The sequence below is a fragment of the Polymorphobacter sp. PAMC 29334 genome (genome assembly GCF_019431245.1).
GTDB classification, from domain to species: domain Bacteria; phylum Pseudomonadota; class Alphaproteobacteria; order Sphingomonadales; family Sphingomonadaceae; genus Polymorphobacter_B; species Polymorphobacter_B megasporae.
Window position 1 is genome coordinate 57,048 of record NZ_CP080242.1, and the last position, 57,435, is coordinate 114,482.

Consider the following 57,435-nt stretch of genomic DNA (forward strand, 5'->3'; position numbering starts at 1 on the left):
TCAGCCGTGTGAATCCCATCAGCCGAGCCTTTGCAATGATCTTCAAGACGCGCCTAGGTCAAAGTAGGGCCTGACGTGACCCCCGTTTTTTCCTCCATCTGGAGCTAGAGTCCGACCCATTGGAGGGACGGACAGATGAAGCGGAAGCAGTTTTCGGAAGGAGCAGATCATCGGCATCCTGAAGGAGGCCGAGGCGGGCGCGGTGGTGACTGAGCTGTGCCGCAAGCACGCGATGTCGAGCGCGACCTACTACGCGTGGAAGGCCAAGTTCGGCGGTCTGGAGGTATCCGACGCGAAGCGTCTGCGGGCGCTCGAGGAGGAGAACGGTAAGTTGAAGCGGCTGCTGGCGGACACGATGCTCGACAACGCGGGGTTGAAGGATCTGCTGTCAAAAAAATGGTAGCGCCCGCCGCAAAGCGGGAGGCGGTCGCGCATCTCCAGACGACGTTGGGGATGAGCGAGCGGCGGGCGTGCATGGTCGTCGGGGCGGATCGGACGAGCATGCGATATCGCTCGTGCCGAGATGACGATGGCGACCTGCGGTCGCGGCTGTGCGAGCTGGCGCAGCAGCGCCGGCGGTTCGGCTACCGGCGGCTGCACATCCTGCTCCGCCGCGACGGCATCACGATCAACCGCAAGAAGACCCAGCGCCTGTACCGCGAGGAGGGGCTGACGGTGCGTCGTCGGAAGGGCCGACGGCGCGCCATCGGCGCGCGGGCACCGGCACCCGTGATCGCGCTGCCCAACCAGCGCTGGAGCCTCGACTTCGTTCACGACCAGCTCGCCACCGGGCGCCGGTTCCGGGTGCTGAACATCGTCGACGACGTGACGCGCGAGTGCCTGGCGGCGGTGGCCGATACGTCGATCTCTGGCAGGCGGGTGGTCCGCGAACTGACCGATCTGATCGCCAGGCGCGGCGCGCCCGGGATGATCGTCAGCGACAATGGCACTGAGCTGACGTCGAACGCGGTACTGGCCTGGTGTAGCGACGCCGGCATCGACTGGCATTACATCGCGCCGGGCAAGCCGACGCAGAACGGGTTCGTCGAAAGCTTCAACGGTCGCATGCGCGACGAGCTGCTCAACGAGACGCTTTTCTTCACGATCGGCCAAGCCCGAGCGATCCTCGCCCGCTGGGTCGACGACTACAATACCGAGCGGCCGCACTCATCGCTTGGCTACGCCACCCCGGCGGCATTCGCCGCCGGCCTCGAAAAGCAACGGGCGGGGTTAACCCCGCCCGTTGCTTCGCCCGCGCTCATGCGCGACAACACCAACCGGTCTCTGGTTGCCGCTGGATGAAAGCCGGGGGTCACGTCAGGCCGCCGAGCAAAACAGCTGCTCACAGGATGCATGTCGTCCGCAAATTTTATCGTAATTCGGTCCGCGGTCCGCGCGATGAGCCAACGACAGCTTTTCTGCATGTAAAACGCGCGAGCGGACAGGCGGGGACGGCCCCGGTGCCGTCCCGAAGCTGAGCCGCAGCCGCGGCGACTGCGGGGACTCCGATGAATTGAAAACACCATTGGGGAAACCTTTAGCACCCGTCGATAATTTTATTCATAGCTTGATGATTCCACGTCTAAGCGCCGTAGTGACGGCGTGAGTTCGATCATTAACATCAAGCTTGGCAAAGATGCTGCGCATGTGAGCCTTCACCGTTTCTTCCGAAATGGAGAGCTTCCAAGCTATTTGCTTGTTGGCGTTGCCACTCGCCGCAAGATTCAAAACACCGATCTCCCGCTCACTTAGCGGCTCGTCGCCAGCGTGAAGCGCAATCTCTTGGGCAATATCGGGCGGAAGGTGACGCCGGCCGGCGTGAACGGACCGGATAATATCGATCATCTCCGTTCGAATGGCCGTCTTAAGAAGGTAGGCAGAGGCCCCCGCCTTCAGCGCTCGCGCGGCTTGGGCGTCGCCGGCGTAGGTTGTCAGCACCACGATACGGGCGGTCCGCAACTCGGCGCGGATCGCGGAGATGGCATCTAGCCCGCTCATCACCGGCATTTGCAGGTCCATCAGCACAATGTCGGGACGAAGATTGCGAAAACCCTCGACAGCCTCGCGTCCGTTCGCGGCCTCGCCAACCAGCACCATATCCGGTTGCATCTCGATCATTGCGGCGATGCCGTAACGCAGAGCCGGATGATCGTCTGCGACCATGATCCGGATGCGGCCCTCGGCATCAGTCATGTTTCGGCCCTAGCGGTACGAGGCTGGGACAGTCCGTGCCAGCGAGGCCGCGACGCGTACGCCGCCTTCCCAGGAACGGTGAGGAGGATCTCTGTGCCGGCGCCACGCTGGCCCGCAATCGTCAAGGTTCCGCCGATCGTTTGAGCCCGCTCGCGCATGCCGGGGAGGCCAAAATGGCCTTGGCGAGTGCCCAGCGTGCTAACGTCTTCGGGGAGACCGGCGCCGTTGTCGCAAATCGCCAGCCTCAATTGTCGGCGCTGAAAGATTATGACGACGCTGACGAGCATTGCGCCCGAGTGACGGAATGCGTTTCTCATTGCTTCCTCGCCAACGCGTTGGACCTCTTGATGCACGATCGGGTGCAAGGTGCGCGGCTCCCCCTCGACAGTGAGGTCGAAACCCATCGGCGAGTCCGCCTTCAGTTCCAAAGCTGCAGCCATAAGCGACTGTGCCAAATCTCCAGCCGAAACGCTGGCTCGTACATCGCTCACCTGATCTCGCCCCGCGATGAGCACTGCGTCAGCGTGATCCAGCTCCTTGTAAAGGGTGTCGCGCCAGGGGGTGTTCGCCGGAAGGCGATCAGCCAGCACCTGAAACCGAAGGATCAGACCTTGAAATCCCTGGAGCAGCGTGTCGTGCAGTTCGCGCGCAATCCGCTCCCGCTCCGCAAGCTTCACCTCGAGTGTAGCACGGAGACGACCGGTGACCTGGCGCAGGCGGAGCGAGTAGGCGAGCCAGAGCAGCGCCGCACATGTGAGCGCGCAAAGCACCTTGAACCAGTTTGACTGAAGGAAAGTAGGAGGAATGGTGAACTCAAGCGTTGCGCCTCTGCGGTTCCATAAGCCGTTGTTGTTGGAGGCGACGACGCGGAAGCGATAAGTCCCGGGTCCGAGATTACTGAAGAACATCTGCCGACGCATTCCCGGATCGACCCAACCGGGGTCGGATCCCTCGAGCTGGTAACGGACCTGATTGCGCTGAGGGACTACAAAGCTAAGCGCCGCGAAATCGATCTCGCCCGACGAGGAGCCGGCTGGCAGCCTGACCTTTGTGGGATCGAGGTAGGTGACGCCACCCGCTATCAAGCTGCCGATCGTCACGTTCGGAGCGAGATCGTTCGTCGGTAGGCGGCGGGCGTCAACCCAAACCACTCCGGCCGACGTAGGAAACCAAATCCTCCCGTCTCCCCCACGCGCCGCGTCCCGAAAGCCGGCGCGGATCGCGACCCCGGGCAGACCGTCCCTAGAGCTCAAGACGAGCGAATCTAACTTCGCTTGCGGGTTGTCAAAAACTTGGTCCAGCGCCTTGACGGGCAGGCGGACGATACCTGCGTCAGCGATCAGCCAAATTTCGCCCTGGGGCGTCTCGACGAACGAAACGGTCCCCCGAAGAGTCGGTAACCGATCGAACGAAACGAACCCCACGGTGTCGTTCTTGAATCTGAAAAGCCCGGCGCTGCTGCTGGCAACCAAATAGCCATGAGCTTGATATATTGCCTTGATTATATCGTTCCCCAAGGCCTTCCCCAAATCATGGCGAAGGCAGCGGTGACTATCGGCACAAACTATCAGCTCTTGTTCAATCGAGAATACTATCCGGCCCCTGTCGTCCATTACTATAGAGCTGCTTTCACTGAATTTATCAATCGGAGCTATTAATTTCCACCGGTTTATGTCGTAGTTGAAAACCCCCTTGCCCTCGACATTGATCCAAACGGAATTGCGCTGATCCACCACGCAGCCGAGGACGATTTTGCCGCCCAAATCAGGGAGTGACAAGCTTGATCGCCGATTTCCCTCGATCCGCATCATGCGCTTTTCGAGAGCGATCCAGATGCTGTGATCCGGTCCCTCGCAGATCGCGCCCTTGGCCGGCACCTCGCGGAGTAAGAGTTCAGGCCGCCCGCTCGGTCGCACACGATAGACCGAACCGGCCTGCCCGACGTACACGGTCCCGTCTTGCGCGCCGAGAATGCTGTACCCATTCGGACCCAGCTTAGTCAGAACGGGCTCGGCGACCACGCTCGGCGCGCGAAACTGGTCGAGCCCCAGCAGCGAGCCGGCCCAGATGCTGCCTTCGTGATCTAACAGGACAGCCGTAACATTATCCGACGCCAATCCTTCGGCCCGTCCAAGCTGCTCGACGGCTTGCTCCGCTTCGGCGCGTGTCGCTGCGCCGGCGGGGTTCGGCAGACGTGTCATCCGCAGACCAGTTACACCGTCCGCGCTCCAATGGTTGCCAACTCGATCCGCGATCGCCTGCCGCGCTCGTTCGAAGCTCTGCGACGGATATGCGAAACGATGGGCGCCCAGATTGACCGCCACAGGATCGATGACCCTGCTCCCGCTAGAGTCCGATAGCCAGATCCGTCCTTCTCTATCTTCGGTAATCGCAGAGCGGCCTCGGACAGAAACCGGAACCTTTTCGAAGCGTAAAGCGCGCGGCCTGCGGACCATTACCGATAATTCGGTGGTAAGCCACAGCGTGCCGTTCCGCGCCGCCACAAGGCTCAACGGCGGATCAGCCGGTAAGCCTTGTTCGGCCCCAAACATCTCCCATTTGCCGTTATAATAGCGGGCCAGCGCTCGACTGTCCTGAAACGCAGCAATCCAGATCGATCCATCTTTCCCCTCCGCCATCGCAACTACGGATTGGGGCGAAGGCCAGCGTTTCAGTCCCATGTCGTGGAGGGCGCCGTTGCGATATACAGAAACGCCTCCTTCCCGGTAGGCGACCCAGATCGAACCGTCGTGGCTAGCGAGCAGCTTCTGCGCTGCGGTTCGAGACCCGGTTTGGGGGTCTGGCGGGATCTGTTCGAAGCGCACGCCGTCGAAGCGGAACACGCCTTCTCGCGTCCCCAGCCAGAGATAACCGTCCGCGCTCTGCACCATGCTGTAGATCGGATTCGGGACGCCATCCTCGACGGTCCAGCGCTTATGCGTGTATTGCTTGATCCCAAGTGCAGTGGCTGGCTGCTGAGCATCGACGGACCCCGCGGGCTGAGCGATCAGCCAAACCATAATCAACAACATGAGCGTTCTGAGGCCGCGCACCGTATCCCCTCGGCAACGCCGAACATGATGACGTCGATACGGATAGTCTAACATTAAGTAACGCTGCGCATCCCCCAAAACGGGGGTTCGCCAGACCCTACCGTCCCGGCGCGCGGCTGACTGCCTCTCCGTACGAAGGTGGATGACGCAGACAGACCGAATGTTCCACGTCTGACGGGCCTTTCGTCACAAAGGCGAGATATTCAAAAGCTGTCTTCAAAAACTCACGATAAGCGCGCTGCGCGGCGCTAAACGCTACTCTGCCGATCGCTCAAACCTCGCAGCGCGGCCGCGACCCGCGTGATGCGGCCGCCTTGGAAGTGCGCCACGGCAAGATCCGATGGCGATGGCGCTTTAGAAACGTTTTCAGATACCGATGACGCGCCATATGGCGTTCCTGCCTCGAACAGTATCGGATCCGCGTAACCCGTAGGCACGATAATCATGCCCAAGTGTGCCGCCGGCGGATAAAGTGCCAAGATCGTCGTCTCATTTCCACCGTGAATCGTTGAGGATGAGGCAAACGCGGAGGCTACCTTGCCGTTCAACCGCCCTTGAAACCAAAGCCCCCCGAGGCTGTCAATATATGCTTTTAGCTCGGCGGCCGGAGCGCCGAACCGGCTCGGCGACCCGAACACGATCGCATCCGCCCATTCCGCATCCTTTTCGGTGGGCGCCTCGTAGCGGCTGTTCATCCAGTGAGCTGACTCTCGCCAGCCCGGAGAGAGGTCCATTACATCTTCCGTGACTAACTCGCGGGTCCGGCAACACCTGACCTCGGCTCCCGCCTCACGCGCGCCGGCAGCGATGCTCGCGGCGAGCGCTTCGGTAACGCCAGTGCGGGAGTAAAAGACTATGAGTACCTTCGCAGGTTCCAGTTCATCGGTCATGGATAGCCTCAATTACAGCAGGTCGGAAAACGAAGGGCGAGATCAGCGTGCCTCTGCGGCCCGCTCGATCATCGCGGACACCTCGTGGGAATGTGAAATCATGACGACGTGCGACGCGCCGGCGATCTCAACGGATTCCCGAGCTTTTGCGCGCTTCGCCATATAGGCATGGAGAGCCGCAGGAATGTTGCGATCGAGCGCGCCCCAGACAAACCAAGACGGCACCTTTTGCCAAGACCGGGCGGCGACCGGTTCGGCGAGCGCTGCCTCCGTCACCGGCCGCTGGGTAACCGCCATCTCTACCGCTTCAGCCTGCGGAACGTCGGCAGCGAACTGCTTCCAGTAGCGAGGCTGCTCGATGTAAAGGTCTTTGCTACCATCGGCGAGTGGGACCGGCGGCGCGAGCGTCTCGGTCAGCGTCCCGGTGGGATACTTCGTGCTGAGCGAGGCGGCGCTTTCGCCAACCTCGGGCGCATACCCGGCGACGAACACTAGTGCCTTGACGTTGGATTGGCTAGCGGCCGCGACCGAGATTACTTCGCCACCGTACGAGTGGCCCACGAGCACCACGGGCCCCGAGATTTTTGCGAGAAGATGCGCGACGTAGGCCGCATCACCCTTGACGCTTCGGAGCGGATTAGCTGCCGCTACGACAGGGTAGCCGTCTCGTTGAAGATCGGAGACAACGCCGTTCCAGCTCGAAGAGCCCGCGAACGCACCGTGGACCAGTACGATCGTAGGCTTAGCGCCCGCGACCAGGTCCGCGGCCAATGCGACTGCAAACGGCGACAAAAGAGTAATTAGTGAAGCTGTGAAAAGCCAAGGGCGCATCGATCGATCCTCCGGTGTGGGCTGTTTTGATAGCCGATGCTGACACGCAGCAACCGCGGACATTGATATGACCGAAAGGCAGATGAATTTCGCGTTAGACGATGTGAGTTTGCAGTAACGCGGGCGCGGCTCAATTTATCTCATCAAGTCTAGTGAACTCTCACAAGATCAAACGGGGGAATCCGCTACACCGGCAGCCATAATCCGAAGAGAATCGATTGGCATGGTTCGCGCCACGGCACGCCATTGTTCAAAGGATTGTGGATGATCTCAAATCCCATCAAAGAGCGAGTTCTCTATCTGCCTGATAGTCCGAACATTTGAGACGTCCAGCCAAAACGACTCGTCACTGATCAGAAAGCGGCCGCCTAATATATGGTGCGGGCGGAAAAGCTCGCTGCGAAAGTATCGGTCGGTGATGAGCTGTCCGGATACGAGAAAGTTGCCGGCCGTGGTATTCCCTAGGCCTCGTGGACAAAGCTTGACCTGAGACTCGGAGGTTGATTCAAGGCTGTCTTTTGGAGGCAGCTTTGGGCGAGCGGATCGGGGTCTCGGATGAGGAATGGGCGCTGATCGGCTCTCTGCTGCCACCCGAACATGGCCGCGGCTGCCGGCCCGCTGGCGACAATCGGCGCTATTTTGAGGGTATGATGTGGATGGCGCGGTCGGGCGCGCAGTGGCGGCTGTTGCCGGATGAATATGGCAAATGGAACAGCGTGTTCCGGCGCTATCGGCGCTGGGTCGAGATGAGGTTTTCGACGCTCTGCTGGAGACGCTGACCGAGATGGTGGTGCGAGATACCAGCGCCGACATGATCGACAGCACAGTGGTCCGGGCACATCATTGTGCCGTCGGGCTAAAAAAGGGGATCAGGAGCACGAGGGGCTTGGCCGCTCGCGCGGCGGCTTCACCACCAAACTCCACGCCAGATGCGACGGACACGGTCGACCGCTCGGCTTCGTGCTGACCCCGGGACAAGCGCACGATGTCCAGGGCTTTGGCCCGCTGTTCCGGATGCTGGCCGACCGCATCGAAGCGCTGCTCGCCGACAAGGGCTATGACGCCGATGCCATCCGCGCGGAGATCGACGCCGCTGGCGTCGAGGCGGTGATCCCGGCCAAAAGTAACCGGCGCATCCCCATCCCGCACGATCGCGAGAAGTACCGCTGGCGCAATCACGTCGAGCGCATGTTCAGCAAGCTCAAGAACTGGCGTCGTATCGCCACCCGATACGACAAAACCCGGGAATCCTACCTTGGCTTCGTCGCGCTGGCATCAATTAAACTGTGGATACCCTTTGTCCACGAGGCCTAGCACTACTTTGGCAGAAGCATAATTTTTGGGATTCCCTTGGGTAGTTTTGCGTGATTCATAGGGAGCCAGCTATGGAGGCTGGCGATGGGTGGAGATTGGCGAAGCGACCTTGAAGTTTGGCTGGCGCCGTTTTTAGCGGCGCTCGGTCACAAGAAGCGGGAGCGGATGTGTCCCGCTTATGTTGCCGGCCTGATCGGCCCTGGAGACCGCAAGAGCGTCCAGCCGATGGCGGCTCGCGCCGATGCCATTGGGTATGACCAGCTTCATCACTTCGTGGCGGCAGGGGTCTGGGACAGTGCTCCGCTCGACGCGGCGCTGCTGACCGAAGCCGACCGGTTGGTCGGCGGCGGCGATGCCTTCCTTGTGATCGACGACACCGCGATGCCGAAGAAGGGGCGCCACTCGGTCGGTGTCGCGCCGCAATATGCGTCCTCGCTCGGCAAGAACGCGAACTGCCAGACGCTCGTGTCGGTGACGCTCGCATCGCGCGAGGTGCCAGTGATGGTGGGTCTGCGCCTGTTCCTGCCGGAAAGTTGGACCAGCGATCCCGAGCGCATGACGAAGGCGAAGGTGCCCGCCGACCGGCAGGTCGCCCTGACCAAGCCCGAGATCGCCATCGCCGAGATCGACCGGGTCACGGCTGCGGGCGTGCGCTTCGGCTGTGTGCTGGCGGATGCCGGATATGGTATGAGCGCGCCGTTCCGCCAGGCGCTGAGCGAGCGCGGCCTGTCCTGGGCGGTCGGCATACCCGGCCGGCAGAAGGTCTATCCGGCTGATGTCGCGATGATCTTCCCGGTCGCGGGACATGGCCGACCTCGTCAACACCATATCCCCGATGCAAAATCTGTTGCGTCCGAGACGTTGCTCGCCGGGCAGCCATGGAAACGGGTCAGTTGGCGACGGGGTACGAAAGGGCGACTGGCCGCGCGCTTCGCCGCACTGCGCGTGCGTGTCGCCGACGGCCCGACCCAGCGTATCCGCGACATGGGCGGCCAGCATCTGCCGGGGGAAGAAGTGTGGCTGGTTGGTGAGCATCGTTCGACCGGCGAGCGCAAATACTACCTCTCGAACCTGCCTGCCGACACCGCGATCAAAACGCTCGCCGGAGCAATCAAGGCGCGATGGATCTGCGAGCAGGCGCACCAGCAGCTCAAGGAGGAACTCGGCCTCGACCACTTTGAAGGTCGATCGTGGACAGGCCTGCATCGACACGCCTTGATGACAATGATCGCCTACGCCTTCCTGCAGTCTCGCCGCCTCACAGCAGCGGGACGGAAAAAAAAGAGTCTCAGGACCACCCCCTCAACCAAGCATGCCCGCCGTCAGGCAGGCGATCGTCGATCTGTTCGCGAGGGCGCCACCGATGCGATGCCCGCACTGCAATGAACACCTCACCCCACCTGCAAAATCTAATCTGCCAAAGTAGTGCTAGCCGTCCGATGACGTTGTTCTGATGCTCTTAAAGTACGGGAATTCGATGGCAGAGAAACCTGCCCAGTCTGTAGCGCCGGAACTGCGGCCCCGATACACGGTCGAGTATCGCGAGATCCAGCCATATGGTGAACTGCCTGACCTGCCGATCGTGCTCAAAAACAACGCGCGTAAGCAAAGCGTCGAGGCGCTGAACCAGTTACTCGCCGACACGATGACACTCAGCGATATGTATAAAAAGCATCAATGGCGGATGTCGGGGGCGACATTTTATCAACTGCACCTGTTGCTCGATAATCGTAATGAGGAGCAGGCCGCGCTCGTCGACTTGATCGCCGAGCGGATTATGGCGCTCGGCGGCATCAGTATCACGATGGTGCCCGACGGTGCCGAGATGACTCGTATCCCTCGTCCGCCAAAGGGTCGCGAGGATGTTCCTTCGCAGCTTTCGCGTCTGTTGGAAGCGCATGAGATTATTCTGCGCCAAGCGCACGAAGGCGCCGATGCGGCCGACGAGTCGAGCGATGACAGCTCCAATGATCTGCCCGTCAGCAACGTTATCCGGGGGGCGAGCCGCAAGTGTGGTTCATCGCCGAGCATCTCGCCTCCACCGAACTTGTTCGTCCGTCGGTTTGAATCGGTCGAAAGTAACGTTGCATCTGATCGCGGTCGGGCTCCATCGAGTCTCGCGCACGGATTTCTGACAATCTAATTCCTAGTCTCCGAGTCCTCGGTTGATCGAAGATCTAGTACTGACGGAAGCCAGATCCGCGAGACTTATCGGCGAGATCAATCCCGACCCGATCAGCTCCCGCTGCTGAATACATAGTTATTATATCCGCAGAATTATCCCTTAATACGATGTTCCATCAAAGGCGGTTCTTGCACCAACTAACACCTCCTTTCGGTAACTTCCTACCTATGCAGCGATGCAAAATATAATTCTCCTGCCAGGGTTTTGTCCCAAAGCCCACGGAGACAATCATGGCACTCGCTCCACTCGGTCTTATGGTCACCCATCGTGATCAGCTCAATGCAGATCTGGTTGCCTTTCTAAGATCGTGAATCGCTGACCGTACCGCTGGACATTCCAGCGGTACGGTTAAGCGCCATCCGAAGCGTCTTGGAGGAAGTCGATGAGATCGACACCGGGAGCCCCGTCACATCGATCCTCATTGGACTGTGTTCGCGCTCGTCATCAGCTTGGTCATCATCTTCTTTGAGGAGTTAATCGTGGGCGACCAGATCAATATCACAACGGCTGACGGCACATTTAACGCCTATGTCGCCCGACCGGATACTTCAACGGCCCCGGCCGTCGTCGTGCTGCAGGAGCTGTTCGGAGTGAACGATGACATGCGTCAAACCTGCGACGAACTTGCTGCTCACGGCTTCATCGCGATCTGCCCAGACCTGTTCTGGCGGCAGAAGCCCGGCGTTGATCTCGACGTGCGGTCAGAGGATGACTGGCAGACCGGACTAGCATTGTACCAGGCTTTCGATCGCGATCTCGGCGTGGACGATGTCGCCGCGACGGTAGTTGCCGTGCACAATTTGGAGGGTTCTTCGGGCAAGGTCGGACTACTTGGGTATTGTTTAGGTGGGTTGATGACCTTCTTGGCAGCAGCCCGAACGCAAGTCGATGCCGCGGTCGCGTATCACGGGGCCGATACCGAGAAGTATCTGTCGGAAGCACCGGCAATCAGCGCGCCGATGTTGATGCACTTGGCCGGCAATGACGAGTTCATGCCGGAGCTGGCGCGAACGGCGATTATCTCCACGCTATCATCCAAGGCGAATGCCCAGGTTTTCACCTACGCCGGCTGCAACCACGCATTTTCGCGCCATAACGGCGCACACTATGATGCCATGGCAGCGACGCTCTCAAAACAGCGCACCTGGACCTTCTTGGCGGCGATGCTTCGCAGTGCGTCATAGCCGCTTCTTTCAGCAGATATGATTCTTGGAGATCGAATGATGGATAAACTCGATTGGAATCTTTATCGCTCGCAGATCAGCGATGGCGTCAGCGGCCTCGCGCGCCTGACGCCAGACACGATAAAAGGTTATGCTGCCATAAATGGCGCCGGCCGCAAGTCGGGGCACTTTGATGAGAAAACGCGGGAGCTGATCGCGCTCGCCGTCGCCGTCAGTCTTCGCTGCGATGGATGCATCACTGTGCACGTAGAAGCTGCGCGGAAGGAGGGCGCAACAGAGGGCGAGATTGCCGAAGCGCTGAGCGTGGCAATTGGCGTCAACGCAGGCGCTGCGATCGTCTACTCCACTAGGACGCTGGACGCCTTTTGCGCGGCAAGCGCGGCTGCCGCGCCCTGAAGCTGCATAACCCAAGGCGAGTAATGCGGTGGTCGGCGCGACCTTCAACCTAGCGCCACCCTTGCGACTGCATGCGGTTGGGGGGCGTAAACAGTTTGTTGTGAATTGTTTTTTTGATCCAGTGACGTCTTACCCGCGACGGCAATCATCGGAGAAGCGCCTTGTCCAGGTTCAACATCTCGGCACCATTGTTGGGGTTGGCCTTAGCGATGGCAGCGGGCTCCGCATACGCGGCCTCTGGGGAAGGACCGCAAGCTTACCATGTAACGGTTGAGCAGGCGATGGATCGCATGATGGCGGGGATGGCGGTCACGCAGACTGGCGATATCGATCGGGACTTCGTCGCGATGATGACGCCGCACCATCAGGGCGCGATCGACATGGCGATCGCCGAACTTCGGTACGGCCGTAATGAGCAACTCAAACGCATCGCTCAGGAAATCATCGTGGACCAGCAGCAGGAAATCGTTGCGATGAAGCTCGCGATCCACCAGCCGCTGCCGCCCGCCTCCCCTTCCGCGACACAAAGCGAAATCTCTCATTCCAAGCGCATGGGGCACTAGCATGATCCGCAACTCAACAATTGCCGTGTTGCTGGCCGGCTTGTCTCCGTTCGCGGCGCAGGCCCAGCAGGCGCCATGGGCCGGCAACGACGCACCGATTAGCCACCACGACCGCTTATACGCGGCCGAGCAATTTTCGAACACGCTCTCCGTCACCGATCCGGCAGACAACAAGCTTCTTGGCGTCATCAAGCTCGGCGACCCGCAGCCGGTGAATTTCTCGCCGCTCTACCGTGGACAAGTGCTCGTCCACGGGCTTGGCTTCTCTCCCGACGGCAAGACTTTGGCCGTGGTGTCGATCGGCTCCAACTCGGTGACATGGATCGACACCGCCACCAACGCCGTAAGGCACACGACTTATATCGGCCGCTCGCCGCACGAGGCCTTCTTCACGCCGGACGGCAAAGAGGTCTGGGTGACCGTGCGTGGTGAGGACTATATCTCGGTGCTCGACGCCACGACCTACGAGGAGAGGACGCGGCTCAAGACGCCAGGCGGGCCGGGCATGACGATCTTCTCGCCGGATGGAAAATACGGCTATGTCTGCTCTTCGTTTAACCCGGATTTGGTCGTGTTCAATGTCGCGAGCCACGGAATCGTCGGCCATGTCGCACAGCCAAGCCCCTTCTGCCCGAACATCGCCGCCTCGCCTGACGGCCTGCAAGTGTGGTTCACGCTCAAGGACACCGGCAAGACGGTCGCATTTGATGCGAGGCCACCGTTCACGATTAGAAAAGTGATCGACACCGGCCCGATCACCAACCACGTCAACTTCGTTCGGACTGCAAAAGGTGTGTTTGCCTACGTCACGGTGGGCGGGCTGAACGAGGTGAAGGTTTTCCGCACGAGCGACTTTGCACTGGTGGCAACGGTGCCAGTCGGAAAGCTGCCGCATGGCATCTGGCCGTCCGGCGATGGCAGTCGCGTCTACGTCGGTCTGGAGAATGACGACAAGTTGGCGGTCATCGACGCGGCCAGCAACAAGGTAGTCGGGTCGGTGCCAATCGGTCAGGCGCCACAGGCGATCGCATATGTGCCTAACGCAGTTCGGCACGGCGACGGCGCCGCAAACCTCCTGCCCCTCGGTTTAGCTGGCAACGCATTTCACCTCACCCTCGGCGCGGTCGGCGAGGACCACGAGAGCCCAACCAGCATCAGCCTGTTCGACCAGGGATTGATCCAGATCGTGCAGGGATCGGTGACGGGGCTACTGCCGAGCCACCCTTACGTGCTCGCTTTGGCCGCCGCGCAGGACGGCAGCGGTGAGCTTGAGGCGTTGTCTAATTTCATGACCAACCCCGCTGGATCGGCGATCGCCAACGCCGTCGGACCAATTCGCCAGGTGGTTGAGGGTGGAGCAGGCGCGCGGCGTCGCTATCTGGTAATCGCCGAGACGGCGAACGGCACTCTGGGCAAGGTCGTCCAAATTCAGCGCCCCTAGCCATCGACGCGCTATCGGGCCCGCCGATACCCAGCCCGCGTGGTATGCGCGCACTTAGCCCCGGGGACGCCGACGGCAGCTGACGACCTTGTCTATCACTCATTCAAGCGACGTGTCGGACGCTCGCGGAATTGGCGCGTTTGCAGCGTGCGCACGGGAACAATGCATTCGCGCCGCAATCAACAGGACGTTCGCGCCGATGCCATCTGCATCAACGCGCAAAGCGCCGGCACCTCTGCCGTTGCGCAAGCCGCAGCTAGGCCGTCAGGACGGCATCTCAAGCGCTTGTGCTCCGGAGACAGTGAACATCGTCCCAGACCTCTGCAGAATCCTTAGAGTGAGCGCATCTTTCAAAACTGCCTGAAACGCTTCACTGCTAGCATGCTCGGCGAAACCGCTTTCGCTTGCCCAAGCTTCCGTGAGATGAAAGATGCTTGGACAGTCGACATCTTCAGCAGCATTCAAAAATATACATGCGGGACGCCGCTGGGCGTCTGCGGCCATCCGCGAAGCAAGCACTTTGAACGCTGCCGCATCCGTGGCAGCATGGACGTATTTTGCGGTTATAATGATCGCTGGAGTTTGTGTCTCACCTGTCATGCGAAGCTCCTGGTTCCTGTAGCCTCAGGGGCTACGCCGATAGACTGGTAATCAGCGCCAATCAGTAACCGCGCGCTAAAAATGGTGGCGATCACCGTGCCCGTGACGGGCGAAAAGCGCTCAGTTGGTTGCGAATGCCAAAGGCGAGATGGCGTATGCAGCTACTTCGTCGACCGACGTAAAGCTGAGTACGCTGACCTTCAGCGCGCGGAGGAGCATTGTCATTGCGATGCGCTCGTCAGCGTCTGGTTCGACGATCAGGATGACGCTTTGATGGGACAAGCCCGCCAGAGAGCTGCCTATCGATCTAGCTCCTTGGTCCCCCTCCGCATACGCCGTGACCACCTCGTTTCCAACAAAGAGATAGCCGCGGCCGGGAATAGTCTTGATCCGCTCGCGCTCGGATCCGAGTGCCTTACGCAGGACGCCCATTTGGAAGCGCAGGTTGCTCTCGTCGACGAATGTCGAAGGCCACACCTCGCGGACGATATCCTCTTTCGCGACCAGCTGGCCGCGGGAGCGCAAGAGAACCACGAGCAGATCGAAGGCCCGGCTTCCCAAAGGCACAACAAAGTCGCGCCGCATCAATGTCCTGGAGTTGGCCAAGACCCGGAAATCACCGAAGCACATCGGTTCATCACGGTGTATCTGGGCAATTTCATCTCGAGGAAAATGCGAAACCATGTCTCCCTTAAGATGACTCCTTTCGATCAATAGCTGGTCCACTGACATTCTCCCTGTTCAAGTCGATGTAGTTTTCTGCTCAACCCGCTTCAAACGGAAGCCTAGCCGGGGAAGCATTGCACTACACTTTCGGGTTCGCCCTCTCACCTGAATCGTCCTGCGCCCAAAAAGAAGCGAGTCGATCGAAAAAGCGCCGGGCCCAACCAGAGCAATGGCCGAGGCGGTAAATGCCCAGGATGAGTGCGCAAGATAGCCCAGAAAATCCCGGCTATCGATGGTCGCAGCAGCTAGTATCAGTGAAACTCCCGCTACTGCTCGTGAACCCATGCCGAGAAGAAGCGCCGCTGCGAGAACGATGGGGGCGGTGGTCAGCAGTGGGCTGTTAGCAAAATGGACAAGCCCTCCACGCGCGAGCATGGCTGCGGCCGAGATACGCACCAGGAGGAAGCCGACGCCGGTCATTCCAGCCGGGTACACTTGGAAAAGATGTTTCATCAGGGGCCGGTAGGCCATCCCAGCCGAAGGTGTAACTCCCGAACGGGCCATGTCTTGCTAGCCCATTTGGGTGGTACGCACCTAAGCCTGTCACGCTAATAAGGAGACCAATCACCGCAAGGAGTCACGTGACGAACCTCTTCCGTCTGCTGTGCGCGGCTATTCTCTCCGCGGTCGTCGTGACTGCGTCGCGAGCGAGTGCTCATTCACCCCCCATAGCGATTGCGCAGTACAAACACACTCGGTGGACAGCCGATGAGGGAGCGCCGACGCTGCTTCACGCACTTGTGCAAGGCAAAAACGGATACCTTTGGATTGGATCTCGGCAAGGCCTGACACGCTTCGACGGAAAAAGTTTCGATCTGGTCCCTCCTGAAAAACAAATAGGTGAGAGCTCCGCTATCACGTCTCTCGTTTCTGCGCGGGACGGCAGCATATGGGTTGGCTACGCGAGCGGTGGCATCGCGCGATATTCGGCTGGCGTGCTGCGTGATATGGGTGCTCCCGCTTCGACTGGGCAAATTCAACGATTGTCGCAGACGCATGATGGTGCGGTTTGGGGCTTGCTCGGCAGAAACAACCGACCACTGATCAGATACTATAAGGGTAGATGGGAGGACGTTGGGGAAACGTGGGACCTCCCTGCACTCGACGGTTCTGACCTATTCGTCGCCCGAGACGGAACATTGTGGGTTAGTTCCTATCAGGGTGTCTTTTTCCTACGGTCAAATTCTAGGCGATTTCGGAAAACCTCATATTCGCCAGTGGGCCTTTCAGCGCTCGCGCAGGATTCATTCGGCAACGTTTGGGCGTCGGATCAAAGCACTGCCCGGGTCGTTGAGGGGCGTGCCTCGACAATCCACCCATATCCAGTTCCCAATGGACCTCGCTCTCGACACATATTGTTCGACCGTAATGACGCTCTCTGGGGCACGAGCAGCGATGTCGGCATCTACAAAATAGTTTCTCCGTCTTCATCTGGAGAAAAGTCTGCCGAAGCCTCTGCTTCGAAAGTTGAGGGCTTCAGGGAGGCGGACGGACTTACATCAAACGCCGTCCAGAATATATTTGAAGACCACGAAGGGAATATCTGGGTCGCGACCTCCGCTGGGTTGGATCGCTTCCGGCCCGTTCCCGTGATAAGAGAACCACGATTGGTAATGGTGCCCCAATTCGGCTCTTCGTTACTTGCGACCTCGTGGGGCGACGTTTTCTTTGGCCAGCAGGATGGTGTGTTTCGCGCCGCTCCTGGAGGGTCGCCCTTGCCAATATCAACGAATATCGGAGGAGCTCAGGCACTATGCCAAGGTCTCGGTCGCGATGTTTGGATTGTTACCCAGAAGACGATCGTGCGTTTCAATGGCAGAATTAGGAATGCCGTCGACCGTCCGGCAGAACCATTCTTCGATGACTGCGTTGTTAATCATCAAGGCGCGCTGTTCCTATCAGCCGGGGCTGAACTATATGAGCTTACTGTCAAAGGCTGGCGTGTTTTGTCCAATGAACAAGACAGCGACGGCGGCGGTGCAGTGCCACTTCTGGTACGGAAGGATGGCAAGCTGCTGACGAGCGCTTCAAGCCAATCGATCAGGCTTTATGACCCGCCTAGTTACACCAATATCTTGCTGCATCGGCCAAACGCGCTTCTAAGGCTCAGCACGATTTCTGATGAAGGAGACGCCATCCTGCTTGGCGGCCGTTTCGGCGTGGCGAGATGGCGAGGCAGCAGATTCGAGTTCGTCACGTCGCAACGGGTGCCCGCCCTGCGAGGAACATTCGGCATCGTAAGAACTCCAGAGGGCGAAACATGGATGATGACAAGTGTTGGCATCGTCCGGATGGCGTCAGATGATCTTAATCGGGCGTTTGCCGATCCTAGGTGGGGACCTTCAACGACGGTGTTTGGCACCCACGAGGGACTGCCAGGTGTTGCCCACGCGTATGGCCTTCGAGAGGCTGCTCGTGGAGGTGACGGTCGGCTCTGGTTTGCAACTAACACTGGTACGGCCTGGGTCGATCCCGTTAAATTGAAGAGAGACCCGCGTCCATCACCACCACCAGTCTCGATAAACGCCGTCACGCTGGGTAATAAGATCTTTCGTGATCCGAGTAGAGCGACTGTAACACCGGTCATGACAAAAGTCATCATCGCCTTCAGCGCTATCAGCCTTGGAAATCCCGATGCAGTGCACGTTCGTTATAAGCTGGAAGGCGCGGATAAGGAATGGAACGAGGCCGGCTCACTAAGGCAGGTTTCCTATAATGATCTGCGTCCTGGGCATTATCAATTTCATGTGATCGCAGCCGATGAGGATGGCGTATGGAATAAGTCGGGCGCAGTCTTGGATCTAACGGTCGAGCCGACATTCTTCCAGTCGCCATTGTTCATGTCTCTATGCGCAATCGTGGCGGCCGTCTTGCTGTGGGCTGCTTACACGGTTCGCGCTCGCCAGCTGACGGCTCGCGTCCGTGAGCACCTTGAAACTCGGCACGCCGAACGAGAGCGGATCGCACGTGAACTACACGACACGCTCTTGCAGGGGTTCCAGGGTCTAGTCCTTCGCTTTCAGTCCGTTGCGAACAGGATGGCCCCCAATAGTGACTTGCGGCCGCCGCTGGAGCTCGCACTGCAGCAGGCCGAGAACGTCCTCACCGAGGGGCGCAACCGTGTGAGCAACCTCCGCGCATCCGAGGTCAATGCAGACCTTGCGAGCGATATCGCTACTTTGATTGCAGGGCTCGGTGCGGATCCCCTCATACCGCTTACGGTAACGGTGGAAGGGCGCGTTCGCCCGCTGGAGCCTATTGTGCGTGAGGAGATGCTGAGGATCAGCGAAGAAGCTGTCCGCAATGCGCTCAGTCACGCTAACCCGAGCAAGATTGAGGTAGGACTGATTTACTCCCGAGAGCTGCGGCTCGGCATTCGCGACGATGGCTCGGGACTGCCCAACGACGTGGCTTCAGCCGGGCAGCGGCCAGGGCACTTCGGGCTGATTGGGATGAGGGAGCGTGCGGAGCGCGCAGGGGGAAAGCTGGCTATCTCGTCCAGCCCGGCCCTCGGAACTGAAATACGCGTCACCGTGCCTGGCCGGCTCGCTTATACCAGGGGACGAACGGTCAGACGCAAGCCGTTCTTGATACCGCGAACATAGGAAAATACTTATGGCCTCATCTCGACCGATTAGAGTCATGACCGTTGACGACCATCCCGCTCTCCGCGACGGCATAGCAAGCATCATCGAGCACGAGGCCGACATGACGCTCGTCGGCGAGGCGGCAAACGGTGCTGAAGCCATCGCGACCTATGAGCAGTCCCATCCTGATGTGACGCTCATGGACCTGCAGATGCCAATCATGGACGGCTTGGAAGCGATCGCGAGGATCCGCGCGATTTCGCCTTCCGCTCACATCATTGTTCTGACGACCTACGAGGGCGACGTTCAGGCCGTCCAAGCGCTCAAGGCCGGCGCGTCGAGTTACCTCTTGAAAAGCGCCCTTCGGCGCGAATTGCTTGATGCAATCCGGGCTGTTCACGCTGGGAGGCGCTATTTGCCCGCGTCCGTCGCGCAAGAAATCGCAATCCACTCGGCCGAAGAATCCCTGACTCAACGTGAACTTACGGTCCTTCAACTTGTCGCTGAAGGCAAGGCGAATAAGGTGATCGCTTGGGAGCTGTCCATTTCTGACGATACGGTAAAAGCGCACCTGCGAAGCATTTTTGCTAAGCTTGACGTCAATGATCGGACGCACGCAGTCACCGCGGCGTTGCGACGCGGCGCGATGCAACTTCGCTAATTCCGGCAACCGCCCAGGGCGAGCCCGCCCACTGGCACACATCATCTAACAATAGCTTCCTACCTCAGGCGGTGGAAGCCGGGTAATCGGGGTGCAACACCCTCGCGGGCGCGACGCGCGCACCGCCAACCCGAAGGAATTCCTGAATGCGCGATCGTCTCACTGGTAAGGTTGCCCTGGTAACCGGCGGCTCAACGGGCATCGGCCTCGCTACCGCTAGGCTCTTTTCGGCTGAAGGTGCGAAAGTTTTCATCACCGGCCGGCGTCAGGACGCGCTCGACCAAGCAGTTGCGCAAATCGGCGGCGATGTGGTGGGGGTTCAGGCGGACTCTGCCAATCTCGACGATCTTGACCGACTGTATAATTTGCTGGGGCATCAAGCGGGCCACATCGACGTGCTTATGGCAAACGCCGGCGGGGGCAGCCTGTTGCCGCTCGGTCAGATTACCGAAAAACAGGTCGACGACACCTTCGACAGCAACGTCAAGGGCGTCATTTTCACCGTTCAAAAAGCACTTCCGCTGATGGGTAAGGGCGGCTCGATCATCCTAACCGGATCGACTGCCGCTTCGAGGGGGACGCCGGCCTTCAGCGTATACTCGGCATCGAAGGCAGCGGTTCGCAACCTGGCGCGTAGCTGGGTGCTCGACCTGAAGGACACCGGGATCCGCGTCAACGTCTTGAGCCCAGGACCGGTGCACACGCCTGGCCTTGTCGGTATCGTCGGCGACGACGCGGCCCACCAGCAGGGTCTGCTCGATCATTTCGCAACGCAGATTCCCCTCGGACGTGTCGGGCAGCCGGACGAAATCGCGAAGGCTGCGCTGTTTCTGGCAACCGACGATGCGAGCTTCGTGAACGGCTCCGAGCTGTTCGCGGACGGCGGCATCGCGCAGGTCTGATTTTCATCTGCCCGAGAACAGGCGCTCGACCCCAGGTTGAGCGCCTTTTTCGCGTGCTTCAGACATCAGCCCCAAGCGAAGGATCAATCCGCATGCGTCTGCCACATCACCGCAATTCAGCGCTCGCAGCCATATTGCTGGTCAGCAGCACGATCGCGCTCGCCGCTGGATACGATCGAGAGAATGTATCTCCCGAATATGGTGTTCGTTTACCCGGAGGGTACAGGAACTGGAAGGTCGTGAGCGTAGCGCATGAGGCTGGCGGCCTCGACGACATCCGAGTCATCCTCGGCAATAATGCTGCGGTCGAAGCGATGCGCAGCGGCCGTCGACCGTTCCCCAACGGGGCCGTTCTTGTTCGCGTCGCTTGGAAACTGGTCCCGTCCGAGCGCAATAACGCGATTTTCGGGCGGCCGCAGTCATTTGTCCCAGGGTCTGCGACCAACGTTCAGGTCGAAGTTAAGGACTCGAGGAAGTTCCGAGCGACTGGTGGCTGGGGCTATGGGCAATTCGAAGCCGGACGAGCAAACGGTGATGCGGCTCTGATTAACACCTGCAACGGCTGCCATCTGAAACTCCCGAAAGCAGATGATCTGATATTTACGCAGTACGCCCTTGATGCGCGCTGACTTGCCAAGCGCGTCATGCAGGCTTTGGCCTCGGATGAAGCTACATCCTTTTAAGCAATGTGCCGACTGACGCAGATAGCGTTTCGCGTCAGTCGCTCTGCAGCGCCCGCGCGACCTTCAACTCCGCCGGCAGCCGAAGCGTAACGATCGTGCCGATACCGGGACGGCTTTCGAGCTCGGCCGATCCTCCGGCAGACCGAGCGAAAGACGCTACGGCCGACAAGCCAAGTCCCGAACCTTGTCCGTTAGGGCGTGTAGTAAACCGCGGATCGAAGGCGCGGGCCGCAATTTCTGCCGGCATCCCGTAGCCGGTGTCAGCGATACGAAGCACCGCGAACGATAAGCCATCTCGTATCGCTGGATCCAACGATGTGGTGATCGAGATACGGCCGCCGCTTGGCATCGCCCGGCCAGCATTGACGACGATGTTGAGAACTGCGTCGTCAAATGCCTGCTCCGAGCAGAAAACCTCCGGAAGATCCTTACACATCTCGTACTCTACGAAGATCGCCGGGCCGGCGACTAGCAGCACGGTCTCTTGAAGCGCGGACAGCCTCGCTGCGATCGAGATGCTGCAGCACTTTCTGGCTTCAGGCTGATCCCCATCTACAAGTTGCCTGCTCAAGGCGCTGGCCCGCTCGAGCGATGTGCGCGCTCCACTAAAAATAAAATCCAGATCGGGCCCGCTTGCATACCCAACCCCGCGTTCAAGAAGCCCAATCGCGCTCGCAACCACTTGAAGGTGATTGCACAGTTCGTGGGCTACCGAACAGGCCGCAAATTGGCGACCCTGCGGACCGAAGCAATGCGCGTCATGCGAGATGTCCCTGTCAAAATGGATTACCACGGATGACTCCCTCTAACGAACTTTCGAGAGAGTAATACTCGTTCTGGCGTGCTCGATCGAGTTAGACGGCGTAAGATTAAGGACATTCAAATTTTAATAAACATCATACTGAAACAACAGACTCAACGACCATTCAAAAAACCGGATCAGCCAAATCGTTTGTTTCCCTAAGTGGCGGCAGCATTCCAGCCTTAGCTTGGGGCATCCATGGAAGCTCGTTACCCGTCGCTAGGTGCCGGATCTGCCGGCGCGCCGGGTTCAGTTTGCTCGCGAACCGTCCGCCCGGAAAGGATGGTTTCAACCGAGAACGAGATAAGCGCTAGTACAGCACAGCTGAGCGCGCCTCCGAAAAGCGCGAAGAGCAGCCGACCACTGCCGGCATTCTGCAGGGCACCGAAAAATAGCGTAAGCGCTGCGCAGCAGGTCAGCCCGCCCGCAAAAGCTGCGAGCAGGACTGCGAGATCGAGAATTCGCGATCGCAGTCTGAGGCGCTGAAGCTGCTGCTGACGCCCAGCGGGATCTCGCGTAAGTAGATCGACGCGGTCCGCAACCCTGCCCAATCGCGTTGCAAACACGTTCTGCATGGATGCAAGGCCGGTCAGAAGAAAAATTGGCGTCAACGCAAGCTGGACCACGTGAGCGGCGCCGTCGAGACTGGAGGCGGTGTCGCCTGCCACTAAAGCCCCAAGTCGCTCAGAGACCGTTTGAGAATGGCTTGAAGGGGTGGCGCGGTTGTGATTCAAGCTTGGGATGTGGACCCGAGCGAGCCGTGGCCGGATGGCTGGATTTGAGCAGCGAGCGAAGCGCTACCCGACCGATCTGACGGACGAGGAGTGGCGGTTTATCCAGCCGTTTCTGCCACCCGCGCCAAAACGAGGGCGTAAGCCGACGACGGATCTTCGCGCGGTGCTTGACGCCTTGCGTTATCTTGCTCGGACGGGTGGCGGCTGGCGGATGCTGCCGAACGACTTTCCGCCATGGCAGACGGTCTATTGGTGGTTTCGGCGGCTTGTGCGGCGGCTGTTGTTTCGCACGCTCCACGACGTCACGCTGATGCTGGACCGGGCACGCGAGGGTCGTGAGCAAAGCCCGAGTGCAGCAGTGATCGACAGTCAGTCGATCAAGGCTCCGGCAGCGCAAAGCCGTGGGTTCGACGCCGGCAAGAAGGTCCTCGGCCGCAAGCGTCACATCGCCGTGGACACCGACGGGCGGCTATTGATGATCAACCTGACGACGGCGGACATCTCCGACAGCGCCGGCGCGCAGGCGATCGTTGCCGCGATCCGCAAGCGGTGGCCCTGGCTCAAGCACCTGTTCGCCGATGGCGCCTATGACCGCACCAAGTTGATGGACGCGGCCATCTACCAGGACTTCGTCCTCGAGATCATCCGCCGCACCGACAAGGAGCCCGGCTTCAAAGTGCTGCAGCGGCGGTGGGTCGTCGAGCGCACCTTTGGCTGGATGACACGATGGAAGCGCCTCGTGCGGGATTACGAACAGCGGATCGACGTCTCCGAAGCCATGGTCCACGTCGCCCTCGGCAGCCTCATGCTACGACGGATCGTGCACCCGTGAGCATTCTCAAACGGACTCTCAGACCCGCATGATCGTCGGGTCGTCGGCCAAGCGTCCAACGAAATAGTCGGTCTGCTGCGCCGACCGGGAATTGGTTCATACCGGCAAGGCGGCGTCGCATGAAGCTGTGCGAAGCGAATGCCCAGGGTTCGTTTCCGTAAGAGCAAAACCGGGATGCGCCAGCATCTCGCCATTCGTATGCAAAGTGCACCGTCATGCGATTTCCTGGATGCTCGCTATTCAATAAGTGTGTACTCGACTTCTGCAGATCATTTCCGTGCAAGAAAAGCAGTTATTTCGTTGCGGCCCTTCTGAAACTCGCCGCTCTTTCGCGAAGCGGAGTTTTTTGTACCGCCACCCACCCCCGGCACACCACACCTCACAAGATCTCGCTCCTTGCCGCACGGGCCCGGACGTACAATCGGCCGCCGAGGGCCACGACTGCGGATGGCCAACCCTCAGATTGCTGGAGATGGTTATGATTGTGGAGCGACCTATCCGATTGCATCGCAAACCGGCTGGCGAATGGACGCCGGCGCCGTGACCGAAGCGCTTATATCAATCACCGCACCGCGATCGCGCTGCGTCCCTGCCAACCGCGCGCTTGTCATGGTCGCCGTGCTTGCGGCAATGTTTATGGTATCGATCGAGACGACGATCGTCGCCACCGCCGTGCCGCAGATCGTGGCCGACCTTGGCGGGCTACATCTCTACAGTTGGATTTTCGTTTCATTCCTGCTGACCCAGACTTCTGCGACAGTGGTGTTCGGCAAGTTGGCAGATGTCTACGGACGCAAGCCGGTCATGCTTGCGGGAATCGGCATCTTCCTCGTCGGATCTATACTTTGCGGATTTGCTTGGTCGATGACGGCAATGATTGCCTTCCGCCTGATTCAGGGCATAGGCGCCGGAGCCGTCCAGCCCATCGCACTGACAATCGTTGGGGACCTGTTCCCAGGTCGCGAGCGCGGCCGGGTTCAAGGCTATCTGGCAAGCGTTTGGGCGATATCGGCCGTTTCCGGCCCGATCATCGGCGCATTGATCGTCCGGGAGACATCCTGGGCGTGGATCTTCTGGATCAACGTCCCTCTTGGGCTGGCGAGCGCTCTTGGCTTCGTCCTATTCCTTAAAGGATCGACCGAGGTCCGCAGCAAACCGATCGACGTCATTGGGGCGATGCTGTTTACGATGGTCACCGCTACGCTCATGGTCGGTTTGACCGCCTTGTCGATGCCGCAGGCGACACCCCTTCTGATAATCGGCACAGTGCTCGCGGTTGGCGTGATTCTGTTCATCCGCCAGGAACGGCGTGCGCTCGATCCCGTGTTGTCGTTCCAGCTCTGGAGTAGCCGCGCGATCGCGACGACGAACGGGGTCGCAGTTCTGGGCAGTATGGCGCTGATGGGGATTACGTCTTTCCTCCCGATCTACATCCAGGGGGTGCTACGTCGCACGCCGGTCGAGGCGGGATTGGCGCTGACAATGACGATGGTGGGCTGGCCGTTGGGCGCGACGATCGCGGCGCGGTCTTTTCCGCGCTTCGGCCTGCGGCAAGTACTGACATTGGGCGCATCCTTTGTGCCGGTGGGCGCAGGCATCTTCGTCCTGCTTTCCCCGAGTAGTTCGCCGATTGTCGCGGGTGCGGGATCGTTCGTGATGGGCATCGGCATGGGTCTGATCAGCGTCAGCTCGCTCGTCCTCGTTCAGGAGGTTGCCGAGGGGAACGAGCGGGGGAGCGCAACGGCGTCGGTTATGTTCTCCCGGAATCTCGGCAGCGCACTTGGTGCGGCAAGTCTCGGCACGGTTTTGAACTACAACCTGCGTTCCTACGGCGACCGATCAATCCGCTTTGGCGAGCTCGAGACGGCTTTCGGTGGCGTCGGAAGCCACGTCCTTGATCCCCGGCTGAGTGAAGCGCTTCAGTATGCGCTCCACGCGACCTTTCTGGCCGTATTCATCATTTCCGTGGCGATCGTCTTGCTGGCTTTGCTCGTACCGGATGTCGCAATGCGCTCGAAGCCGTCACCTGCAGCGTGATGTGGTTCACACCGATGTGACCGACGTCCGGTCGGCTGCACATTAGGTCCGCCCATGCCCGCTCTAGGCAAGGCCGTCTACACGCCGATAACCATGACCGATCTGCACTGTACCGGAGTGCGGCTTGATCACCGAAAGGCAACTTCAATTTCGAGTGGCTGCGCCGCCTGAAGTTCGGAGACCAGCCGTGGATGACGGCGCGCTATACGCAGCTGTTGGCCGCCAGACGCGCCCGGCAGTTCCAGCTGCTTCTGGATGCCAAAATCGCAGCCCGTTACTATCTGCCACATCGGGTAGCCGTGCGCTAGTCGGATCGACTCCTCGTTCTGAAGGTAGGCGATGAACGCTTCCGACATGACGTTATTGCCCCCCGCCAACATCCAGGTCGAGCCGCTCTGTCGTCCGACCAAGTCGGCGAGATAGGCAAGCGGACCGCCTGTCCGTTCGTTAGTTCCCACTAGGCCGTGCGTCCACTGCACGGTGCCATCGGGTCGGGTTCGGGCGGAAGGTCGCCCGACCCGCCTGCCGTTCTTGCACGACTCGGCGCGCACGGGCGGATACAAGGGCGGTCCCCACTACGCGCGCGCCGCGCTGCGTCAGATCTCGATCTGGCTACCCAATTCGACGACGCGATTGGTCGGCAGCTTGAAGAACTCCATCGCGCTTTCCGAATTCGACAGCATCCACGCGAAGACCTTCTCGCGCCAGATCGCCATGCCAGGGCGGTCGCTGGTGAGCAGGGTCTGCCGCGCGAGGAAGAAACTCGTGTCCATCATCTTGATCTTGGGGCCGCAATTCTCGACGATCTTGAGCGTCGCCGGGATGTCGATCTCCTGCATGAAGCCGAAGCGCATGATCATCCGGTAGAAGTTCGAGCCTAATGGGCGGACCTCCATCCGGTCCTCGTCGTCGACGAAGGGCACCTCGTCGATCACCACCGTCAGGATCAGGACGCGGTCGTGGAGCACCTTGTTGTGCTTGAGGTTGTGGAGCAACGCATGCGGCACGCCCTCGGGCGAACTCGTCATGAATACCGCCGTCCCCTGGACGCGGGTCGCGGCGGTCGCGGCCGACTTGATGAACACCTCGATCGGCATCGCGCTTTCGCGCAGGCGGAGCATCATCAGGTGACGTCCGCGCGCCCATGTCGTCAGCAGCGTGAAGGCGAGCGCGCCGACGAGCAGCGGGAACCAGCCGCCGTCGGGGATCTTTGTCAGGTTCGACGCGAAATACGCTCCGTCGATGATCAGCAGCAGCCCGAGAAGCGGCAGGGCATACCAGCGCGGCCATTTCCAGATCGTCAGCACGAGCACCGCGATCATCATCGTCGTGATCAGCATCGTGCCGGTTACCGCGATGCCATACGCCGCGGCGAGATTGTTCGAGGTGCGGAAGCCGAGGACGAGCAGCACGACGAGGATCAACAGCGTCCAGTTGATCATCGGGATGTAGATCTGTCCCGCCGACGACGCGCTGGTATGGATGATCTTGAGCCGCGGCAGGAAGCCGAGCTGGACCGCCTGCTGTGCGACGGAGAAGGCGCCCGAGATCACGGCTTGGCTGGCGATCACCGTCGCGGCGGTGGCGAGGATGACGAGCGGCAGGCGTGCCCATTCGGGCGCCATCAGGTAGAACGGGTTCTGCGCCGTATCGGGGTCGCCGAGCATCATCGCGCCTTGCCCGAGATAGCTGAGCATCAGCGCCGGCAGGACGAGGTACAGCCACGCCACCGAGATCGGCTTGCGCCCGAAATGGCCCATGTCGGCGTAGAGCGCCTCGGCCCCGGTCACCGCGAGGACGATCGAGCCGAGCGCGAGGAAGCCGAGCATCGGATCGCGCGCGAAGAACAGGACGGCGTAGTGCGGCGACAAGGCGAGGAGGATCGACGGGTTCGCCACCAGCTGGGTCACCCCGAGTCCGGCAATGACGACGAGGTAAACGAGCATTACCGGTCCGAACAGTGCGCCGACCTTCGCCGTGCCGCGCGACTGGAACAGGAACAGCCCAATCAGGATGCCGATCGAAATCGGCAGGACCACGGGGGACAGGCCGGTCTGGACGACGATCAGTCCCTCGACCGCCGACAGCACCGAGATCGCCGGGGTGATGATCGCATCGCCGAAGAACAGCGCCGTCGCCATGACACCGAGCATGACGAGATAACCACTTGGCCCCGCGCCCGGCGACAGCCGCGAGATCAGCGCGAGAAGCGCCATCGACCCGCCTTCGCCTCGGTTGTCGGCGCGCATGACGATGAGGACGTACTTCAAGGTGACGACCATGAAGAAAGTCCAGAAAATCAGCGAAACGACGCCGAAGATGTGGAGGTGATCGACGTTGAGCGGATGGTGCCCGACGAACACCTCCTTCATCGCGTACAGCGGGCTCGTCGCGATATCGCCGAAGACGACGCCGATCGCGCCAGCGGCGAGCTTGGTGAAACTGTCGGCCCCTAGGTGGCTGGCGTTGGGCGATCCGGCTAGTGCCACACCGGGATTCGCGTCGACGGTTGGCCCAGTAGCGGCCGCTCCGGTAACGGTCGGCCCGGCGGCGGTCCCGGCGTCGGCAGTCGCGCTCATCGAACGGGAATCACGTGGCGCTGAGGGAGGGGCCAATCCCGGTCCTTTCGGGCTTGGCAGCATGACACGTTGGCCAGACCGCATATGCCTTTGGTGGTACGGACGGCGCTCCGAAGGTGGGCTCCGAACGAGCGAGGGCGATCGCCGTGCCGACAAGACCTGCGCGACCCAGCCTGGCGGCGCGTGATGACATCGGAGAGATGTACGGCATCGAGCAACTCTTTCAGTCTGGAGAACGCAGCGCGCAGGTATATCCTCATTGCGCACTGTTGGATCGGCTCCGGCGATAGCGACGATACCGCTGTCGTTGCGCAAAAGCGTCGTTAAGCGGTCGTCGTCCAGAAGCCCTGGATGTGCTCACATCTCACGTCAGTCATATATTTTGCTAGGCGAACCATAAGCTTTTCGACCGCGCTTACAGACATTTGGAATTGCGAGGCTATGTCGCGATAAGAGCAGTTTTCGAGCCTCCTTAATAAGAAGATAGATCGCGATCTTTCCGGTAACTCTTGCAGCGCCATTTCTGCTAGCACGATTTGTTGCCTTGCTTCTGCAATACGCAACGGGTTATGTTCGTCAACTCCGTGGTTATCGGCATCAAATTCGTCGTGGAACGCTGCGCCATGCGCCACATCCCGGCGTAGCTGGTCAAAAAGCACATTCGCAGCCGTGCGGAACACGTATGCTCGAAGATTTTCAATGTCGTCGGTTGTTTCACAACTTAGTAGACGGAGCATCACCTGCTGAACAAGGTCGTCTACATCCGCCTGATTTGACCACCGTCTCTCAAAATAGCGGTGGAGGATCGGAATGTAGGTTGAAATCTCGTCTGCTCTATTCATTGCATTCGTCCCACAATGCGCTGCTAAGTCGAGACATTGGCGAGCAAAGGGCTAAAGCGCGAATTTTATGAGGTGAGATCTTGTTAGCTGTTGCCTCGGTTCTGATCAGTGTTTCACAAGCTCCCGTCAATTTCGACGTCGCGCCTGTGCTCGTTATCGAACCACGTCACGCCAAGTTCAGCATCTTTAGAACGCCGCAATGGTTCTAATGAGCATATCCGGCTGTGCAGGTAAGCGCCGAACGATCCCCACATTGTTGACACTGCTGTAATCGACGATTTTCGCCGGCCTGTTGGAGGGCTTGCGCGGATGGACGACAACGACTGCACGTACGAGGCTCGTAAGAGTGCTCACGGCGATCAGCCGGCTGTGGTGATCCAGTCTGAGCGGCGCCGGCGCTGGTCCGACGAGGCCAAGCTGCGGATCGTCCAGGAGACGCTGGTGCTCGGCACGATCACCTCGCTGGTGGCGCGGCGACACGGGATCGGCACGGGGCAGTTGTACACCTGGCGCAAGCAGATGCTGGCGGGCGCGATGACGGGTTTCATGCCGGTCGAGCTATGCGCGCCAGCATTATCCGTACCCGAGGAGCGCCCGCCTGCGCCGCGGACTGGACTGGTCGAGATCGTCATGCCATCGGGCGCGCGGGTAACGATCGAGCCCGAGATCGAGCGTGCGGCCTTGAAGAAGGTGCTCGGCGTCATTTCCGAGCTCGGCCGGTGAGCCTGAGTTTCCCGCCGTCGACCAAGATCTATCTGTCGCTGACGCCGTGCGACATGCGCAAGGGTTTTGACGGCTTGGCGGCACAGGTCAGCCAGATCCTCCGGCTTGATCCGTTCTCAGGCACGATTTTCCTGTTTCGCAGCAAGCGCGCCGATCGTTTGAAGGCACTGGTCTGGGATGGAAGCGGCTTATGCCTCTATGCCAAGCGCCTCGAGCATGGGCGTTTCGTGTGGCCCCGCGCCAGCGAAGGAGCGTTGCGGCTGTCGCCGGCGCAACTGGCGATGTTGATCGAGGGGCTCGACTGGAAGCGGGCGATTGTCCATTCCGAGCCGGTTGTCCCGACGCTCGTCTAAGCCGATAACAGCATGCCATAAAACAGTGGTTTGGCGTTGTTTTTAATCGGCTTTTCAATGTTTTCGATGGCCGTACGATCGCTCGATCGGCTAGTGCTTGTACATGCGGTTTGACCTTGGTCACTTGCCCCGTGACCCCATTCTTCTCCAGCGCATGGTTCGCGACGCGGTCGAGACGATCGACCGGACGACGGCGGATCTAACCAAGAGTGCTGCTCTGGCCAAGCTGCAGACATTGCGCATCGCCAAGCTCGAACATGAAGTTGCCCGGCTACGGCGCAGCCAGTTCGGTCGCAGCTCGGAGCAACACGCAGCAGACCAGCTGCGCCTGCTCTTCGATGAGGCCATGACGAGTGACACTGTGACGGGCGCGCCAGCCAATGACGACACGCCGGGCGAGGACGCGGTGCCCGCGATCCGCCGCGGCGGACGCGCGCCACTGCCGGCCCATCTGCCGCGCCGCGAGATCGAACACCTGCCCGCTGCCGGCGGCGACCGCTGCGACCGCCCGGGCTGCCACGGAGCCCAGGTCCGGATCGGCGAGGACATCACCGAAGTTCTCGATTATATCCCCGCACGGTTCGAGGTCATCCGCCACATCCGGCCCCGGCTTGCCTGCCGGGCCTGCGAGCGCATCATGCAAGCGCCGGTGCCGCCATTGCCGATCCCCAAGGCACGGGCGACCAGCGCTTTGCTCGCTCATCTGTTGGTCAGCCGCTTCGCCGATCACCTGCCTTGGTATCGCCAGTCGGCGATCCTGCGCCGCGCCGGCGTCGCGATCGACCGCGACCTGATGGGCAACTGGGCCGGCAAGATCGCCTGGCTGATGGTGCCACTCGTCGACCGGATGATGGCCCATGTGCTGGCGGCGGGTAAGATCCATGGTGACGATACACCTGTGACCTTACTGACCCCGGGCGCAGCCGGCGAAGCCGGCACCCGCACCGCCCACTTCTGGGTTTACCTGTGCGACGATCGCAGTTCGGGAGACGGTGCCCCACCGGCGGTGGTCTACAGGTTCAGCGCCGATCGCCGCGGCGCGCATCCCGCCGCGCATCTGCAGGATTATGCCGGATATTTTCAAGCCGATGCGTTCGCCGGCTACAACGCGCTCTACCGCGATCGGGCCACTGGCGCCGCGCGCGGCATCGTCGAGGTCGGCTGCTGGAGCCACGTTCGCCGCAAGTTCAACGACGTGCTGGTGACCAGCAAGGGGTGCTCGGCGATCGCGGCTGAAGCCATCACCCGCATCGGCGCGCTGTTCGCCATTGAACGCCGCATCAAAGGCTCGCCGCCCGATGTGCGACGAACCCTGCGCCAGACCGAGGCGATCCCCAGGCTTGCGGCGCTGCGCCTCTGGCTCGAGGTGCAGTCACGTGGACTTGCACCCAAGAGCGACCTCGCGCTCGCCTGCAACTATGCGCTATCCCGCTGGGCTGTGATGGTCCGCTACTGCGACGACGGTCGGCTCGAGATCAGCAACAACCTGGTCGAGAACGCCCTGCGCGGTGTTTCGCTAGGACGCAAGAACTGGCTGTTTGTCGGCTCCGCCAAGGGCGGCGAGGATGCCGCCATCTTCTATTCGCTGGTCGAGACCTGTCGCTTGAACGGCATCGATCCGCAGGCCTGGCTCACCGACATTATCGAGCGGATCGGCGAGCATCCGATTAATCGGATCGACGAGTTGCTGCCATGGGTCTGGGCGAAGACCCACGGCCTCAAGATCGCTGCATGACCCGGCGACCATCCGCCAAGGGTGCGGCCATGACCCTCGACGAACTCGATTCCTGGCTGTCGAGCGACGAAGCGCCCGAAGACTCCATGATGCTCAGCGATCTCGACGGATTCCTGACCGCCCTCGTCGCCGGGCCGGCATTCATCCATCCCGAGATTTGGCTGCCCAGCGTCTGGGGCAACAAGCACCTCGTCCAGCCCGCCGGCCGGGACGGCGAGCGCGCATTGCAGGCGATCGTGGCCCGCGACAACGCGATCTCCACCATGCTGGGGAACACACCAGACGACTGGGCGCCGATCTTCTGGCAGCACCCCGACGGCACCGCCATCCCCGGCGATTGGGCCGAGGGCTTCCTCGAAGCCATCAAGCTCTCGATCAAGGCCTGGGCGCCGTTCCTCGCCGACCACGACACCGCCAGGCACTTGTCGATGATCCTGGTCTATTGCGGCGACGCCAACGGCGATGATCTGATCCCCATCGAGCCCGCGATCCGCGAGCAAATCCTCGGCACCGCCTGCGCGCTCATTCCAGAAAGCGTGATCGCGATCCGAACCGCCTGCATGCCGGTACGGGTCGCACAGGCAAAAGCTGAAGCAGCGCCACAACGCCAAAACCGACGCTAACCCGCAAACGTCAATGCTGCAGTCGGCGTGGGGTTCGATCGGCGCTTACCTGTGCAGAGCATTGCAGGCGGAGCAGCACAGCAGCCTTGCGCGCTGTTCCTGTGGCCAATCGTCTTGATTAGAATTGGAATCTTCCGCTCGGTATTGTGCACTTAGCACCACGTCTGTACCGGCAGCGAACACAACGAACCGGACGTAGACCTTTTAAGGCAATTGCGGTCCGGTGTCGCCTCTGCTCCGTCGGCTGTTTCTCCCAATCAGACGGAGTTGGCACTGGCTTCCGATTGACTACCTGTTCGGCTTCGGCTTCGGCATAGCGACGCCACGATAGACAAGGGCAGTGAACAGCTCTCCGTCGATCACGGATTGACCCCATACTGCGTCGAGCGACGCGGTAGGACGTGCACGCTGGACATCCTTGAGGGACATCCCTCGTGCCTTGAGTTTGGCTACCTTGGCGCGAACATTCACCAGCATGTCGCGAAAGGCGACTAACGACTTGTAGTTGCCGACCGGGCCGTGGCCGGGGATGATAACGCTGGTTTGCCGGGCCAAGCGGAGGTTCTCGTTGGCCGCATCAACCGCTCCATCGATGCTGCCCCCGGTAACGTAGTCGATAAACGGATAGACCCCGTTCCAGAAAGTATCACCTGTTTGGAGGATGTCGGCTCTTTTGAAATACACTGAGAGGTCGCCGTCCGTGTGTCCGGCGCCGTAGTGACGGATCAAAGCCGTCTCGGTCCCGAACGGCAATGACCGGTCGCCTGCCACGGCCTCGTTGGGCAGACTCTCTGCCGAAATCGGGGTGAAGGTGTGACCCCACTCGACGATGCGATTGGTTTCCCGGAGCCGCTGAATCGCCCTTGGGTCTGCGATAAGCGTGGCCCCTGCACGTCGGACCCAAGCATCGCCGTCACTGTGGTCCCAATGCCAATGCGTGAGGATGACGGTCTTGAGCGGCGCAGGGCCAAGGTCCTGCAGCGCCGCTTTGATCCTCGCCTCCGAAACGGCGATGCCGGCGTCTACCATAAGCACGCCCCCCGGCTGCTCGAGCACGCCGATGTTGCCGCCCGATCCCTCCAGCATCGAAACGCCACCACGCAGCTGGTGGACGGTGATTGGTGAGCTCTCAGCAGCCTTGTTAATTAGGTCATATGGGGTCAACTTGCCCCCGCCCCACGCGGGAGCCGTTATCAAAGCAATAGCGATCAGCGTTATTGAGGCGAGGCCCGCGTAGCGGCTTTGCGCGGAGGGCTTGGTACCGGTACAGCGGGTGACCAATGAACGGTGCATGGGATCTCCTTTCGGGCGCGCACTCGCCTGGAGCGGCCACCCGACTGCAAAACACGAAGGCGTTTCAGCGCGGACGAAGTACGGGCGTCAGCTGCGGGCGAACGTCAGAAGATCGTTATTGAACTGGTCGCGATGCGTTACCATCAGACCGTGAGGTGCACCAGGATAGACCTTCAGGGTTGCGCCTTTGACCTGCTGCACGGATAGGCGACCGGCGGCATCGATTGGCACGATCTGATCGTCATCGCCGTGGATGATCAGGGTCGGCACATCGAGCCTCTTGAGGTCCTCGGTAAAGTCCTGCTCGGAAAACTGCTTGATACAGTCGTAGGCACCTTTAAGGCCGGCGCTCATGGACTGCTCCCAGAAAGCGTCGCGGATACCCTCCGAGATTTTGGCACCAGGACGGTTGTAGCCGTAGAAGGGCATGCTTAGGTCGTGGTAATATTGAGACCGGTCAGCAGCGACGCCGGCACGGATCTCGTCGAAGGCCTCGCGCGGGGTGCCGTGCGGGTTGGTGCTCGATTTTAGCATCACGGGCGGGATTGCGCCCAAGAGCATTGCCTTGCTGACCCGGCTGGTGCCGTGCCGACCGATATAGCGAGCCACCTCGCCCCCGCCGGTCGAATGGCCGATGTGCATCACGTCTTTTAGGTCGAGCGCTTGGACCAGCGCCGCCAGATCGTCGGCATAGGTGTCCATATCGTTGCCATCCCAAGTCTGGCTGGAGCGCCCGTGGCCGCGACGGTCGTGTGCGATGCAGCGGAAGCCCTGCGAGGCGAGGGTGAACATCTGGTCCTCCCACGCGTCAGCGTTGAGCGGCCAGCCGTGCGAGAACATGACCACCGGGCCAGTGCCCCAATCCCGGTAAAAGATTGAGGCTCCGTCCTTGATCTTGACTGTGCTCATGGAGTGTCCCTTCTCGTCGGCCTCGTCATGAGGTCTCGTCAAATTAGACGCAGCGTGTCAGGCAATCCTCATGCACTGAGGCACCTGGATTAAAATAGTTTACAAACGGCGGCGCAGTGACTTGGTGCTTGTCCTTGTTCAGGACATCAAGAAAGGGCGGCTTGCCTGCCCCGAACGCCCATCGCCATCGTGCCCAACAAGCTTGCTCCTGATGTCGAACGTTTCGGCTGAGGCTTGGGGCTGGTGCTTTGCTCTGTAAGCAGGAGGTTATCTCCAACAAACAAGTCCTTCGGTATCGTAGGAGGTCGTCTTCCGTTGACGGCGAGCATTCCATTTAATTTGCGACAAGAGGTAGTTGTGAATGAAGATTGTTCAACGCACCGCGTCGTCAGTATGAGACCCGGTGCGCCGCTCCTTGGGATCGTGCTTCAGCCAAGAAGGAGCAGATCGCGATGAGCTTAAGCGGCAGGGTGGCGTTGGTAACCGGCGGCACATGGGAGATTGGGATTGCGACAGTATCGCATCTCGCCGCCAAAGGCGCACAGTTGATCATACCCAGACGACGCCAGCTCGAACTCGACGCCGCAATCGCTGAAATTTCCGGCGCAATGGGGATCCGGGCGGATGCCGGCCGGCTTGTGGATGTCGACAGGCTATTCGCAGCGATCATGGCTCGTTACGGCCAGCTCAGCGTGTTGATATTAACGCTTGCGGCAGCGCGCTGATGCCGCCCGGCGATGTAACCGGGCAGCACGTTGATGAGACATTTAGTTGCAGTGTCAGAAGCGTGCTGCTTACCATGCAGAAGGCCAATCAGGCTGACTACGCTCAAGGTCGATCGTCTATTCAAGCTGTTCACAAGCCTGCGCGCGCCACATAGCACGAATTACGACGCCTCGACGCAGCTGCAGCAAACGCGCCCCCGGTGCCTTCTTCGAACAGCACCTGCGGTAGGATGTTCAGCACATAAATGCCGGTTCGCGTGAGGTTTTGCTCGGCGGATGCGTCTTCCTAATCGAAGCTCAAAATGCATGTCGTGATGGTCTCGCATCCGCACGAAGTGACGCGAATAATCTAGCCCGCTACCGGGCAGTGGTTGTTGAGGATAGCTGAGGAGTTGATCGTGGAAAAAGCGAAGAGCCCATCCTCGCGGTACGCATCTGGCGTTGTGTTTGCGCTGGGAGAGCAGCCGGTGTTCGCTGTCGGTGACCGGGTTCGCATTGGGACGCGCTCGCCGATAGGCCATTACCGGGTGCCGACCTATCTGCGCGGCAAAACCGGCGTTGTCACCGCGATCATTACGCCGGTGGCGGTGGACAACGAGGAGGAGGGCTTCGGCCACGATGCCGGCATGAAGCGGCATTACTACCGCCTTGCCCTGATTATGTCGGAAGTCTGGAGCCATTACAGCTTCTCGTCTCGCGACAGCCTTCACGTCGAAGTCTTTGAGAATTGGCTAGAAAGGGTGGTTTGATGTCTGCGCACGATCACGGTTTCGACCATGCTCACGACGAGCAAGATGAGGCGCCGGGCTATTACGACGTCATGGAGACGGCGGTAAGGGAGCTGCTCATCGAAAACGGCCTGATCCGCCCGGAAGAAATCCGGCGGCAGCTCGAGGTGCTAGATTCGCGCTCCGAAGCACTCGGTGCGCAGGTCGTCGCTCGTGCCTGGTCCGACCCGGAGTTCAAGCAACGGCTTCTCCAAAACGGTCGTAAGGCCTGCGAGGAGTTCGGCATCAGTTCGTATGATGAGACCGAGCTGATAGTGCTCGAGAATACCGACCACGTTCATAACCTGATCGTTTGTACGCTTTGTTCCTGTTATCCGAGGCCGATTCTTGGGCTCCCGCCCGATTGGTACAAACAGAAACCATACCGCGCTCGCGCGGTCTATGAACCACGCAAGGTCCTCGCCGAATTCGGGACTATAATTCCTGACGAGGTGGAGATCAGGGTCAGTGACTCTACTGCTATTGTGCGTTTCCTTGTTCTCCCGCAGCGCCCTGTGGGGACCGAGGGTTTCACCGAGGCGCAGCTCGCGACGCTTGTGACGCGTGACGCGATGATTGGGGTCGTCCCTGCGCGTGCCGCGCCCACGGGGGAACTAACATGACCGATACCGAGCATCTCATCAATCGCCTTCCGAACGATATTGGAGGACTGGCGGCCGATCCCGTCGACACATCCGATCATGAACTACTGCCATGGGAAAAACGCTGTCACGCGCTTGCGGACGTGCTCGATTATAACAAAATTATTAGCACCGAAGCGAAGCGGCGCGGCGTTGAGTCTCTCGGCGCCACCGCCGTCGGAAGCCTCACGTACTACGAACGTTGGATTGTAGCTTTTGCCAATATCCTTTTTCAGCAACAGATTCTGACGCCGTCCGAGCTTGCCCGGAAGATGGATGAAGTCAGGGCCCGTCATGCCACCATGTATCCGCTGCCATGACGCCCGCGGGAATGGTTATTCGTCGCTGCCATGACGAAGGCGCGGTGACGGCACAGCGGCTCCGCAAGTTTGTCGAGGCGCGCGGCCTAACTGTATTCGCCTGCATCGAGCATGACGCAGCGGCGCGTGAGGTCGACCTCCAGCTGCCTTTCACGCAGGTCCTGATTTTCGGCAGTCCACGCACCGGTACGCCACTTATGCGGGCGGTGCCCACTGTCGCACTCGACCTTCCCCTTCGTGTACTTGTTTGGGAGGATGCGACGGGCGACACGTGGCTCGGTTACGATGATCCGAACTGGGTGGCGGCCCGGCACTCGATGCTCCCGGCGGCCTCGAAGGCGATCGAGGGTATGCGGGCGCTTCTAGCCTTGGCAAGCGACGCGGCAGCTGGCGCTAGCGGGTGATGCACTTGCCTTTCGGAGACGATGTCCGCATGCGCGCTATTGGCCTGCTTGCGGCTGTTGGACTTTTCAATATTCTCGCCTGGATCGCGGCTGCGACGATTTTTCGAGGTCAACCGGCGACGCTCGGTGTGGCCATTCTCATCTATACACTCGGTCTACGGCATGCGATCGACGCCGACCATATCGCGGCGATCGACAACGTTACCCGCAAGCTGCTCCAGGCCGGCGAGCGACCTGTCGCCGTTGGCTTCTTCTTTGCCCTCGGCCACTCAGCCGTCGTAACGATCGTCGCGGCTGCAGTCGGATACGCCGCCACAATTCTAATCAGTCTCCAATCGGTGCAGGGTGTTGCCGGGGGGATCAGCACGGCAGCTTCAGCACTGTTCCTGTTGGCAATCGCCTTCATAAATATCGCAATCTTCCGGTCGGTGTGGCACACTTATCGTCACGTCCGCGCCGGCGGTTCGTTCGATGAAGCGGATCTCGATCTATTGCTGGGTGGTCGCGGACTCATGTCGCGTCTGCTCCGTCCTTTGTTTCGCCTGATCACGAAAAGCTGGCACATGTTGCCGCTTGGATTCCTGTTCGGCCTTGGCTTCGACACTGCGACCGAAGTTACGATGTTCAGTCTATCCGCGTCGCAGGCCGCACACGGCACGACTTTTATAGCGCTGCTCCTTCTTCCAGCGCTCTTTGCCGCGGGCATGTCGCTTATCGATACCCTAGACGGCGTCGTTATGCTCGGCGCATACGAATGGGCAGTACTGCAGCCAATCAGGCGCCTGAAATATAATCTCGTAATCACGCTCGTTTCTGCCGCACTTGCTCTTGTCACCGGCGGAATCGAGCTCATAGGCTTTTGCTGCGAGCACCTCGGCCTGTCAGGGAACCTGTGGCTGAGAGTGGCCGCGTTGAAGGAAAGCTTCAACAGCCTGGGCATGGCAGTCGTCGCCGTCTTCCTTCTGGCTTGGGGAATGTCTTACCTTTGGTCGAAGCATGTCAGGATCGCGCGATGATGGTGCCGGGTGACGCCACTGAGCTCATAGCGGATGGCAGCACCCCGCGAGGTTTAACCGACAGCCGTCCAGCCGCGACGATCGACACCGGGACTCTAGGCGACGTCAGCGCGGACCGCGGCCATGTTACCTCCGCCGGGCAGGCGGCTAAGCAGGGCGCTGCTTACTTACGCTTCCGCCGCCTGCTTATCTATCTCTTTATCGCCAGTATCGTGATGGTGGCAGCTGCTCTGCTCTACTTGCGCAGCTATGGGCCAATGACAACGACGCTTGTCGTTACCGTCGTGTTTGGGGTCTTTGTCTCGATCCTGCTTGGCGGGGGGCTGATGGCTGCAGGGTTTTATAGCTCGGACAGTGGCACCGACGACGTTGTCGCTTCTGCCACGCGCCAGACCCGAAGAAATGGCGGGGATGACTCTGTAGTCTAACAGAAAGAATTACTATCTCTGGAAAATCCGGAAACGTATCATTCTGTTAACGCGAGACTGGCCACAAGCAGGAGCCGCAAGGCGCTTAAGGCCGGGCATCGTGGGTTTCGGGGCAAGCCCGGGGGCTGCCGACGTTCGGCGCTACGGACTACAGTGTCGTTGCAGAAGGCCGGATCACAGCAGCCTACTTATTCTTCGACACGACACCCTCTTGATTGTAATCAAAGAAATTCGAAAACGGCAGGCTTCGACGTTCATCGCGATTGACTCGCGGCCACACGAATTGGTTCCGTGCGCACTGCGGTCGTACGACGGCACGGCGCGTTGGCCTAACTCTGCAAGCGGATATCGATCTCGCGGTCGATGTAGCTCCATTCCTCGGTCCGACGCAGTTCACCCAGCATATCATCGAATTTATCTGCGTCGCTCGGCGCAAAATCGAGATGACCGATGAAATCGAACGGAGTTGTTTCGCCCAGATCTCGGCAGTGCAGCAACCTGCGGGCGACGGCGGGAAGGAACCGCATGCCGATCGCGATATGGTGCGACTTCTCCTCCAGGATTCCCCGACGTTCGTCTTGCGTCAATGCCCACCATTCATCGGACTTTCTGAGAAAAATGAGCGCTGATCGCGTCGAGGTTGACCGATCCATCTTGGCCTGAAGCTCTACTAACTGCGTCTTCTCGGAGCGGGTGGTGTAGCGATCGTTGGATGCGACACCGGCGAAAGTCCAGCTCCCGGCCATCGCGGCTAAACGTACAACACCCGGCCTAACGTCGACCCGCTGTACAAACTCTATCGGTTCACCAGAAACAGTCTGATGATTGATCACTGTTAGTGAACCAGCGTCGCCCCCGATGTAGGTAAATCCTCGAGCGTTGCCCCACTGAAAATTAACGAGCTCGGTCATTTGATCGATCCTTATTGCCTCTATCGACGGTGAGCAGATCGCGAAGACGCCCATACCGTTGCCCTACGCTACCGCTGCCAATATCGATCGCGGTGGCGGCCTTAGAAACCGAGTTCTCTACAACCAGGTTTCGCAGCCTGAATTGTGGGCGGACGACCCGGGGGGGAGGTCGCCCGCCCTTTGCCCCGGCCTTAGCTGCTGCTGCCGGGGGAGGACAGATCAGCTGATGTCGGCTGGAGCAAGCAGGGCCATTTTGCGCCCTATTCATTGAGACGCAGTTGGGAGACGAATCCTCACCTGGTCTGGCAAAAAGAGGTGGTAGGATGACTTCTCGCAGCGGCCTGCAGCTCATTTTTTTGATTGTATCTTTTCCTGTGTTGCCTTGAACGTGGACCGGGGCCTCGAACATCGGGGGCTTGCCAGGCGCGATCATGAGATATCGCCGCGTCGCCGTCGTATGGGGTCGGACCAATTGGTGGCTCGGCCCGGCGGCTGTTAACACGATAAGATGCTAGAGCATCGCTTGTCCCGGACGACGATCAACTTTCCATAGTCCTAGGCATAGAAGAACGCGGGACGCTGCATTTCCCTCATCAAGGGTTGAATTACGGCAAATCTCTGGTTCCCAGTGAGGATTGGCGGACACCCTACGTCTTAATAATGAGAATCCCTCTTCGGTGTCTTCGGCAGCGTGTTGGTCGCCGCCTTGGTCGCGACGGGAGGCCTCGTTGCTACCAACACCCCGCTCGTCGGCTGGAGAGGCAATCTGTTCGTCTCGCCCTGCACGCCGGCGTCAACTGATACTCCATCCACAATCAAGAGCAGATGATGACGGACCTGACACTTGCCTCAAGCCGGCGCCGCTTCTTGACGCAAGCGGGGCTAACCGGTGCCGCAGTTCTCGCGGTCCCGGGCTACGCTCAGAAACTCGCCGATCTCGCCTTCGTGAACGGCAAACGCTCGCTCGACTCGAGCTTCCCGCAAAAGGGCGAGATGATCTTGCAGCGCGCCCGGCCTCCACTGCTGGAGACGCCGATGGAAGTCGTCGACCAAGGCATCTTCACGCCGAACGACCGCTTCTTCGTCCGCTGGCACTGGGCCAACATCCCGACCTCGGTGGACGTCGACGCCTTCCGCCTCACCGTCCACGGCAATGTCGCCAGGCCATTGTCGATCCCGATCGCCGACCTCTTGCGAATGCCGCGCGTTGAGCTCGCTGCCGTCAATCAATGCTCGGGCAATTCACGTGGCTTATTCGAACCGCGCGTCGCCGGCGGCGAGTGGCGGCACGGCGCGATGGGCAATGCCAAATGGCTCGGCGTGCGCCTGCGCGACGTACTCGACCGTGCCGGGATCAAGCCCGGGTCGGTCGCGGTGCGATTCTCCGGGCTCGACCAAGCCGTCGTCGCCGATGCCCCCGACTTCGCGAAGTCACTGTCGCTCGACCATGCGCGCGATGGCGAGGTGATGATCGCCTTCGCGATGAACGGCGAGCAGCTTCCGATGCTGAACGGATTCCCGCTGCGCCTGATCGTGCCAGGCTGGTACTCAACCTACTGGGTCAAGATGCTCAATGAGATCGACGTGCTGAGCCAGCCCGACGACGGCTACTGGATGGCCAAGGCCTACAAGATTCCCGCTACGCCGTTCGCCAACGTCGCGCCGCGGCAGAAGGATTTTCCGACCGTGCCGATCAACCGGCTGATCCCGCGCGCCTGGATCACCAACCTGCCCGAGGACCGGGTGTTCGCTTTCGATCCGGCGCTGAAGGTCGGTGGTATCGCCATGGGCGGCGACACTGGAGTCGCGCAGGTGGACCTGTCGATCGATGGCGGTCGCAGCTGGTCGCCAGCGAAACTCGGGCCGGACGCGGGCAAGTATAGCTTCCGCCGCTTCGACGGCATCGTCAGGCCCGCTGCCAAGGGTCCGCTGACGGTGATGGCGCGCTGCACGAACAGTGCCGGCAAGACCCAGCCGATGGTCGCCAACTGGAACCCGGGTGGCTTCATGCGCGGGGTCGTCGAGACCACCCGCGTGACGATGGGCTGAGGATCAGGTCATGAGAATTCCCTCCTTCAACGAGCTGGCTTTCGGCGTCGTCGGCGCGACACTGCTGGTATTGCTCGGCATCGGTGGGCCCCAGCAGGTTGCCCCGCCTCCGCTGGTCGAGACCTCTCCGCCTCCCGGGCCATCGCAGGTTTCGGCTGGCGGAATGACACTGACGTCCACCAGCGTCGACTTCCCTGACGACAGCACGCCCTTTCCCGACGGTCCGCATGCCGCCGTATTTATCGCCAATTGTGCGTCGTGCCACTCTGCCAGCATGGCGTTCAGCCAGCCGCCGCTGTCGGCTGCACAGTGGATCGACGAAGTCGCCAAGATGCGCGACGTCTACAAGGCGCCGATCGCCGCGGCCGACGTTCCGGCGATCGTCGCATATCTGTCGGCGATGAGCGCGAAGCTGACGCTTGGAACGCCGACCCGTAACATTCAAAAAATTGAGCCTGCCGCTGGTCAGGCGTCGGGCGGAACCGGCTGAGCGCAACCATCCCTACAGACGCACAAGGCGTTTGCGTTGGAGTATCGCATCCAAAGGAAGATTGTTCTAAGTTTCTCGGAGCCGTTATGTCGAAGACTCATATCTCCGACCTTGTTGCCGAAACACTGCATTTATCAGGCGAGCTCGATGCGGGACGGCCGAAGCGGGTGACGACACGTTTTGCAGCGGCGATACCGGCCATCGTGCGCTCGCGGTTGGTGCCGCGTTCAGCGTGGCATCTCCAGATCCGATGCTGTCGAGCGGTTTTGGCGACATATCTCGTGGTCGCAGCCCCAGTAGTGCAAGCGCAAACCGACCAGGACGCTCCTTTAGAAAACCCCCAATATCGGGGTGAGAATGGCAGCAATCACCGGAAACCGATCGACGTTACCTTCAACTATTCGAGCGATCTTAATGCCGACGTCGCAGGGGGAGAATCGCGTGGATTAGTCTATCTCGGCCGCGCAAGTGTGTTGTTCGACGCGGATTTGGATCACCTGATCGGACTGCCCGGCGCCACCGCACACCTAAGCTTTTCCAACATTCACGGCATCGGCCTATCGGGACGTCATGTCAGCAACCTGCTGCTCGTCAGCGGGTTAGAAGCCGAGCCTGCAACTCGGCTGAACCAGCTGTGGTTCCAGATCGCGCCAACCTCAACGACTACTTTGCGAGTTGGCAAATTCACTGCTGCGCAGGAATTCATGGTGACCGAAACCGGCAATCTATTCGTCAACTCAACGTTCGGCTGGCCGGCCGGTTTCGCGACCGACTTGCCGAGCGGCGGCCCTTCGTACCCGATCTCTGATGCCGGCGTGCGGTTGGCTGCCAAGCCCGACGACCATACGACCTTGCGCATTGCGGTATTCGCGGGCGATCCCGCCGGTCCGGGCGGCGGCGATCCGCAGCAGCGCGAGAAGCAAGGCTTTAACACGTTTGGCTTGTCGGGCCGGCCATTCATAATCGGCCAGATCAGCCGTGACACAGGCGGCACGATGCCCGCGCTGACAGCAACGCTTGGCGGATGGGTACATTTCGACCGTTTCGCCGTTGTGAGTAATCCTTCCGTAGCGCCTGGGCCGGTGCTCCCACCATTCGGCCGGGGTGCTAATTATGCCGTTTATGGTCTAATTGATGGTCAGCTGTGGCAATCGACCACTGATGAGAAGCGATTGGTGAGCGGCTTTTTTCGGCTGTCCTGCAGCCCGTCGGACCGCAACGTGGTCGATCTGTACGCTGATGCAGGCATCACTCTATCCGACCCGTTCGCAGGGCGTGACAGTGATAAGCTAGGACTAGGCGTCGGCATTGCCCGCATTTCGCCCCGGCTTCGCTCGGCGGCTCAGACGCTGCTCGAGTCGAGCACGTCCGCGACCTATCCGGCTGCACTCGAGGCAGTAATCGAACTCAGCTATCAAGCTGCGCTGATCGGTAAGTTGCAGGTGCAGCCCAATCTACAATTCGTGATCCACCCCGCGTCGGAAGCGCTGTCAATCCAAAATCCGGGAGGGCGTTCACCAAATGCGTTGGTGCTCGGACTACGAGCGTCAGCTTCTTTCTAATGTTAGTTGCGATATAAAACTGGACATTATCGCCTCTGTGCATTGTTAGGAAGCAGATATGCGCTAACTTTATTTGGTTAAATCACGGCTTGATGGAGAGGCATGTAGCCATCGCTGTCGAGGGCTATAGCAGTGGTGCGACACGTACGTCACGCACGAGCGTTCGACGCGCTGCTCAAGCTACCCGCGCCGCGTGCACGCGCCCTCGCAATGCTCGCAGAAGCAAACTTCGAACCGCGCCAAATTTTGATCGTCCGTGCGCTGGTCGAAGATATGGACGAGGAAGACGCGATCGCGCTGCTCGATCTCGCCGACCGCCCCGAGCGTCAGACTATCGCCCGCGAGCTGATTGGCCGGCTGGAAAACGCCGCGGCTAGCCGCACGCCGGTCGACGGGGCCTACAACATGTTCGAACTCGACGCAGCGCCGCTGCCCAAGTTCCGCCGCTCGCGTCCACCACGCTCGACGGCGAAGCAGGGGTCTGAGTAGCAGCGGAACAGAAAACCTACACAAGGAGCCGCTTTTTAGGCGAGGGCGGAATGACGCTCTAGGCCAAATGGTAACGCCTGGTTAAAGGTGCTCGTTCGGTTTTCGGGTGACGAGACCGCGACAGCGGACGATCCGAGATCGATCTGATGAAAGGCCACAGTCTTATGCCGGACACTCCGGACCGGCTTGTAAGCGCGTGTCGCCACCGTCATGTGTTCGCAATGACGACGCAAACAATCGATAGCGGATCGACCCCAGATCGAAAGCTTGAGCTCGGTCGCACATATCTGCGCCTGCTTCGCCGCAATCTGCTGCGCATCGACCGACTGAGCAGTAGCCTGATCGAGCCCCATGGTCTGACCAACCAGCAGTTCCTGGCACTGCTCCTGATCCGCGACAACGAAGGACTAAGCCAAGCCGAGCTTACCGTTGAACTCGACTCTGATCAGAACACAATCTCAGCGATGGTCCGCAGGCTCGCAACGCGCGATCTGATCACGCGCGAGGCTCACCCTGGCGATCGTCGCGCTGTGCGGCTCGTCGTGACTGAAGCCGGCGCGGCGCTGGTCGCGGCGACACTCCCCGACGTCGACCGGCTGTCACTCAAGCTTTCAGCCCTCATGCCGGCAAAGCATGAGAAGGCGATCGTCAGTTGGCTCGAGAAGATCGCTAACCTGACCGACGTCGGCTGAGCACTTGTGTAATACGTACACGTAGTATAATGGTTTCCTCGTTCCGGTGCTGCGGACCCGCATAAGCGGCGTCGCTTCCGGGTTTGGGAGAGGCGGCCATGAAGATTTTCACCACCGGGAATCCGTTCGCACCTGGCATACCGACGCAGGCGGCGCTGAAAGTGCGCGCAGCCGAGTGGGAAGCGTCCGAAGCCATCGACATGGTGCTGATCGGCTACTCGGCGCTATGGCCGCAGAACATGGTCACCGCCTCGATGATCGCGGCCGTCACCGAGCGTTTGGGCCTGATCGTCGCGCATCGTCCCGGCGTCATGCATCCGGCTCACGCTGCGCGTGCGTTCGGCAGCCTCGACTTCCTGTCCGGCGGCAACCGTCTGGCACTCAACATCGTCAGCGGCTCGTCCGACAAGGACATCGCCCGCGAGGGTGACTATACGCCTAAGCCCGAGCGCTATGCACGGGCCACCGACTATGTCGAGTTCATGAAGAAGGCGTGGACCGGGAACGCACCGTTCGACTGGGATACGGCCTATGCCAAGGCCGAGGGTGTTCGTGTCCTCATGAAGCCGATGAGCGGGCACGTCCCAATCTACATGGGCGGGGAGAGCGACGAAGCCGTCGATTTCGGGGCGAAGCACGCCGACACCTACATGCTGTGGGGCGAGCCGATTGCCGGCACGGCGGAACGGATCGAGCGCGTCCGCCGCATCGCAAAGGACAAGTACGGACGCGAACTCGAGTTTTCGCTGTCGTTGCGCCTGTTTCTAGGCGACACCGACGAAGCCGCCTGGGCCGAGGCGCGCCGTGTCGAGCAGACGATCGTGGACGCCCAAGGCTCAAACCGCTTCCTGCGTTCGGCCGTGACCGATGCGTCGGTCGGCCGCGAGCGCCAACTGGCGACTACGCAGCAGGATACGCACGACGACGGCGTGTTCTGGACGGGGCTGGTTAAGCTCCTCGGGGGCTTCGCCAACTCGGCGGCGTTGGTTGGCACCCCCGATCGTGTATTTAAAGCGCTGCGCTGCTACCGCGATCTCGGCATCTCGGCGTTCCTGCTGACCACGGGCGAAGACGGTTTCTGGGACCCGTCGATTGAGGCGTTCGCTACCCGCGTGAAGCGTGAGCTGTGAGCCCGGTCCGTATTCGCGACATCGCTCCGCGTCTCGCATTCCAGGCCTTTCCGGCAACGACCGAACAGAAGGTTGAGCTGGTCGACCGGCTTACCGGCGCGGGCGTGCGCGCCGTCGAGGTGTCGTCGTTTGTCAATCCGAGGCTCGTGCCCGGGCTTGCCGATGCTGCGGAGGTGTTCGCTCGAGTCAAGCGGCCGGACGGCGTCAGCCTGGAGTGCTGTGTCGCTAACGAGCGCGGGTTGCGGCAGGCGATCGACGCCGGTGCCCATGCCGCGTGGTTCCTGCTGGCGGCGGACGAACAGTTCTCCCGTCTCAACACCGGGCGGTCGATCGACGAATCACTCGCTGAACTGGAGAGAATGCGCACGGTGGCCGATGGCTCGGGCATCACGCTCGGCACTTATTTGATCGCCACCTTCGGCGGCCCGGTCGGCACGCCGCGTGGGCCGGACGACGTCCACCCCGTCGCCGAGCGGCTGCTCAGCCTCGGCATCCGCGATTGGATCCTCGCCGATTCCTGCGGCTACGCGGCACCACCGCAGGTCGCAGAGATGCTGGATTGGGCAACCAGGCTGACGTCGCTTGAGCAGCTCCACCTACAAGTTCATGACAGTCGCGGCATGGGACTCGCCAATGTGGCGGAAGCAGCGCGGGTTGGCATGCGCAACATCGATACCGCTCTTGCTGGCTCAGGCGCGCACCCTGCGTCGCCCGGCGCGCTGGTAGGCGGGACTTGCACCGAAGATGCTGTGCAGATGCTCGAGCGGATGGGCATCGATACCGGCATCAATCTGCCTGCATTGATCGATGCCGCGAACTGGCTCGACGGCGTGCTCGGCGGCGCCGGGCTAGGGTTCGTGCGGCGGTCGGGCGCGGTTCCGCGCAGCAGTGGCGACATTGCGCGGCAGGCCCAAGGCGGCCGCTTCGACTGGGCTGCCACCCCATCAGCCGGGGAGATTTGACGTGAATGATACCGATCTTCGTGACCTCGGCGGCGGTACGCTCAGCGGCCTGATTGCCGCGCGCGCCCGCCAGGCACCTGACAATGTCGCCCTCGTCTTCGAAGGCACCGATTACAGCTACGGCGATATCGATAGGGCAACGAGCCGGGTCGCCGCCGGCTTCCTCGCACTTGGGCTCGCGCCCGATACCGTGGTCGCCACCTTCATGACAAATCGCCCGGAGTATCTGTTTACCAGCTGGGGAATCAACCGCGCCGGCCTGATCGGTACGTCAGTCAACACCGGTTTCAAGGCGGCGTTCCTGCTTGCGCCGATCGAGCGAGCCGAAGCGGCGGTGCTGGTCACCGAACAACGGCTAGGCGAAGTGCTGATGACAGTCGATGCCTTTCCGGCGACGCTGAAAACCATCGTCTTCATCGACGGTGTCCCGGACACTGTGCCGGCCGGCGTTGCAGCGATTAGCTGGGACGACTTCCTCGCCGCCGGCGACCCCGACGCGGCTTTCCCGGCGCGAGGGCCGGGCGACACTGCAGCAATCAGCTTCACCTCGGGCACCACCGGCCGCAGCAAGGGCGTCGTCTCGCCCAACCTGATGGGCCTGGTGATGGGTAAGGAATCGGCGGCAGCTTTCCAGTTAACGCCGTCCGATCGGCTCTATACCTGCATGCCGCTGTTCCACGGCATGGCGCAGGTAACCACCGGTATCGCTTCGCTTTACGCCGGTGCGACGATGATCCTGGCACGCGGCTTCAGCGCCTCGGGCTGGTGGGATGACATCCGCCGCAACCGCGCCACCCAGTCCAGCGCGCTCGGTTCGATGCTGCATATGGTGCTGGCGCAACCGCCGTCGGAAGCGGACCGCGACCACCAGGTCACCCGCATTTTTTCGGCGCCGGCGCCGGCCGACATTCTCTACCGGTTCGAGCGGCGGTTCGGCGTGCATCTGATCGAAGGCTACGGCTCAACCGAGATCAAGAACTGCATCTACAACCCGATCCAGGGCCGCAAGATCGGCGCGATGGGCAAGGCCACGCCAAGCTCGGACATCGAGGTCCATGATATCGCCGGCAACCGCTGTGCGCCAGGCCAGGTCGGCGAGCTCGTCTATCGGCCGCGTCTGCCGAATATCATGATGAAGGGGTATTTCCGCGAGCCCGAGAAAACGCTCGAAGGCATGCGCGGCCTCTGGTGGCACACTGGCGACATGGCCATCGAGGATGAGGACGGCTTCTTCTGGTTCTACGACCGCACGTCGGATCGCCTGCGCCGGCGCGGTGAGAATATCTCGTCGATGGAGCTGGAGGGCGTGGTGAGCAGCTTCCCTGGCATTACCGAAGCCGCCGCCGTTGCGGTGCGCTCGGATGTCGGCGAAGACGAGGTGCTCGCTGTGATCGAGACACGCGGCGTCGAGATCGACTGGCCGGCGCTCGTTGCCCATTGCGCCGCGAACATGCCGCGTTTCATGGTGCCACGCTATTACCGGGCCATGCCGGTCCTGCCGCGCACCCCGACTGGCAAGGTCCAGAAAAACGATCTGCGCGAGCAAGGACTGACCGGCGATACCTTCGATCACGTGGAAGCCGGCATCATCATTCAGCGTCAGGCTTGAGGAGAATCACAATGAAAATCGGATGCGTTGGCGCTGGCTTCATTGGCCGCGCGGTTGCCAAGCTCGCCGTCGACAACGGCCATCAGGCGATGCTCAGCAACTCGCGCGGACCGCGCTCGCTCACCAGCACCATGGTCGCGGTGAAAGCGGCGGTCGGCACGGTCGCGGATGCGGTGGCGTTCGGCGATGTCGTGCTGCTGGCGATCCCGTTTTACGCCGTCGCCGATCTCGATCCGGCCCTGTTTGAGGGTAAGATCGTCATGGACGCCTGCAACTATTATCCGGGCCGGGACGATCCCGTACCCGCCCTTGACGATGGTTCGGCGACGACCAGCGGCATGGTCCAGCAGCATCTGGCCGGCGCCAAGGTGGTGAAAGCCTGGAACGCCATCCTCGAGCGCGACATCGAGAAGGATGCGCGGGCCGCCGGCGCTGCGGACAGGCGTGCCCTGCCGATCGCCGGAGACGATCTCGAGGCGAAATCTGCCGTGGCGGCGCTGTTCCACAGCCTGGGTTACGATGTCGTCGATGCCGGGCCGCTGAGCGAGGGCTGGCGGTTCGAGCGGGCGCGTCCCGCATATTGCGTGCCTCTCGGCAAGGCCGAGCTCGAAGCGAAGCTGGCCGACGCCGGCATCGGCGAGCAGGCCGACGGGGCCTGGCGTCAGTGACGCGCCTCGCCATTGAAGAGGCTAACGCCCTCTGCGTTCAGGCGATGACCGCAATTGGTCATGCACCGGATGACGCTGTGATCATCGCCGATCACCTGATCGATTGCGAACTGCGCGGCCTGTCGTTCGGCGGGCTGGCGCGCGCCCTGTCGATCGCCGATCGGGTCAAGCAATATGGGTTGAGCGCCAAGGCGATTTCGGTGGTCCAGGAGACGCCGATCTCGGCCAATGTCGATGGTGGCGATCAGGTCGGCTATCTGGTTGCCCAGCGCGTTACCGACCTCGCGATCGGCAAGGCGCGCGCCAGCGGCATGGCAATCGTCGGCGCCAACGAAACCTGGTACACGGGCATGTTCTCTTATTATCTCGAGCAGGTCACCAAAGCTGGCTTTGTCGGGATGATTGCCGGCAGCGGCGCCGCGTTCGTCGCGCCCGCCGGGGGCACTGAGGGACGCTTCGGCACCAATCCGATTGCCTTTGGTTTTCCAACGACGGGCACCCCTATCATCTGGGATATCGGCACATCGGGTATCATGCTCGGCGAAGTCATCCTTGCCATGCGTGAGGGCCGTCAACTTAATGAGGGTGTGGCCTTTGACGCCAGCGGCGCGCCAACTGGCGAGCCGGCAGCAGCACTGGGTGGTGGTGCCGTCGGCGTCTGGGGCGGGCACAAAGGCTCGGGCCTGGCCATGGTCGTGCAATTGTTGGGCATGATGTGCGGGGCAGCCGCTGCTCCTGCGGGTTTGCGCGACTGCGGCTTCTTCATGCTCGTAGTGAATCCGGCCCTGATAGACCCTACCGGTGACTTTGCGGATCGCGCCGCCGCGTATGCCGACAGCATGCGGGCAACGCGGCCGCTTGATCCGGCGCAGCCGGTAAGAGTGCCATTCGAGCGGTCGGCGGCGACCCGGTCGGAGCGGCTGGCAAGCGCCTTTATCGATGTGTCTGACGCTGTCGTTGATGCCCTTTCGGCAATCGCAAACGAAAGGCGATAACTCCATTCATCATCGGGATCGGCAGCAAGAGGGGCCCGGCGTCGTCCACCGGAAATGCCCTGCTGCTAGCGTTGCGTGCTGCATCATTTTGACTTGGCTTTGCGCTGGGTGGTTCGGACGTGTGCGCAGTAACCTTCCCGCTTGCGGCCCGATTTTGGTGGCGCATGAAGGGAACCACTCCTATCTGCGATGTTCGATAAATCGCCGTCGATTATGGGCTCGCGATTTTATCGCGGCACCGAATTTCCAGAAACGCACGCTACGTTCAGACGGTCCTGCCCTGACAAGGGTCCAGCAGTCGCCGGCAGGTAGCGCAACGATGCGGTGGATATGTCGGGCTTCGATTTGGTGGACAGTTCCGGGTGCGCGGTGCACCAGTTCGCTATTCCAGCCGCCACCCGGCAGGGCGTGGAATACCTCCTCAACATAGCCGCCAGCCAGAATCTCGGTTTCAAAGACCCATGGGTGATCATGCGGATTGGCGCGCGGTTCCTCACGCCGGAAGTGATGAAGCGTCTGACCGTTGTTGAGGTGATATTTGATGAATGCACGCGATAGCCGCTCGACGCGGATGATCTCAGCTCCGGCCGGGACGCGCACGCGGGCGGCAAGAGCTACTCGCAGTCCCATCGCACCATATCGATCAGCTGTCTTTGCATCGGGGCGATTCGCGCCATATCAGACTTGTGCCCGCTTCGCCCCCTGCTTCAGCTTATCGCCAGCGTGGGGTGCTTGAGCAGCTGGCGGGTGCGGTCGAACGCATTACCTTCCACAGCATCGAGACCGGCTACTGCGTTCTCCGGGTCAAGGCCCGCGGACAGCGCGACCTCGTGACCATGGTCGGGCATGCCGCCGCGATCGGCGCCGGTGAGCACGTCGAGGCGACGGGCATCTGGATCAACGACCGCCAACACGGGCTCCAGTTCAAGGCGGAGACAATCCGGACAACCGTCCCGACGACGTTGGAAGGGCTCGAGAAGTACCTCGGCTCGGGAATGATTAAGGGCATCGGCCCGGTCTACGCCAAGAAGCTGGTGACGGCGTTTGGCCAGGACGTGTTCGACATCATCGAGCGCGATCCCACCCGGCTGCGAGAGGTGACCGGCATTGGCCCCGGGCGCGAGGCGAAAATCATCCGGGGGTGGAGCGATCAGCGCGCGATCCGCGAGATCATCGTCTGGCTTTACGGTCACGGCGTCAGCTCGGCGCGCGCGGTGCGAATCCACAAGACCTACGGCGAAGCGGCGATTACAACGATCAAGGCCGATCCGTATCGCCTCGCCCGCGATATCGTGGGCATCGGCTTCAAGACCGCCGATGCGATCGCGAGCAGCCTCGGCTACGCCAAGGATGATCCCCGCCGTGTCCGGGCCGGCGTTGCGCATGCGCTGACCACGGCGATGGACGCCGGCCACTGTGGCTTGCCTCGGAAGGAGCTGACGATCTCGGGCGCGGAGTTGCTCGATATTCCGGCGCAGCTGATCGAAGCAGCGGTGGCGGCTGAGCTCATCGCTGGTGAGGTGGTCGCCGGAACGACCGACGGCTGCGAAGTTATTTTCCTCGCCGGGCTCTACCGCGCCGAGCAGAGTATCGCCGACCGCCTGCTCCGCCTGCAGACTGGCCGCCTGCCGTGGTCAGCGATCGACGCGGGCAGGGCGGTACCCTGGGTCGAGCAGAAGACCGGGCTAGCCCTGTCGGCCGGGCAGGCCGACGCGCTGCGTCTCGCCGTGCTGTCTAAGCTCGACTTTGTACGATTTTTGGTCAGGTCCAGGTCCAGAACAGGCCATTGTTAGCGATATGATCGAGGGCCTGATCGATGGGCAGAACGCATCCGCCCATGTCGTCGATGTCCTCCCATTTGCGCCGGTGTGACCAGTAGTTGATCCGGACGTCGTCGCCGTTACCGGTCGGCTTCAAGCGGGCGATCGGGGCTTCGGTTGTCAGGAGATAGAGGCAGAAGGCACCTTTGTCCTGATACCAACCCACGCCGCCGCCACTGGCAGCGTCAAACGCCTCGATGCGGGCCGCGATGTCGTTCCTGTCCATGGGTCAGTCATAGCCGGTGCTGTGCAAGCGTTGCCCGAGTCAATCCGCCGCAGCGCACTTGCATTGCAACCAGTTTGCAGCGGGATTCGAAGCAGGGGATGCTGCACCATCCCAGACCCGCTATTGGCGACCCCGTTCCGCAAATCCTGCGCGACTGGCTGGGCCCTCTACGCCAATGCTTTACCGCTCCGAGCTGGGAACACCTGCTGGTATTGGCCATGGGGGCGTTGCTGGCCACCGGCAAGCGAACCGTTACCTCCTGCCTGCGGATGACCGGGCGCGCCGAAGCCGCCAACTTCGCAAGTTACCACCAGATCCTCAGTCGCGCGCGCTGGTGCCCGCGCGCCGTTGCCAAACACATCCTCGCGATGGTGATCGGGCATCTTGTTCCCGACGGGCCCATTGTTGTGGGACTTGACGATACGATCGAACGCCGCTGGGGGCGCAAGATCAGCGCCCGGGGCATTTACCGGGATCCAGTGCGCTCTAGCCATGGCCACTTCGTCAAGGCGAGCGGCTTGCGCTGGCTCAGCTTCATGGTGCTTACCCCAGTGCCGTGGACACGCTTGATGAAAGCCCTGCCGGTCTTGACCTTGTTGGCGCCATCCGAACGCGCCGATCTGCAGGCCGGACGACGTCACAAGGTGCTGACCGATTGGGCCCGGCAGGGCGCGCTGCAACTGTGCCGCTGGCTGCCCGACAGGCGCATCATCTTCGTCGGGGACAGCAGCTTTGCTGTGCACGAACTAGCCCACGCCATCACCCGACGGGCAACCCTGATCAGCCGGCTGAGGCTCGACGCCAGCCTGTTCGCGCCGCCGCCCGCGCGGACAGGCAATACCCCAGGCCGTCCAGCACAAAAGGGAAAGGCGCTGCCCAAGCTCAAATCCCTGCTCAGTGATCCGGCAACAGTGTGGAGCAGGATCATTGTCTCCGCCTGGTACGGTCAGGCTGAAGGCAAAGCCCTCGACATCACCACCGGCACTGCGCTGTGGTATCGTCCCGGGACGCCGGTACTGCCAGTGCGATGGGTGCTGGTGCGCGATCCCGATAACCGGCGCGCACCCCAAGCCTTCTTCAGCACGGACGTGAGCTTCGATGCGGCACAGATCATCGCCCTGTTCGTCCGCCGCTGGCAGATCGAGGTCACCTTTGCCGAAACCCGCGCCCACCTTGGCGTCGAGACACAGCGACAATGGTCCGATAACGCCATCGCTCGAACGACGCCGGCGCTCCTTGGCCTTTACAGCCTCGTCACCCTATGGGCCGGCGAATTGCTCAACAGCAAATCCACCCCGTACGCTGCCGCCTGGTATCAAAAAACCAGTCTCACGTTCAGCGATGCCATCGGCGCCGTGCGCATGGCGCTGTGGGTCGGCGACATTAATCAACGCTCCCCGTCCGACCGGGAAATCCACAATATCCCAGCATCGCGCCTTGTGCGTATGGCAGAGGCACTCTGCTTCGCCACATAAACGTACAAAGTCGAGCTAAGAGTCTGACTCATAATTATCCTGCATAATTACATGAGGTTACGAGTTTCCGGGTGATGAGCTGGACCGATGCCATGAAGAGCCAGGTGGTGGCGCTTTCGATGGTGTTCTCAAAGTCCTTGGCGAGGCGTCGATTGCGGCCGAGCCAAGCAAATGTACGCTCGACGACCCAGCGCCTCGGCAGGATGTGGAAGCCCTTGGCGGCGTCGGACCGCTTGATGATCTCGATTGTCCAGTTACCGATGGCCGTGAGGGCACCCCGCAGCTTGTCGCCGGCATATCCGCCGTCGGCAAAGACATGTCGTAACCAGGGGAAGCGGGTGATGACATCGGCCAGTACAAGCGGCGCGCCATCGCGGTCCTGGATGTCGGCACCATGGACGACGGCGTGGACGAGGTAGCCGCACGTGTCGGTCAGGATGTGGCGCTTCCTCCCCTTGATCTTCTTGCCGGCGTCATAGCCACGAACGCCGCCGCTCTCGGTGGTCTTCACACTCTGGCTATCGATCACGCCGGCACTCGGACTGGCTTCGCGGCCTTCTGCCTCGCGGATCGCCATCAGCAGATAGTGGTTGATCGTCTGCCACACGCCGTCATCGCGCCAGGCGTAGAAATAGCGCTGCACCGTCGTCGCCGGCGGGAAACCCGGCGGCAGCATCCGCCACGGCAGCCCGCCGCGCAGCAGATACAGCATGGCATCGACGATCCGCCGCATCGGCCATTCGCGCGGACGACCAACAGTCGAGGCCGCTGGCAGCAATGGCTCCAGCACCGCCCATTCCGCGTCGGTCAAATCGCTTGGCAAGCCCGGTCCCTTACGGGCATGCTGGGCACGGGTGGTAGCAGTCCACATCGTTGATCCTTCTGGTTCTTCGCAAAACCTCGGAATCAACATGCTGCCTGCGCGTCAAGCGCAACCGATTGATATCACCCAACTTAATTTCGGGTCAGACACTAAGATCTGTGTCATCACCGGCGGACCGGGGGTCGGCAAGACCACCCTCGTCAACTCGATCCTCAAAGTGCTCGCGGCGAAGAAGGTCGAGATCGCCTTGGCCGCTCCGACGGGTCGCGCGGCCAAGCGGCTGTCGGAATCGACGGGAATGGACGGCATGACCTTGCATCGTTTGCTCGAGACCGATCCCAAGGAGGGCGGGTTCAAACGTAACGCGGATAATCCCCTGACGTGTCAGCTGCTGGTCGTCGACGAGACCAGCATGGTCGACGTGCCGCTGATGAATGCTCTGCTCAAGGCGCTCCCCTCCGAGGCGGCGCTGCTCCTCGTCGGTGACGTCGATCAGCTCCCCTCGGTCGGGCCGGGACAGGTGCTCAAGGACATCATCGCCAGCGGCGCGGTCCCGGTGGTCCGGCTGACCAAGGTGTTCCGCCAAGCGGCGTCGAGCCGGATCATCATCAACGCCCACCGCATCAACGACGGGGTCATGCCCGACCTGACGGCGCGAGACGAGGGCGATTTTTTCTACGTCGAGGCCGACGATCCTGGCGAGGTCGCCGATAAGGTGGTCGATCTTGTCGCCAGGCATATCCCGCGGCGGTTCGGGTTCGACCCCGTGCGCGACATTCAGGTCCTCAGCCCGATGCAGCGCGGCGGTGCCGGCGCCCGGGCCCTCAATGCCCTGCTGCAAGCCCGCCTCAACCCCCCGACCGATCAGGCGATCGAGAAGTACGGCCACCGCTACGGTCCGGGCGACAAGGTCATGCACATCATCAACGACCGCGAGCGCGATCTTTACAACGGCGACCTCGGCGTCGTCGTTCGGGTCGACCACAGCGAGAGCGAACTGACCGCGCGGTTTGGCACAACCGAGACCGTGTTTGATTTTGGCGAGCTCGACGCCCTGCAGCTCGCCTACGCGACCACCATCCACAAGTCGCAAGGCTCGGAGTACCCGGTCGTTGTCCTGCCCCTGACGATGCAGGTGTACACGATGCTCGGGCGCGAGCTGATCTACACCGCCGTCACCCGAGCCAAGAAACTGCTTGTGCTGGTCGGGCCCAGAAAAGCGCTCGCGATCGCTGTAAAGCGAAGGCAAAAGCGCCGCTGGTCGCTATTGCGTGACCGGCTTACAGATCGAAGGGCTACTTGAGGAACGTCCGCTAATCGCATCCGGTTACCCAAAAGCCGACATGCAGCGATCGGCCCCCGAGGTGGCGGGCAGTGCCCGTACGGCAAGTGCCGGATTTGGGTGAGAAGCGGCCCAGAGGGTTTCGGGACGGCCTGGTCGAAAGTCGGCCTTCGCTCGGTGTCACAACCGTTTCGGTTCTACCCTCAAGGCGGTCGAGTAGCTCTAAGCCGTAGAAGCTATTCGGCCAGATGTTTGATGATAGGGCAATCGGGGCGATCATCCCCCTGACAGGACTGGGCAAGTTCACTCAGTGATCGGCGCATGGCTTCCAAGACGAGGACCTTGCGGCCTAGTTCGGCGGCGCGCGATTGCGCCAAGGCCTTTACCTCGGCGCTCGACCTCGCGCGATCCGACCAAAGTCCCAGCAGTGTGCGAATTTCCTCGATCGGAAACCCGAGGTCGCGTGCGTTGGCGATAAAGCGCAGCCGATGAACGTCGGCATCCGAATAGTCTCGGTAGCTCCCGCGCCGGGGCGGCGCGGGCACCAAACCGATTTTCTCATAGTGGCGGATCATGCGTTGCGAGACGCCGCTGGCGTCTGACGCCGCGCCGATGTTCATAGCTTCACCGTGTTCAACCGCAATGCGTTGAGGACCACTGTAAGGGACGAGAGCGCCATCGCCGCGCCGGCCAACATCGGCGAGAGCAGAATGCCCGCCACGGGGTAGAGCACACCGGCCGCGACAGGCACGCCGATGCCGTTGAACAGGAACGAGAAAAACAGGTTCTGGCGGATATTCCGCATCGTAGCGTGTGCGAGCTTGCGCGCGCGCACGATCGCCGAGAGATCGCCGCGCGTGAGCGTTATGCCGGCGCTTTCGATCGCCACGTCCGTTCCAGTGCCCATCGCCAGACCAACATCGGCGGCGGCAAGGGCGGGAGCGTCGTTGATCCCGTCGCCCGCCATCGCGACCTTGGCACCGCTCGCCCTCAATTCGCCGATGATACGCGCCTTGTCTTCCGGGCGCAGGCCGGCGCGAACGTCGTCGAGACCGCCGACGGCGCGAGCGACCGCATCCGCGGTCGCCTGATTGTCACCAGTCAGCATGATGACGCGAAGCCCCTGCTGGCGGAGTGCGGCGATTGCCTCCCTGGCGTTGGCGCGCACGGGATCGGCGACCGCGAGCAGGCCGGCAAGAGCGCCATCGATCGCCACCAGGATGACGCCCGCACCGTTGCTACGATGTCGATCAGCAGCGGCATCGAGGGGCTTGGGATCA

The 57,435-nt window shown here is 61.1% G+C and carries 57 protein-coding genes and 2 pseudogenes (1 of these 59 cut by a window edge); 40 read left to right on the forward strand and 19 right to left on the reverse strand.

The genetic code is table 11. The annotated features are described in order from the left end of the window. Positions 1-135 precede the first annotated feature (135 nt). Positions 136-1,302: pseudogene (locus tag KZX46_RS00285) on the forward strand (IS3 family transposase). A 258-nt stretch (positions 1,303-1,560) separates the two neighbouring features. Here KZX46_RS00285 and KZX46_RS00290 read toward each other — a convergent pair. The 4 genes from KZX46_RS00290 to KZX46_RS00305 form a co-directional block, all read right to left on the reverse strand. After that, complete coding sequence (locus tag KZX46_RS00290) at positions 1,561-2,193, reverse strand: response regulator transcription factor (RefSeq protein WP_219774007.1); 633 nt, start codon at positions 2,191-2,193, stop codon at positions 1,561-1,563. Then, positions 2,190-5,225: a two-component regulator propeller domain-containing protein gene (locus tag KZX46_RS00295; RefSeq protein ID WP_219774008.1), complete on the reverse strand. Its 3,036-nt coding sequence runs from the start codon at positions 5,223-5,225 to the stop codon at positions 2,190-2,192. Before KZX46_RS00295 ends, KZX46_RS00290 begins: the two co-directional genes overlap by 4 nt. 269 nt (positions 5,226-5,494) lie before the next feature. Continuing rightward, positions 5,495-6,136 carry an NAD(P)H:quinone oxidoreductase gene (wrbA, locus tag KZX46_RS00300; RefSeq protein ID WP_226895857.1) on the reverse strand — a complete coding sequence of 214 codons (642 nt, stop codon included), beginning with the start codon at positions 6,134-6,136 and terminating at the stop codon, positions 5,495-5,497. A 42-nt stretch (positions 6,137-6,178) separates the two neighbouring features. Continuing rightward, entirely contained in the window at positions 6,179-6,967 is a 789-nt protein-coding gene (locus KZX46_RS00305) for an alpha/beta fold hydrolase (RefSeq protein ID WP_219774009.1), read from the reverse strand. A gap of 530 nt (positions 6,968-7,497) precedes the next feature. On the opposite strand from KZX46_RS00305, the gene KZX46_RS22575 reads away from it, so the two are divergent. From KZX46_RS22575 to KZX46_RS00340, 8 genes are all read left to right on the forward strand, one after another. After that, a complete protein-coding gene (locus KZX46_RS22575; protein WP_255614791.1) occupies positions 7,498-7,746 on the forward strand; it encodes a transposase in 249 nt (82 codons plus the stop codon). Between the two features lie 64 nt (positions 7,747-7,810). Further along, positions 7,811-8,281, forward strand: coding sequence for an IS5 family transposase (locus tag KZX46_RS22580; protein ID WP_226895858.1), 471 nt, complete (start codon positions 7,811-7,813; stop codon positions 8,279-8,281). A gap of 84 nt (positions 8,282-8,365) precedes the next feature. After that, positions 8,366-9,667, forward strand: a complete 1,302-nt coding sequence (locus KZX46_RS00315) for an IS701 family transposase (RefSeq protein WP_219774010.1) — start codon at positions 8,366-8,368, stop codon at positions 9,665-9,667. A gap of 91 nt (positions 9,668-9,758) precedes the next feature. Beyond that, the gene (locus tag KZX46_RS00320) at positions 9,759-10,424 is read left to right on the forward strand and encodes a Dps family protein (RefSeq protein WP_226895859.1); all 666 of its coding nucleotides are present in this window, start codon (positions 9,759-9,761) and stop codon (positions 10,422-10,424) included. Positions 10,425-10,894: 470 nt separating this feature from the next. Further along, on the forward strand, positions 10,895-11,650 hold the full coding sequence (locus KZX46_RS00325; protein ID WP_370647427.1) for a dienelactone hydrolase family protein: 756 nt from the start codon (positions 10,895-10,897) through the stop codon (positions 11,648-11,650). Positions 11,651-11,689: 39 nt separating this feature from the next. Beyond that, entirely contained in the window at positions 11,690-12,046 is a 357-nt protein-coding gene (locus KZX46_RS00330; RefSeq protein WP_219774194.1) for a carboxymuconolactone decarboxylase family protein, read from the forward strand. A gap of 161 nt (positions 12,047-12,207) precedes the next feature. Next, positions 12,208-12,609: a DUF305 domain-containing protein gene (locus KZX46_RS00335; RefSeq protein ID WP_226895860.1), complete on the forward strand. Its 402-nt coding sequence runs from the start codon at positions 12,208-12,210 to the stop codon at positions 12,607-12,609. 1 nt (position 12,610) lies between these two features. Further along, positions 12,611-14,050, forward strand: coding sequence for a YncE family protein (locus KZX46_RS00340; protein WP_219774011.1), 1,440 nt, complete (start codon positions 12,611-12,613; stop codon positions 14,048-14,050). Between the two features lie 264 nt (positions 14,051-14,314). Here KZX46_RS00340 and KZX46_RS00345 read toward each other — a convergent pair whose 3' ends face one another. Further along, positions 14,315-14,650: a putative quinol monooxygenase gene (locus KZX46_RS00345; protein WP_219774012.1), complete on the reverse strand. Its 336-nt coding sequence runs from the start codon at positions 14,648-14,650 to the stop codon at positions 14,315-14,317. Between the two features lie 120 nt (positions 14,651-14,770). Beyond that, entirely contained in the window at positions 14,771-15,376 is a 606-nt protein-coding gene (locus tag KZX46_RS00350) for a winged helix-turn-helix domain-containing protein (protein WP_226895861.1), read from the reverse strand. Positions 15,377-16,731: 1,355 nt separating this feature from the next. Here KZX46_RS00350 and KZX46_RS00355 point away from each other — a divergent pair. From KZX46_RS00355 to KZX46_RS00370, 4 genes are all read left to right on the forward strand, one after another. Continuing rightward, positions 16,732-18,981: a sensor histidine kinase gene (locus tag KZX46_RS00355; protein WP_219774013.1), complete on the forward strand. Its 2,250-nt coding sequence runs from the start codon at positions 16,732-16,734 to the stop codon at positions 18,979-18,981. A 37-nt stretch (positions 18,982-19,018) separates the two neighbouring features. Continuing rightward, complete coding sequence (locus KZX46_RS00360; protein WP_255614807.1) at positions 19,019-19,624, forward strand: response regulator transcription factor; 606 nt, start codon at positions 19,019-19,021, stop codon at positions 19,622-19,624. Between the two features lie 146 nt (positions 19,625-19,770). After that, positions 19,771-20,526, forward strand: a complete 756-nt coding sequence (locus KZX46_RS00365; protein ID WP_219774015.1) for an SDR family NAD(P)-dependent oxidoreductase — start codon at positions 19,771-19,773, stop codon at positions 20,524-20,526. 92 nt (positions 20,527-20,618) lie between these two features. After that, the gene (locus KZX46_RS00370) at positions 20,619-21,155 is read left to right on the forward strand and encodes a cytochrome P460 family protein (RefSeq protein ID WP_219774016.1); all 537 of its coding nucleotides are present in this window, start codon (positions 20,619-20,621) and stop codon (positions 21,153-21,155) included. An 88-nt stretch (positions 21,156-21,243) separates the two neighbouring features. Here KZX46_RS00370 and KZX46_RS00375 read toward each other — a convergent pair whose 3' ends face one another. Beyond that, positions 21,244-22,002 (reverse strand): sensor histidine kinase, encoded by a 759-nt coding sequence (locus tag KZX46_RS00375; RefSeq protein WP_219774017.1) that lies wholly within the window; start codon positions 22,000-22,002, stop codon positions 21,244-21,246. A gap of 218 nt (positions 22,003-22,220) precedes the next feature. Further along, complete coding sequence (locus tag KZX46_RS00380) at positions 22,221-22,679, reverse strand: DUF2721 domain-containing protein (protein WP_226895862.1); 459 nt, start codon at positions 22,677-22,679, stop codon at positions 22,221-22,223. 73 nt (positions 22,680-22,752) lie between these two features. Here KZX46_RS00380 and KZX46_RS00385 point away from each other — a divergent pair, with 73 nt between their 5' ends. Continuing rightward, a complete protein-coding gene (locus tag KZX46_RS00385) occupies positions 22,753-23,577 on the forward strand; it encodes an IS5 family transposase (RefSeq protein WP_219774018.1) in 825 nt (274 codons plus the stop codon). Here KZX46_RS00385 and KZX46_RS23350 read toward each other — a convergent pair. Beyond that, positions 23,549-23,794, reverse strand: coding sequence for a DUF1348 family protein (locus tag KZX46_RS23350; protein ID WP_219774019.1), 246 nt, complete (start codon positions 23,792-23,794; stop codon positions 23,549-23,551). The genes KZX46_RS00385 and KZX46_RS23350 overlap by 29 nt on opposite strands. Positions 23,795-24,102: 308 nt before the next feature. Here KZX46_RS23350 and KZX46_RS00395 point away from each other — a divergent pair, with 308 nt between their 5' ends. Then, positions 24,103-25,614 (forward strand): MDR family MFS transporter, encoded by a 1,512-nt coding sequence (locus KZX46_RS00395; protein WP_219774198.1) that lies wholly within the window; start codon positions 24,103-24,105, stop codon positions 25,612-25,614. Positions 25,615-25,742: 128 nt separating this feature from the next. Here KZX46_RS00395 and KZX46_RS00400 read toward each other — a convergent pair whose 3' ends face one another. From KZX46_RS00400 to KZX46_RS00410, 3 genes are all read right to left on the reverse strand, one after another. Then, a complete protein-coding gene (locus KZX46_RS00400; RefSeq protein WP_219774020.1) occupies positions 25,743-25,970 on the reverse strand; it encodes a hypothetical protein in 228 nt (75 codons plus the stop codon). Positions 25,971-26,210: 240 nt separating this feature from the next. Next, the gene (locus tag KZX46_RS00405; protein WP_219774021.1) at positions 26,211-28,193 is read right to left on the reverse strand and encodes a potassium transporter Kup; all 1,983 of its coding nucleotides are present in this window, start codon (positions 28,191-28,193) and stop codon (positions 26,211-26,213) included. Between the two features lie 323 nt (positions 28,194-28,516). Beyond that, a complete protein-coding gene (locus KZX46_RS00410) occupies positions 28,517-29,035 on the reverse strand; it encodes an RNA polymerase sigma factor (protein ID WP_219774022.1) in 519 nt (172 codons plus the stop codon). A gap of 309 nt (positions 29,036-29,344) precedes the next feature. Between KZX46_RS00410 and KZX46_RS22585 the strand changes: the two genes are divergently transcribed. The 4 genes from KZX46_RS22585 (at position 29,345) to KZX46_RS00425 (ending at position 32,469) form a co-directional block, all read left to right on the forward strand. Continuing rightward, complete coding sequence (locus KZX46_RS22585) at positions 29,345-29,758, forward strand: transposase (RefSeq protein ID WP_226895863.1); 414 nt, start codon at positions 29,345-29,347, stop codon at positions 29,756-29,758. Beyond that, a complete protein-coding gene (gene tnpB / locus KZX46_RS00415) occupies positions 29,755-30,111 on the forward strand; it encodes an IS66 family insertion sequence element accessory protein TnpB (protein WP_226895864.1) in 357 nt (118 codons plus the stop codon). The genes KZX46_RS22585 and tnpB overlap by 4 nt, the downstream gene beginning before the upstream one ends. A gap of 154 nt (positions 30,112-30,265) precedes the next feature. Further along, the gene (locus KZX46_RS00420; RefSeq protein WP_370647443.1) at positions 30,266-31,846 is read left to right on the forward strand and encodes an IS66 family transposase; all 1,581 of its coding nucleotides are present in this window, start codon (positions 30,266-30,268) and stop codon (positions 31,844-31,846) included. 29 nt (positions 31,847-31,875) lie between these two features. Continuing rightward, positions 31,876-32,469 (forward strand): UPF0149 family protein, encoded by a 594-nt coding sequence (locus KZX46_RS00425; RefSeq protein ID WP_219774025.1) that lies wholly within the window; start codon positions 31,876-31,878, stop codon positions 32,467-32,469. A gap of 288 nt (positions 32,470-32,757) precedes the next feature. Here KZX46_RS00425 and KZX46_RS00430 read toward each other — a convergent pair whose 3' ends face one another. After that, complete coding sequence (locus KZX46_RS00430) at positions 32,758-33,762, reverse strand: MBL fold metallo-hydrolase (RefSeq protein WP_219774026.1); 1,005 nt, start codon at positions 33,760-33,762, stop codon at positions 32,758-32,760. 87 nt (positions 33,763-33,849) lie between these two features. Then, complete coding sequence (locus KZX46_RS00435; RefSeq protein ID WP_219774027.1) at positions 33,850-34,671, reverse strand: alpha/beta fold hydrolase; 822 nt, start codon at positions 34,669-34,671, stop codon at positions 33,850-33,852. Between the two features lie 368 nt (positions 34,672-35,039). Here KZX46_RS00435 and KZX46_RS00440 point away from each other — a divergent pair, with 368 nt between their 5' ends. The 7 genes from KZX46_RS00440 to KZX46_RS00470 all read left to right on the forward strand — a co-directional run bounded on the left by KZX46_RS00440 (position 35,040) and on the right by KZX46_RS00470 (position 38,972). Next, positions 35,040-35,396, forward strand: coding sequence for an SDR family NAD(P)-dependent oxidoreductase (locus tag KZX46_RS00440; protein ID WP_219774028.1), 357 nt, complete (start codon positions 35,040-35,042; stop codon positions 35,394-35,396). Positions 35,397-35,794: 398 nt separating this feature from the next. Next, the gene (locus KZX46_RS00445; protein ID WP_219774029.1) at positions 35,795-36,145 is read left to right on the forward strand and encodes an SH3-like domain-containing protein; all 351 of its coding nucleotides are present in this window, start codon (positions 35,795-35,797) and stop codon (positions 36,143-36,145) included. Next, entirely contained in the window at positions 36,145-36,786 is a 642-nt protein-coding gene (gene nthA, locus KZX46_RS00450; RefSeq protein ID WP_219774030.1) for a nitrile hydratase subunit alpha, read from the forward strand. Before KZX46_RS00445 ends, nthA begins: the two co-directional genes overlap by 1 nt. Then, positions 36,783-37,124 (forward strand): SH3-like domain-containing protein, encoded by a 342-nt coding sequence (locus KZX46_RS00455; protein WP_219774031.1) that lies wholly within the window; start codon positions 36,783-36,785, stop codon positions 37,122-37,124. Before nthA ends, KZX46_RS00455 begins: the two co-directional genes overlap by 4 nt. Positions 37,125-37,135: 11 nt before the next feature. Continuing rightward, on the forward strand, positions 37,136-37,528 hold the full coding sequence (locus KZX46_RS00460) for a DUF302 domain-containing protein (protein WP_219774032.1): 393 nt from the start codon (positions 37,136-37,138) through the stop codon (positions 37,526-37,528). 29 nt (positions 37,529-37,557) lie between these two features. Further along, positions 37,558-38,544 carry a HoxN/HupN/NixA family nickel/cobalt transporter gene (locus KZX46_RS00465; RefSeq protein ID WP_226895865.1) on the forward strand — a complete coding sequence of 329 codons (987 nt, stop codon included), beginning with the start codon at positions 37,558-37,560 and terminating at the stop codon, positions 38,542-38,544. Then, positions 38,541-38,972 (forward strand): hypothetical protein, encoded by a 432-nt coding sequence (locus KZX46_RS00470; protein ID WP_219774034.1) that lies wholly within the window; start codon positions 38,541-38,543, stop codon positions 38,970-38,972. Before KZX46_RS00465 ends, KZX46_RS00470 begins: the two co-directional genes overlap by 4 nt. 329 nt (positions 38,973-39,301) lie before the next feature. On the opposite strand, the gene KZX46_RS00475 is transcribed toward KZX46_RS00470, so the two are convergent. Beyond that, a complete protein-coding gene (locus KZX46_RS00475) occupies positions 39,302-39,883 on the reverse strand; it encodes a chlorite dismutase family protein (RefSeq protein ID WP_219774035.1) in 582 nt (193 codons plus the stop codon). A gap of 828 nt (positions 39,884-40,711) precedes the next feature. On the opposite strand from KZX46_RS00475, the gene KZX46_RS00480 reads away from it, so the two are divergent. From KZX46_RS00480 to KZX46_RS00535, 12 genes are all read left to right on the forward strand, one after another. Further along, positions 40,712-41,932: a molybdopterin-dependent oxidoreductase gene (locus KZX46_RS00480; RefSeq protein ID WP_219774036.1), complete on the forward strand. Its 1,221-nt coding sequence runs from the start codon at positions 40,712-40,714 to the stop codon at positions 41,930-41,932. A gap of 10 nt (positions 41,933-41,942) precedes the next feature. After that, positions 41,943-42,422, forward strand: coding sequence for a hypothetical protein (locus KZX46_RS00485; RefSeq protein ID WP_219774037.1), 480 nt, complete (start codon positions 41,943-41,945; stop codon positions 42,420-42,422). Positions 42,423-42,508: 86 nt separating this feature from the next. Further along, positions 42,509-43,984, forward strand: a complete 1,476-nt coding sequence (locus tag KZX46_RS00490; protein WP_219774038.1) for a carbohydrate porin — start codon at positions 42,509-42,511, stop codon at positions 43,982-43,984. Between the two features lie 246 nt (positions 43,985-44,230). Then, positions 44,231-44,473, forward strand: a complete 243-nt coding sequence (locus KZX46_RS00495) for a hypothetical protein (protein WP_219774039.1) — start codon at positions 44,231-44,233, stop codon at positions 44,471-44,473. Positions 44,474-44,619: 146 nt separating this feature from the next. Beyond that, on the forward strand, positions 44,620-45,165 hold the full coding sequence (locus KZX46_RS00500; protein WP_226895866.1) for a MarR family winged helix-turn-helix transcriptional regulator: 546 nt from the start codon (positions 44,620-44,622) through the stop codon (positions 45,163-45,165). Positions 45,166-45,248: 83 nt separating this feature from the next. Then, positions 45,249-46,295: an LLM class flavin-dependent oxidoreductase gene (locus tag KZX46_RS00505; protein ID WP_226895867.1), complete on the forward strand. Its 1,047-nt coding sequence runs from the start codon at positions 45,249-45,251 to the stop codon at positions 46,293-46,295. Next, positions 46,292-47,257, forward strand: a complete 966-nt coding sequence (locus KZX46_RS00510; protein ID WP_219774040.1) for a hypothetical protein — start codon at positions 46,292-46,294, stop codon at positions 47,255-47,257. Before KZX46_RS00505 ends, KZX46_RS00510 begins: the two co-directional genes overlap by 4 nt. A gap of 1 nt (position 47,258) precedes the next feature. Next, on the forward strand, positions 47,259-48,866 hold the full coding sequence (locus tag KZX46_RS00515; RefSeq protein WP_219774041.1) for an AMP-binding protein: 1,608 nt from the start codon (positions 47,259-47,261) through the stop codon (positions 48,864-48,866). Positions 48,867-48,877: 11 nt separating this feature from the next. Then, positions 48,878-49,534: an NADPH-dependent F420 reductase gene (locus tag KZX46_RS00520; protein ID WP_219774042.1), complete on the forward strand. Its 657-nt coding sequence runs from the start codon at positions 48,878-48,880 to the stop codon at positions 49,532-49,534. After that, positions 49,531-50,529: an Ldh family oxidoreductase gene (locus KZX46_RS00525; protein ID WP_219774043.1), complete on the forward strand. Its 999-nt coding sequence runs from the start codon at positions 49,531-49,533 to the stop codon at positions 50,527-50,529. The genes KZX46_RS00520 and KZX46_RS00525 overlap by 4 nt, the downstream gene beginning before the upstream one ends. A 330-nt stretch (positions 50,530-50,859) precedes the next feature. Beyond that, a complete protein-coding gene (locus KZX46_RS00530) occupies positions 50,860-51,087 on the forward strand; it encodes a hypothetical protein (protein ID WP_219774044.1) in 228 nt (75 codons plus the stop codon). Between the two features lie 170 nt (positions 51,088-51,257). Beyond that, the gene (locus tag KZX46_RS00535; protein WP_370647428.1) at positions 51,258-52,322 is read left to right on the forward strand and encodes a helix-hairpin-helix domain-containing protein; all 1,065 of its coding nucleotides are present in this window, start codon (positions 51,258-51,260) and stop codon (positions 52,320-52,322) included. On the opposite strand, the gene KZX46_RS00540 is transcribed toward KZX46_RS00535, so the two are convergent. After that, positions 52,291-52,575 (reverse strand): hypothetical protein, encoded by a 285-nt coding sequence (locus KZX46_RS00540; protein WP_219773769.1) that lies wholly within the window; start codon positions 52,573-52,575, stop codon positions 52,291-52,293. The genes KZX46_RS00535 and KZX46_RS00540 overlap by 32 nt on opposite strands. A 98-nt stretch (positions 52,576-52,673) precedes the next feature. Between KZX46_RS00540 and KZX46_RS00545 the strand changes: the two genes are divergently transcribed. Further along, complete coding sequence (locus tag KZX46_RS00545; protein ID WP_219773826.1) at positions 52,674-54,050, forward strand: transposase; 1,377 nt, start codon at positions 52,674-52,676, stop codon at positions 54,048-54,050. A 34-nt stretch (positions 54,051-54,084) separates the two neighbouring features. Here the strand turns inward: KZX46_RS00545 and KZX46_RS00550 are convergent, their stop codons facing one another. After that, positions 54,085-54,921, reverse strand: coding sequence for an IS5 family transposase (locus tag KZX46_RS00550; RefSeq protein WP_219774046.1), 837 nt, complete (start codon positions 54,919-54,921; stop codon positions 54,085-54,087). Positions 54,922-55,021: 100 nt separating this feature from the next. On the opposite strand from KZX46_RS00550, the pseudogene KZX46_RS00555 reads away from it, so the two are divergent. Continuing rightward, positions 55,022-56,176, forward strand: a pseudogene (locus KZX46_RS00555) (ATP-dependent RecD-like DNA helicase); the annotation flags it as partial. A 215-nt stretch (positions 56,177-56,391) separates the two neighbouring features. Here the strand turns inward: KZX46_RS00555 and cueR are convergent. After that, positions 56,392-56,775 (reverse strand): Cu(I)-responsive transcriptional regulator, encoded by a 384-nt coding sequence (cueR, locus tag KZX46_RS00560; protein ID WP_219774048.1) that lies wholly within the window; start codon positions 56,773-56,775, stop codon positions 56,392-56,394. Next, positions 56,772-57,435 carry the 3' portion of a heavy metal translocating P-type ATPase gene (locus KZX46_RS00565; protein WP_370647429.1) on the reverse strand. It continues 1,796 nt past the right edge of the window, so 664 of the gene's 2,460 nt are visible here — the last part of the coding sequence; its start codon lies off the right edge, out of view — the gene reads right to left on this strand; its stop codon occupies positions 56,772-56,774. Before KZX46_RS00565 ends, cueR begins: the two co-directional genes overlap by 4 nt.

Coding starts and splice junctions, on each gene's coding strand:
- KZX46_RS00460 (WP_219774032.1), top strand. CDS start 37,136: ATGGTTATTCGTCGCTGCCATGACGAAGGCGCGGTGACGGCACAGCGG.
- KZX46_RS23350 (WP_219774019.1), bottom strand. CDS start 23,794: ATGACGGTGCACTTTGCATACGAATGGCGAGATGCTGGCGCATCCCGG.
- KZX46_RS00315 (WP_219774010.1), top strand. CDS start 8,366: ATGGGTGGAGATTGGCGAAGCGACCTTGAAGTTTGGCTGGCGCCGTTT.
- KZX46_RS00455 (WP_219774031.1), top strand. CDS start 36,783: ATGACCGATACCGAGCATCTCATCAATCGCCTTCCGAACGATATTGGA.
- KZX46_RS00475 (WP_219774035.1), bottom strand. CDS start 39,883: ATGACCGAGCTCGTTAATTTTCAGTGGGGCAACGCTCGAGGATTTACC.
- KZX46_RS00400 (WP_219774020.1), bottom strand. CDS start 25,970: ATGTCGGAAGCGTTCATCGCCTACCTTCAGAACGAGGAGTCGATCCGA.
- KZX46_RS00435 (WP_219774027.1), bottom strand. CDS start 34,671: ATGAGCACAGTCAAGATCAAGGACGGAGCCTCAATCTTTTACCGGGAT.
- KZX46_RS00405 (WP_219774021.1), bottom strand. CDS start 28,193: ATGAGCGCGACTGCCGACGCCGGGACCGCCGCCGGGCCGACCGTTACC.
- cueR (WP_219774048.1), bottom strand. CDS start 56,775: ATGAACATCGGCGCGGCGTCAGACGCCAGCGGCGTCTCGCAACGCATG.
- KZX46_RS22585 (WP_226895863.1), top strand. CDS start 29,345: ATGGACGACAACGACTGCACGTACGAGGCTCGTAAGAGTGCTCACGGC.
- KZX46_RS00370 (WP_219774016.1), top strand. CDS start 20,619: ATGCGTCTGCCACATCACCGCAATTCAGCGCTCGCAGCCATATTGCTG.
- KZX46_RS00360 (WP_255614807.1), top strand. CDS start 19,019: ATGACCGTTGACGACCATCCCGCTCTCCGCGACGGCATAGCAAGCATC.
- KZX46_RS00340 (WP_219774011.1), top strand. CDS start 12,611: ATGATCCGCAACTCAACAATTGCCGTGTTGCTGGCCGGCTTGTCTCCG.
- KZX46_RS00500 (WP_226895866.1), top strand. CDS start 44,620: ATGAAAGGCCACAGTCTTATGCCGGACACTCCGGACCGGCTTGTAAGC.
- KZX46_RS00490 (WP_219774038.1), top strand. CDS start 42,509: ATGTCGAAGACTCATATCTCCGACCTTGTTGCCGAAACACTGCATTTA.
- KZX46_RS00530 (WP_219774044.1), top strand. CDS start 50,860: ATGTCGGGCTTCGATTTGGTGGACAGTTCCGGGTGCGCGGTGCACCAG.
- KZX46_RS00420 (WP_370647443.1), top strand. CDS start 30,266: ATGGTTCGCGACGCGGTCGAGACGATCGACCGGACGACGGCGGATCTA.
- KZX46_RS00465 (WP_226895865.1), top strand. CDS start 37,558: ATGCGCGCTATTGGCCTGCTTGCGGCTGTTGGACTTTTCAATATTCTC.
- KZX46_RS00395 (WP_219774198.1), top strand. CDS start 24,103: ATGGACGCCGGCGCCGTGACCGAAGCGCTTATATCAATCACCGCACCG.
- KZX46_RS00410 (WP_219774022.1), bottom strand. CDS start 29,035: ATGAATAGAGCAGACGAGATTTCAACCTACATTCCGATCCTCCACCGC.
- KZX46_RS00320 (WP_226895859.1), top strand. CDS start 9,759: ATGGCAGAGAAACCTGCCCAGTCTGTAGCGCCGGAACTGCGGCCCCGA.
- KZX46_RS00365 (WP_219774015.1), top strand. CDS start 19,771: ATGCGCGATCGTCTCACTGGTAAGGTTGCCCTGGTAACCGGCGGCTCA.
- KZX46_RS00470 (WP_219774034.1), top strand. CDS start 38,541: ATGATGGTGCCGGGTGACGCCACTGAGCTCATAGCGGATGGCAGCACC.
- KZX46_RS00425 (WP_219774025.1), top strand. CDS start 31,876: ATGACCCTCGACGAACTCGATTCCTGGCTGTCGAGCGACGAAGCGCCC.
- KZX46_RS00485 (WP_219774037.1), top strand. CDS start 41,943: ATGAGAATTCCCTCCTTCAACGAGCTGGCTTTCGGCGTCGTCGGCGCG.
- nthA (WP_219774030.1), top strand. CDS start 36,145: ATGTCTGCGCACGATCACGGTTTCGACCATGCTCACGACGAGCAAGAT.
- KZX46_RS00540 (WP_219773769.1), bottom strand. CDS start 52,575: ATGGACAGGAACGACATCGCGGCCCGCATCGAGGCGTTTGACGCTGCC.
- KZX46_RS00480 (WP_219774036.1), top strand. CDS start 40,712: ATGACGGACCTGACACTTGCCTCAAGCCGGCGCCGCTTCTTGACGCAA.
- KZX46_RS00545 (WP_219773826.1), top strand. CDS start 52,674: ATGCTGCACCATCCCAGACCCGCTATTGGCGACCCCGTTCCGCAAATC.
- wrbA (WP_226895857.1), bottom strand. CDS start 6,136: ATGACCGATGAACTGGAACCTGCGAAGGTACTCATAGTCTTTTACTCC.
- KZX46_RS00520 (WP_219774042.1), top strand. CDS start 48,878: ATGAAAATCGGATGCGTTGGCGCTGGCTTCATTGGCCGCGCGGTTGCC.
- KZX46_RS00345 (WP_219774012.1), bottom strand. CDS start 14,650: ATGACAGGTGAGACACAAACTCCAGCGATCATTATAACCGCAAAATAC.
- KZX46_RS00550 (WP_219774046.1), bottom strand. CDS start 54,921: ATGTGGACTGCTACCACCCGTGCCCAGCATGCCCGTAAGGGACCGGGC.
- KZX46_RS00295 (WP_219774008.1), bottom strand. CDS start 5,225: ATGTTGTTGATTATGGTTTGGCTGATCGCTCAGCCCGCGGGGTCCGTC.
- KZX46_RS00330 (WP_219774194.1), top strand. CDS start 11,690: ATGGATAAACTCGATTGGAATCTTTATCGCTCGCAGATCAGCGATGGC.
- KZX46_RS00305 (WP_219774009.1), bottom strand. CDS start 6,967: ATGCGCCCTTGGCTTTTCACAGCTTCACTAATTACTCTTTTGTCGCCG.
- KZX46_RS00385 (WP_219774018.1), top strand. CDS start 22,753: ATGTGGACCCGAGCGAGCCGTGGCCGGATGGCTGGATTTGAGCAGCGA.
- KZX46_RS00290 (WP_219774007.1), bottom strand. CDS start 2,193: ATGACTGATGCCGAGGGCCGCATCCGGATCATGGTCGCAGACGATCAT.
- KZX46_RS00430 (WP_219774026.1), bottom strand. CDS start 33,762: ATGCACCGTTCATTGGTCACCCGCTGTACCGGTACCAAGCCCTCCGCG.